Origin of the sequence: Streptomyces sp. ISL-87 (assembly GCF_018614095.1) — a bacterium.
Classification (GTDB): domain Bacteria; phylum Actinomycetota; class Actinomycetes; order Streptomycetales; family Streptomycetaceae; genus Streptomyces.
On sequence record NZ_JAGGOY010000028.1, the window covers coordinates 1 to 57671 of the forward strand.

At 70.8% G+C, this 57671-nt stretch carries 51 protein-coding genes and 1 pseudogene (1 of these 52 running past the window's edge); 23 read left to right on the top strand and 29 right to left on the bottom strand.

Going from position 1 to position 57671, the window contains the following annotated elements; translation table 11 throughout:
• Positions 1–38: 38 nt before the first annotated feature.
• Positions 39–782: a hypothetical protein gene (locus J7I97_RS10110; protein WP_214932977.1), complete on the top strand. Its 744-nt coding sequence runs from the start codon at positions 39–41 to the stop codon at positions 780–782.
• Here J7I97_RS10110 and J7I97_RS10115 read toward each other — a convergent pair whose 3' ends face one another.
• Positions 783–1223, bottom strand: coding sequence for a helix-turn-helix domain-containing protein (locus J7I97_RS10115; RefSeq protein WP_214932985.1), 441 nt, complete (start codon positions 1221–1223; stop codon positions 783–785).
• A gap of 141 nt (positions 1224–1364) precedes the next feature.
• Positions 1365–2030, bottom strand: a complete 666-nt coding sequence (locus tag J7I97_RS10120; RefSeq protein WP_251058669.1) for a TetR/AcrR family transcriptional regulator — start codon at positions 2028–2030, stop codon at positions 1365–1367.
• A 108-nt stretch (positions 2031–2138) separates the two neighbouring features.
• Between J7I97_RS10120 and J7I97_RS10125 the strand changes: the two genes are divergently transcribed.
• From J7I97_RS10125 to J7I97_RS39515, 3 genes are all read left to right on the top strand, one after another.
• Positions 2139–2669 carry a nuclear transport factor 2 family protein gene (locus J7I97_RS10125; protein ID WP_214932986.1) on the top strand — a complete coding sequence of 177 codons (531 nt, stop codon included), beginning with the start codon at positions 2139–2141 and terminating at the stop codon, positions 2667–2669.
• Positions 2648–3142 carry a DUF3237 domain-containing protein gene (locus J7I97_RS10130; RefSeq protein ID WP_214932988.1) on the top strand — a complete coding sequence of 165 codons (495 nt, stop codon included), beginning with the start codon at positions 2648–2650 and terminating at the stop codon, positions 3140–3142. Before J7I97_RS10125 ends, J7I97_RS10130 begins: the two co-directional genes overlap by 22 nt.
• A 115-nt stretch (positions 3143–3257) precedes the next feature.
• A complete protein-coding gene (locus J7I97_RS39515; RefSeq protein ID WP_285441191.1) occupies positions 3258–3392 on the top strand; it encodes a hypothetical protein in 135 nt (44 codons plus the stop codon).
• A 142-nt stretch (positions 3393–3534) separates the two neighbouring features.
• On the opposite strand, the gene J7I97_RS10140 is transcribed toward J7I97_RS39515, so the two are convergent.
• The gene (locus J7I97_RS10140; protein WP_214932990.1) at positions 3535–6327 is read right to left on the bottom strand and encodes a BTAD domain-containing putative transcriptional regulator; all 2793 of its coding nucleotides are present in this window, start codon (positions 6325–6327) and stop codon (positions 3535–3537) included.
• A 220-nt stretch (positions 6328–6547) separates the two neighbouring features.
• On the opposite strand from J7I97_RS10140, the gene J7I97_RS10145 reads away from it, so the two are divergent.
• Positions 6548–7474, top strand: a complete 927-nt coding sequence (locus J7I97_RS10145) for a LuxR C-terminal-related transcriptional regulator (RefSeq protein WP_214932992.1) — start codon at positions 6548–6550, stop codon at positions 7472–7474.
• Here the strand turns inward: J7I97_RS10145 and J7I97_RS10150 are convergent.
• From J7I97_RS10150 to J7I97_RS10215, 15 genes are all read right to left on the bottom strand, one after another.
• On the bottom strand, positions 7465–8955 hold the full coding sequence (locus tag J7I97_RS10150) for a YcaO-like family protein (RefSeq protein WP_214932994.1): 1491 nt from the start codon (positions 8953–8955) through the stop codon (positions 7465–7467). The genes J7I97_RS10145 and J7I97_RS10150 overlap by 10 nt on opposite strands.
• Positions 8952–9743: an ABC transporter permease gene (locus J7I97_RS10155; protein ID WP_214932996.1), complete on the bottom strand. Its 792-nt coding sequence runs from the start codon at positions 9741–9743 to the stop codon at positions 8952–8954. The genes J7I97_RS10150 and J7I97_RS10155 overlap by 4 nt, the downstream gene beginning before the upstream one ends.
• Complete coding sequence (locus tag J7I97_RS10160; RefSeq protein WP_214932998.1) at positions 9730–10701, bottom strand: ABC transporter ATP-binding protein; 972 nt, start codon at positions 10699–10701, stop codon at positions 9730–9732. The genes J7I97_RS10155 and J7I97_RS10160 overlap by 14 nt, the downstream gene beginning before the upstream one ends.
• The gene (locus tag J7I97_RS10165) at positions 10698–12011 is read right to left on the bottom strand and encodes a hypothetical protein (protein ID WP_214933000.1); all 1314 of its coding nucleotides are present in this window, start codon (positions 12009–12011) and stop codon (positions 10698–10700) included. Before J7I97_RS10165 ends, J7I97_RS10160 begins: the two co-directional genes overlap by 4 nt.
• On the bottom strand, positions 11959–12807 hold the full coding sequence (locus J7I97_RS10170; RefSeq protein WP_214933002.1) for a CPBP family intramembrane glutamic endopeptidase: 849 nt from the start codon (positions 12805–12807) through the stop codon (positions 11959–11961). The genes J7I97_RS10165 and J7I97_RS10170 overlap by 53 nt, the downstream gene beginning before the upstream one ends.
• Positions 12808–12811: 4 nt before the next feature.
• Positions 12812–13732 carry a SagB/ThcOx family dehydrogenase gene (locus tag J7I97_RS10175; protein WP_214933004.1) on the bottom strand — a complete coding sequence of 307 codons (921 nt, stop codon included), beginning with the start codon at positions 13730–13732 and terminating at the stop codon, positions 12812–12814.
• On the bottom strand, positions 13729–14571 hold the full coding sequence (locus tag J7I97_RS10180; RefSeq protein ID WP_214933006.1) for a hypothetical protein: 843 nt from the start codon (positions 14569–14571) through the stop codon (positions 13729–13731). The genes J7I97_RS10175 and J7I97_RS10180 overlap by 4 nt, the downstream gene beginning before the upstream one ends.
• A gap of 24 nt (positions 14572–14595) precedes the next feature.
• Positions 14596–15606 carry a TOMM precursor leader peptide-binding protein gene (locus J7I97_RS39870; RefSeq protein ID WP_214933008.1) on the bottom strand — a complete coding sequence of 337 codons (1011 nt, stop codon included), beginning with the start codon at positions 15604–15606 and terminating at the stop codon, positions 14596–14598.
• A gap of 565 nt (positions 15607–16171) precedes the next feature.
• A complete protein-coding gene (locus J7I97_RS10190) occupies positions 16172–17179 on the bottom strand; it encodes a hypothetical protein (RefSeq protein ID WP_214933010.1) in 1008 nt (335 codons plus the stop codon).
• Between the two features lie 547 nt (positions 17180–17726).
• Complete coding sequence (locus J7I97_RS10195; RefSeq protein ID WP_214933012.1) at positions 17727–18581, bottom strand: tyrosinase family protein; 855 nt, start codon at positions 18579–18581, stop codon at positions 17727–17729.
• Positions 18578–18994: a tyrosinase cofactor gene (locus J7I97_RS10200; protein ID WP_214933014.1), complete on the bottom strand. Its 417-nt coding sequence runs from the start codon at positions 18992–18994 to the stop codon at positions 18578–18580. Before J7I97_RS10200 ends, J7I97_RS10195 begins: the two co-directional genes overlap by 4 nt.
• Positions 18995–19116: 122 nt before the next feature.
• Positions 19117–23679, bottom strand: coding sequence for a TIR domain-containing protein (locus tag J7I97_RS39875; protein WP_214933016.1), 4563 nt, complete (start codon positions 23677–23679; stop codon positions 19117–19119).
• Positions 23680–23729: 50 nt separating this feature from the next.
• Positions 23730–23858 carry a trypco2 family protein gene (locus J7I97_RS39530; RefSeq protein ID WP_285441190.1) on the bottom strand — a complete coding sequence of 43 codons (129 nt, stop codon included), beginning with the start codon at positions 23856–23858 and terminating at the stop codon, positions 23730–23732.
• Between the two features lie 62 nt (positions 23859–23920).
• Complete coding sequence (locus J7I97_RS10210) at positions 23921–24535, bottom strand: alpha/beta fold hydrolase (protein ID WP_214933018.1); 615 nt, start codon at positions 24533–24535, stop codon at positions 23921–23923.
• 113 nt (positions 24536–24648) lie between these two features.
• Positions 24649–25515, bottom strand: a complete 867-nt coding sequence (locus tag J7I97_RS10215; RefSeq protein ID WP_214933019.1) for a DUF3626 domain-containing protein — start codon at positions 25513–25515, stop codon at positions 24649–24651.
• A 319-nt stretch (positions 25516–25834) separates the two neighbouring features.
• Here J7I97_RS10215 and J7I97_RS10220 point away from each other — a divergent pair, with 319 nt between their 5' ends.
• From J7I97_RS10220 to J7I97_RS10255, 8 genes are all read left to right on the top strand, one after another.
• Positions 25835–27691, top strand: coding sequence for a M1 family metallopeptidase (locus J7I97_RS10220; protein ID WP_214933021.1), 1857 nt, complete (start codon positions 25835–25837; stop codon positions 27689–27691).
• A 140-nt stretch (positions 27692–27831) separates the two neighbouring features.
• Positions 27832–28815, top strand: coding sequence for a GlxA family transcriptional regulator (locus tag J7I97_RS10225; protein WP_214933023.1), 984 nt, complete (start codon positions 27832–27834; stop codon positions 28813–28815).
• 141 nt (positions 28816–28956) lie between these two features.
• On the top strand, positions 28957–29565 hold the full coding sequence (locus tag J7I97_RS10230) for an isochorismatase family protein (protein WP_214933025.1): 609 nt from the start codon (positions 28957–28959) through the stop codon (positions 29563–29565).
• A 268-nt stretch (positions 29566–29833) separates the two neighbouring features.
• On the top strand, positions 29834–30628 hold the full coding sequence (locus tag J7I97_RS10235; RefSeq protein ID WP_214933027.1) for a hypothetical protein: 795 nt from the start codon (positions 29834–29836) through the stop codon (positions 30626–30628).
• Entirely contained in the window at positions 30625–31521 is an 897-nt protein-coding gene (locus J7I97_RS10240; RefSeq protein WP_214933029.1) for a homocysteine S-methyltransferase family protein, read from the top strand. Before J7I97_RS10235 ends, J7I97_RS10240 begins: the two co-directional genes overlap by 4 nt.
• 112 nt (positions 31522–31633) lie before the next feature.
• Positions 31634–32761, top strand: a complete 1128-nt coding sequence (locus J7I97_RS10245) for a peptidogalycan biosysnthesis protein (RefSeq protein WP_214933031.1) — start codon at positions 31634–31636, stop codon at positions 32759–32761.
• Positions 32762–32799: 38 nt separating this feature from the next.
• On the top strand, positions 32800–34029 hold the full coding sequence (locus J7I97_RS10250; protein WP_214933033.1) for an ATP-grasp domain-containing protein: 1230 nt from the start codon (positions 32800–32802) through the stop codon (positions 34027–34029).
• Complete coding sequence (locus J7I97_RS10255; protein ID WP_214933035.1) at positions 34026–35264, top strand: MFS transporter; 1239 nt, start codon at positions 34026–34028, stop codon at positions 35262–35264. Before J7I97_RS10250 ends, J7I97_RS10255 begins: the two co-directional genes overlap by 4 nt.
• A gap of 308 nt (positions 35265–35572) precedes the next feature.
• Here the strand turns inward: J7I97_RS10255 and J7I97_RS10260 are convergent, their stop codons facing one another.
• Together J7I97_RS10260 and J7I97_RS10265 are read right to left on the bottom strand one after the other, a co-directional pair.
• The gene (locus J7I97_RS10260; RefSeq protein ID WP_214933037.1) at positions 35573–36106 is read right to left on the bottom strand and encodes a hypothetical protein; all 534 of its coding nucleotides are present in this window, start codon (positions 36104–36106) and stop codon (positions 35573–35575) included.
• 352 nt (positions 36107–36458) lie between these two features.
• Positions 36459–37691, bottom strand: a complete 1233-nt coding sequence (locus J7I97_RS10265) for a hypothetical protein (protein ID WP_214933196.1) — start codon at positions 37689–37691, stop codon at positions 36459–36461.
• A 133-nt stretch (positions 37692–37824) separates the two neighbouring features.
• Between J7I97_RS10265 and J7I97_RS10270 the strand changes: the two genes are divergently transcribed.
• The 3 genes from J7I97_RS10270 (at position 37825) to J7I97_RS10280 (ending at position 45029) form a co-directional block, all read left to right on the top strand.
• Positions 37825–40233 carry an FG-GAP-like repeat-containing protein gene (locus J7I97_RS10270; RefSeq protein WP_214933039.1) on the top strand — a complete coding sequence of 803 codons (2409 nt, stop codon included), beginning with the start codon at positions 37825–37827 and terminating at the stop codon, positions 40231–40233.
• Positions 40234–40326: 93 nt separating this feature from the next.
• Entirely contained in the window at positions 40327–41268 is a 942-nt protein-coding gene (locus J7I97_RS10275) for an NAD-dependent epimerase/dehydratase family protein (protein ID WP_214933041.1), read from the top strand.
• 41 nt (positions 41269–41309) lie between these two features.
• Entirely contained in the window at positions 41310–45029 is a 3720-nt protein-coding gene (locus J7I97_RS10280) for an aminotransferase class I/II-fold pyridoxal phosphate-dependent enzyme (RefSeq protein WP_308369425.1), read from the top strand.
• Between the two features lie 10 nt (positions 45030–45039).
• On the opposite strand, the gene J7I97_RS10285 is transcribed toward J7I97_RS10280, so the two are convergent.
• The 6 genes from J7I97_RS10285 to J7I97_RS10310 all read right to left on the bottom strand — a co-directional run bounded on the left by J7I97_RS10285 (position 45040) and on the right by J7I97_RS10310 (position 49430).
• Entirely contained in the window at positions 45040–45612 is a 573-nt protein-coding gene (locus J7I97_RS10285) for a toxin (protein WP_214933045.1), read from the bottom strand.
• Positions 45609–46049 (bottom strand): helix-turn-helix domain-containing protein, encoded by a 441-nt coding sequence (locus tag J7I97_RS10290; protein WP_214933047.1) that lies wholly within the window; start codon positions 46047–46049, stop codon positions 45609–45611. Before J7I97_RS10290 ends, J7I97_RS10285 begins: the two co-directional genes overlap by 4 nt.
• 315 nt (positions 46050–46364) lie before the next feature.
• Complete coding sequence (locus J7I97_RS10295) at positions 46365–47522, bottom strand: MAB_1171c family putative transporter (RefSeq protein WP_214933049.1); 1158 nt, start codon at positions 47520–47522, stop codon at positions 46365–46367.
• Between the two features lie 40 nt (positions 47523–47562).
• Positions 47563–48297, bottom strand: a complete 735-nt coding sequence (locus J7I97_RS10300) for a TetR/AcrR family transcriptional regulator (RefSeq protein WP_214933051.1) — start codon at positions 48295–48297, stop codon at positions 47563–47565.
• Positions 48298–48501: 204 nt separating this feature from the next.
• On the bottom strand, positions 48502–48645 hold the full coding sequence (locus J7I97_RS10305) for a hypothetical protein (RefSeq protein ID WP_214933053.1): 144 nt from the start codon (positions 48643–48645) through the stop codon (positions 48502–48504).
• A 218-nt stretch (positions 48646–48863) separates the two neighbouring features.
• Positions 48864–49430, bottom strand: a complete 567-nt coding sequence (locus J7I97_RS10310; RefSeq protein ID WP_214933055.1) for an NUDIX domain-containing protein — start codon at positions 49428–49430, stop codon at positions 48864–48866.
• 131 nt (positions 49431–49561) lie between these two features.
• Between J7I97_RS10310 and J7I97_RS38315 the strand changes: the two are divergent.
• Positions 49562–49855: pseudogene (locus tag J7I97_RS38315) on the top strand (radical SAM protein); the annotation flags it as partial.
• Between the two features lie 47 nt (positions 49856–49902).
• Here the strand turns inward: J7I97_RS38315 and J7I97_RS10315 are convergent.
• Complete coding sequence (locus J7I97_RS10315) at positions 49903–50631, bottom strand: hypothetical protein (protein ID WP_214933057.1); 729 nt, start codon at positions 50629–50631, stop codon at positions 49903–49905.
• Positions 50632–50783: 152 nt separating this feature from the next.
• On the bottom strand, positions 50784–51974 hold the full coding sequence (locus J7I97_RS10320; protein WP_214933059.1) for an MFS transporter: 1191 nt from the start codon (positions 51972–51974) through the stop codon (positions 50784–50786).
• Positions 51975–52300: 326 nt separating this feature from the next.
• On the opposite strand from J7I97_RS10320, the gene J7I97_RS10325 reads away from it, so the two are divergent.
• The 6 genes from J7I97_RS10325 to J7I97_RS10350 all read left to right on the top strand — a co-directional run bounded on the left by J7I97_RS10325 (position 52301) and on the right by J7I97_RS10350 (position 57350).
• On the top strand, positions 52301–53140 hold the full coding sequence (locus J7I97_RS10325; protein WP_214933061.1) for a class II glutamine amidotransferase: 840 nt from the start codon (positions 52301–52303) through the stop codon (positions 53138–53140).
• A 196-nt stretch (positions 53141–53336) separates the two neighbouring features.
• Positions 53337–53972, top strand: a complete 636-nt coding sequence (locus tag J7I97_RS10330) for a hypothetical protein (protein WP_214933062.1) — start codon at positions 53337–53339, stop codon at positions 53970–53972.
• Positions 53973–54078: 106 nt separating this feature from the next.
• The gene (locus J7I97_RS10335) at positions 54079–54339 is read left to right on the top strand and encodes a ferredoxin (protein WP_214933063.1); all 261 of its coding nucleotides are present in this window, start codon (positions 54079–54081) and stop codon (positions 54337–54339) included.
• Positions 54332–55723, top strand: coding sequence for an FAD-dependent oxidoreductase (locus J7I97_RS10340; RefSeq protein WP_308363817.1), 1392 nt, complete (start codon positions 54332–54334; stop codon positions 55721–55723). Before J7I97_RS10335 ends, J7I97_RS10340 begins: the two co-directional genes overlap by 8 nt.
• Positions 55724–55752: 29 nt before the next feature.
• Positions 55753–56997 carry a cytochrome P450 gene (locus tag J7I97_RS10345; RefSeq protein ID WP_214933064.1) on the top strand — a complete coding sequence of 415 codons (1245 nt, stop codon included), beginning with the start codon at positions 55753–55755 and terminating at the stop codon, positions 56995–56997.
• Positions 56998–57047: 50 nt separating this feature from the next.
• Positions 57048–57350 (top strand): putative quinol monooxygenase, encoded by a 303-nt coding sequence (locus tag J7I97_RS10350; protein ID WP_214933065.1) that lies wholly within the window; start codon positions 57048–57050, stop codon positions 57348–57350.
• Between the two features lie 175 nt (positions 57351–57525).
• Here J7I97_RS10350 and J7I97_RS10355 read toward each other — a convergent pair whose 3' ends face one another.
• A protein-coding gene (locus J7I97_RS10355; protein WP_214933066.1) for a DinB family protein crosses the window boundary here: on the bottom strand, positions 57526–57671 show its 3' portion. It continues 424 nt past the right edge of the window; 146 of the gene's 570 nt are visible here — the last part of the coding sequence; the start codon falls outside the window, past its right edge; it ends in the stop codon at positions 57526–57528.

Sequence of the window (57671 nt, forward strand, 5' to 3'; positions counted from 1 at the left end):
AACAACGTAGGACCGCTTGAGAAACGGAGACCCATACCGTGCGGATATCCCGCTACCTCGCCCCCGTTGCCGTCCTCGGTGTCCTCGCCCTTGCTGGATGCGAAGGCGGCGCACAGTCCGACGGGAAGGCCGTGGCCACCCCGTCCGTCGCAACCTCCGCGACGACCGCCACCTCAACACCGACTGCCACGCCTACCCCCACCTCCACGCCGGATCCGGTCATGCCCGTCCTGCACGGTCAGACGTACCGGCAGGCGCAGGATGAATTCAAACGCCTGGACATACCGGCCACACTCGTCACGGCCACTGCCCTGCACAAGGACGTCACGCTTCCCCAGGACCACGACGGTTGGTACATCTGCGGCGCCAGCCCGCAGCCCGGCACGGCTGTCACCGCGACCACGGGCGTCGTCCTCGACCTCGCCGAGCGGACCGCGGACTGCGAGACCAGCTTCCACGGCTATCTCCACCAGAAGAACGACCCCGCTTACACCCCGCCCCAGACCACCGCCCCCCAGCCGAAGCCCGCCTACACGCCGCAGCCGAAGCCGACCTACGTCCCCGCCCCGGCCCCCACCAAGACCGCGACCAAGCCCGCCGGCAGCGCCATGATCACCTGTTCCGACGGCAAGGCCGGATACGCCTGCACGTCCAACGGGCACCCCGTCGTCGACGGCCAGTTCTGCCCCAAGGCTGATCGAGGGCGCACTCTCAAGGCCACCAATGGCACCATGGTCACCTGCTCGTACGACCCCAGCGTCACCCCGTACCGCTGGCAGTAATCACGGCCGCGTCCTGCCCAGGTCGCCGGTGGAGGCGGCAGCGGTTCCCTCGTCGTACCGGTCCCGTGCCTCATTGACCTCGTCGATGTGCCGCTCCGCCCAGGTCTTCACCTGGGACAGCAGGCACGCCAAGTTCCGCCCCAGATGGGTGAGTCCGTAGTCCACCCGGACCGGCACCGACGGCGTCACCGTGCGCGTCACGATGCCGTCCCGTTCGAGGGAACGCAGGGTCTGGGTGAGCATCTTCTGGCTCACGCCCGGGATTTTGCGGCCCAGATCGCTGTACCGCATCTCACCCTCCTCGCCCAGCGCGCTCACGATCAGACTGACCCACTTGTCACTGATCCGCGCGAGGAGTTGACTGGTCGGGCAGTCCTTCACGTAGGCGTCGTACGCGGTACGCGCCTCGGCGCGCTGCTGCGCCGCGGTCATGGTCGCCATGGCTCACCTCCGGGTGCCGTGCGCACTCTCAAGTGCGGACTTTCCGAGAGAGAGTAACTCTTCCCAGGGTGCTGCCATGGGCGGGGAACCGCCCAACTCCCCATCCTGCTTGCCCACTACGGTCCATCACCGGATCCCGCGTCAACGGGGAGGCGTGAGGAATCCTTCGGTCACGCGGCGGACCTTGTTCACGGCTTCTTCATCGCCGAAGCGCAACTCGATGTTCGCGGCGATGAGTACCGCGTCGATCTGGAAAGCCGCGAGGTCGGCATCGAGGTCGGCGATCTCCCCGGCATCGGCGGCGTGTCTCAGTTCGGCGGCGATGAGGCCGCGCCAGTCCCGCTGGCAGCGGAACAGCGCGTCACGGACTCGCCCGGGGCGGCTGTCGAAGTCGGCCAGATTCGCCGCCCAGAAGCAGCCTCCCGGGAACAGCGGTGCCTGTGCGTACTCGATCCACCGTTCGATGAGGGCGCGCAGGCGCGCTGTGCCGCGAGGCGCGGGCCGTGCGGGGCTGACCACGGCGTCGTTGAACGCCTCGCGTGCGAACTCGACTGCGGCGGCCTGCAGGTTCTCCTTCGTTCCGAAGAGGGTCTGGACGCCGCTCTTGCTGAGTCCGAGGTCGGTGGCCAGCCGGCCGAGGCTGAGTCCGCCCAGACCTTCCAGCGACGCCACATCGACGGCATGTCTGACGATCGTCCGCCTGGAGCGCGCGCCACGCAGCCGGCGCTGGTCCGATGTCGCCGCACCGGCATCGTCGCCTGGGGGGATGACCGTATCCCCGCTGGGCCGTTGCTCATGTCTGTTCATCGCCCTCGATCCTGCCATACCCCCCTTGAAAAAACGTACGACCGGTCGTACGTTGAATTGGCAGTCGCCCAGCCGTGGCTCATCACGGCCTGGACGCCAACTGGAGGTGTGCGCACATTGAACGGCGACCGGATGTTCGAGCTGGCGCAAGCGCTGGCCATTGCCAAGAGCCGACAGGACGTGCCCGCGGCCATGGAGCTCTTCCATCAGGACGTGGTCCTTGAGGTCCCTGCTTTCGGGACGACGGCTCAAGGCCGGGCTGCGAACGAGAAGGCGCTGATCAGGTTCTTCGCCTCCTTTCCGGACTACGACGTCGAACTCCAGGGGCACGCCGACGACGGCGACACCCTGATCTGCTGGGGGGCGGCGCGGATGACCCTGACGGGCGACCGGTTCGCCGTGGTCCCCAACGGCAATCGCGCCGAGCTGCCGGTGTTCATCCAGTTCACCTTCAAGGACGGCCTGATAGCCGGCGAGCGCTTCTTCTTCTTCGACCTGTCGGCGCTCTGCGCCCAGTCGGGCGTCTCGACGGACGCGGTGCGGCGAAAGGTGTTCGGAGACATCGCGGACGTCGAACCGCGACCGAAGCCGTCCCCGAGTACTCAAGGAGATAAGACATGGCACCAGACCCACGAGTGAAGGCCGTCGGTGAGATCAAAACGACGCACCTCTTCGACATCGCCGTCGACTTGAACCCGCGGCTGAACATCGGCGACGGGCCGACCGGCCGACGGGTGCTCTTCGGCGCCGCCGGAGGGTCGTTCGAAGGCCCGAGGTTAAGGGGCGAGGTGGTGGCGGGCGGCGGCGACTGGGCGTTGTTCCGTCCCGACGGCGTGATGACGCTCGACGTCCGGCTGACGCTGCGCACGCACGACGATCACCTCGTGCACATGACCTATGGAGGGCGCTGGGTCACCCCGCCCGAACTCCGGGCCGACATGGCCGACCCCGTCCAGAGGCATCAGGTCGACCCTTCCCGCTACTACTTCCGGACCAATCCGCTCTTCGAAACAGGGGCGAAGCAGTACGCCTGGCTCAACGACATCGTCTGTGTGGGGGTGGGATACCTGATCCAAGGCGGAATCGCCTACAAGGTCTCACACGTCCTGTGACGGGACGGATGGCAGGCCGTCCCCGAAGACTGAAGCCAGGATCGCCGCGCGTCCATGCACGTGACCCGCGGGGTGGAAATACCAGCTCGCGCCGGACTCGGTGAAGTTCTTCGGCATGGCCATGGAGGTGTGCGACGCGAGCATCTCCTACGCCAACGAGCACCTGGACGAAGTGGGCAGCGCGCTCCTGCCCAGGTCCACATGGTGCCCCTGGCACTCGAAGCTGACGCGCGAGGTCAGCGCACCGTAAGGCGTCACGCCCGGGCGCCGACCGCGTGCTCGACGCCTCACTGACCGCGCCCGACACTTCTCCGGCCGCCGGACCTCCCGGCGGCCGGAGTTGCCATGTAACGGCCCCGCGCGAGGTGCCGGTGCGCGCGGTGCCGGTCAGCTCAGCTCAGATGTAGCCCTCGCGGAGCGCATAGGCCACGGCGTGCGCGCGGTGCCGCCAGGGCGACGCGGGCCGCGGCTTCGCCCTCGTCGTAGCCGTTCGCTTGCGCGTCCCGCAGCGCCTCGGAGAGCTGGAGTTCGGCCTCGCCCCTGCGGCCGGTCGCGGCGAGGGCCTCGCCGTAGAGGGTGCGCAGCACCACGCGGCGCGGGGCCGCGAGCAGGGGAGTGGCGAGGGCCAGGCCGCGTGCGGCGTGGGAGGCGGCCTCACTGGGGGCGCCCAGCGCCAGGAGGTGCTGCGCGAGGTGCTGGTGGGCGAGGGTGACGGTCTCGGTGGCACCGGCTCGCTCGGCGAGGGCGAGGGCTCGGAGCAGCAGGTCGTGGGCCCGTTCCCGTTCGCCGCGCCGCGCGAGTGCGACCGCCAGGTTCATCCGGGCGACGGCTTCCCCGGCCGTGTCCCCCGCCTGCGCGGCGAGTGCCGGGGCGCGCTCCAGGTGTACGAGGGCCTCCTCGGGCCTGGCCTCCTCGGCGAGCACCCACCCCAGCAGGGCTCGTACCCGGGACTGGGCGGCGGGGGCGTCGTCGGCTTCGGCCGAGGCCAGCCCCAGATCGAGGAGCGGCACCCAGCCGCCGCGGACCTGCCACACGATCAGCGGCCACTGGAGGAGGACCAGCCGCCAGGCGCGGTCGTGCAACCCCGCAGTGGCGGCGGCGTCGACCGCGCCGCGCAGCGCGTCCCGCTCCTCGGAGTACCAGGCCAGGGCGCTCGTACGGTCCGGGAACGCCCGGATTCCGGCGGAGGGACGGACCACGGGGGGCAGCGTGCAGCACGGCTCGCTGCCGGGCTCGGCGGCCGCGCTCGCCGCGAGCAGCGTGCGCAGCCAGTGGTCGAGCAGCCTCAGCTGGGTGTCGGGAGCGTCGTCGCAGGCGAGCGTGCGGGCGTAAAGGCGTACGAGGTCGTGGAGGGTGTACGCATGCGGACCCGTCTCCACGACCAGGTGGGCGGCGGCCAGCCGGTCCAGCGCGGCGGCCGCCTGGCCGGGCGGACAGCCGGCGAGCGCGGCGGCCGTCCAGGTGTCGAGTGCGGAACCGGTGTGCAGGCCCAGCCCGTGGAACATCCGGCTCGCCGGTTCCGGCAGGTGCTGGAGCGTGAGACCGAGGGCGGCGGCGACGCCGGTGTCCTCGACGTTCAGCAGGCCCAGCCGGGCGTGTTCGTCGGTGAGTTCACCGACGAGCCCGGCCAGGCTGCCGTGCGGCCGGGTTGCCAGGCGCGCGGCGGCGACACGCAGCGCGAGCGGCAGCCCCCCGCACAGAGCGGTGAGCCGTGCCGTCGCCTCGGGTTCGGCCGCGATCAGGTCCTCGCCCAGGACGGCGGCGAGCAGAGCGGCGGACTGGGCGGCCGGGAGCTCGGCGAGCGGGACGGGACGGGCGGCGTCCGAGGCGACGAGCCCGCTCAGCCGGTCGCGGCTGGTGACGAGGGTGGTGCAGCCGTCGCCGCCGGGCAGCAGCGGGCGGACGTGCTCGGAGTCGCGGGCGTTGTCCAGGACGATCAGCATCCGCCGCTCCGCGGTCAGCGCGCGGTACAGCGAGCCCATGGCATCCGGGGCATCGGGCATCCGCTCCGCAGCCACGCCCAGCGCGAGCAGGAACTCGCGGAGCACGGCCGTGGTGTCGCGGGCGGGGACCGGGCTGTAGCCGCACAGGTCGACGAAGAGCCTGCCGTCGGGGTAGTCCGCGCGGTGCCGGTGCGCCCATTGCACGGCGAACGCGGTCTTCCCCACGCCGGCGCTGCCAGTTAGCAGCGCGATGGGGCCGGGGGCGGCCGCGACGGCCCGGTCGAGCGCGGCCTGTTCGTCCTCGCGCCCGGTGAAGCCCCGGGGATGGCGCGGCAGGAGTTCCGGAACGGCGGCGGTGGTGGTGGCTATGGCGGTGGCGTGCGGGATGGCCGGGGCGACCGGGGCCGCTGTTTCATCCGGCCGCGGCGCTCCGGGAGCCGCTGGACTCCCCGCACCCCCGGCACCCCCAGCACCCCCAGCACCCCCCGGAGCCCTGTGCGTGCCGGACCTCAGGAGAGCGGTGTACGCGTCGGTGAGCACTGCTCCGGGGTCGATGCCGAGCTGATCGGCGAGCTGTCGCCGGGTGCGGTGATACCAGTCCAGGGCGTCCGATTGCCGCCCGGCCCTGCCGAGGGCCAGCATCAATGCCGCGATCAGCGGTTCCCGCAGCGGATTCGCGGCGGCCTCGGCGCACAGGACGGCCGCGGCCGTACCGTGTTCACCCAGCCGCCCGTGGGCATCCGCCAGCTCCTCCACGGCCGCCAGCCGCAGGTCCTCCAGCGCGTGCGCGGCCGTCTCCAGCAGCGGACTGCGCACCGTCCCCGCGAGCGCGGGACCGTGCCACAGCGCGAGCGCCTCGCGGAGCAGCGGCACGGCCAAGGCCGGTTCGCACCGCGCCCGGGCGAGCCTGAGCAGCTCCTCGAAGCGGCGGGCGTCCACCAGGTGATCGGGCAGCCGCAGGGCGTACGAGCGCCCCTGCGTGACGAGTTCGACGCCGTGTGCCGTCGCCCCGTGCGCGGCGAACAGGGCGCGCAGCCGGGAGACGTGCCCCTGTAGCACCGTCCGTGAGTGCCGGGGCGGGTCCTGGTCCCACAGGGCTTCGGACAGCCGGTCGACGGCTACGGCCGCGTTGGGATGCAGCAGCAGCGCGGCGAGCACGCTGCGGCACTTGGTGGGTCCCAGCGGGAGCGGTTCCCCGTCCTCCGTCGCCATGGAGACTGCCCCCAACACGCGGAACTGCATGCGGCCTTACCTCTGTCCCATCGTTCCCGGCACCGGGCCCCAGCACATGCCGGGCCACTCAAGGATCAGCAGCGCGCTGTTAGCCCGGTGTAAGGGAATCGTTTGCGGACAGTGGAAGGGTGTGGGCAGAAAGACCGATATCCGGCGATCGGGATGAACCGGTGGCCTTTGACCGAGGTTTGCCGTCCCTTCGTCGGAATGACCACACGAGGGGGAACTCATGGCCAGCATGAGCAGTGGAGCGCATGTCCACCGTCCGGGACTCGACGACGCCCGGCACCGTGACCAGCACGAACTGATGGGCCGACTGCGCGCGGCGCTGGACAGCCTCGACGCGCTCACCGACGTCCTGCCCGCGATGGCGGTGAGCTGTTGCGAGGGGCTCGCGGCCGGGTACGGCCTGGCGCCGGAATCCAGCGACGGCGGCAACGGCGGCGACGGCGACAACGGCGGCAACGGCGACAACGGCGGTAACGGCGACGGAGACGGAGACGGCGGCGAAGACGTATTCGCCGAGCTGCGCGACAGCGCGCGGTTCGAACTTCTGGAGGTGCGCCCCGCCCTCCCGGCGGGGCGCACCTCCGGTGCACCCGCCCATCACCGGCTGATCGTAGGTGCCTCGGCGGCGGAGAGCCCGGGGGCCGCCGCGCGGATCAGCGCCGTGACGGGCCGGGGGGCCCTCGTGCGCACCGTCGGGCTGCTGCCCCTTCACCTCGCGGTCGCCGACCGGGAGAACCTGGTGGTGGCACTGGACCTGGGCGACGGCCCCACCGTGCCGCACACCATCCGGACGCCGGCGACCGCCCGCGAAGTGGCCCGCCGTTTCCTGCAGGACTGGTGGCCCAGGGCGCGGCCCTGCGGGGCGGGGCTCCGCGTCCCGCCCGGCACGCTCAACGGGACCGAGGCGGCCGTCATCGACGGGCTCGCGCAGGGCCTCACCGACGAGAGCGTGGCCCGCCGGGTCGGCGTCACCCCGCGCACGGTACGACGGCACGTCGCCGCGGTCTCCGAACGCTACGGCGCCACCTCACGACTGCAGCTCGGGCTGCTTCTCGGCCGGGCCGTCGGGGCGGGAGCGGGGGTCTCCCGCCCCGACGGGGCCGCCGGGCAGCCGTCACCCGGCTCCGCACCGGCGGTTCAGGGGTAGGGCAGCGGGTTCACGTTCAGATCCCCGAACGCCAGGGGCCGCTCCCGCCGGCCCGACTCGAAGGGGATCCGGCCGTAGCGCGGGTTGCCTAGGCCCGGCGCCTGCGGCGGATACGGCGGGCTCAGTTCCGGCATGACCACCTTCATCAGGCTGGTGTGCCGGAACTGCGGCAGGGAGAAGTCGAACGCGATCGGATCCCAGCCGCGCTCCCCGAGCATCGCCATCAGCGCGTCCCAGCGCTGCTCCGGCGTCTGTCCGCCCTGGCGCCGGGGCAGCTCGGACAGCGGTATCTCCTTGCCGCCGTCGTAGAACCAGGAGACCCGGTCCCGGTTCTCCTCGAAGCCGTAGAAGGGGATGACCTGGATGTAGTTGCTGAAGTCGGCCGGCTGCGCGTCCTTGCCGATGGCGAACTGGCGCCCGAACGCCTCCGTGAACTCCCAGTCCGGAGTGGCCAGCGCTATGCGCAGACTCCGTTCGGCCTGGGCGTACTCGGTCAGGGCGGACAGCATCGCCTCCTCGGTGTCGTCGCTCACACCGCCGCCCGCGAAGTAGCTGTAGCGGCGCAGCCAGCCGGCCCGCTCGATCGCCGTGACCACCGGATACTCGTGCAGGTCCAGGTTGTGCAGGTAGAAGTTGATGTCTCCGGGCTGCTCACCGGCCGTCTCCAGCAGTCGCCGCAGCGGCCGGTTCTTCAGCGGCCGGTCGATGACCACCCGGTCGAGCGGGACGCCTCCGTACCACCGCAGGTTGACCGCGTCGCGCTCGAACAGCTCCAGCACGCCGTGCATCAGGGCGTCGCGCCTGCTGATGTGGCTGGCCAGCCCGCCGCTCGGAGCGAGCCCGATCATCGGTTCGTCGGCGCCGCGCAGGTAGAAGAGCATCACCAGCTGCGCCGGTACGTAGACCTCCTCGCCCGAACGCAGCCGCCGCCCGGGGATCCAGCCCAGCTCGGTGTCCTCGGTCCACGCCTCGTACAACGGGTCGGTGGCCAGCTGTTCGGGTGCGAAGACGGGGAACTGCTCCGGGTGCAGGCACGGTACGCCCTTGCCGGTCAGGGTGCGGTACGAGCCCGTCAGGATTTGGTCCATGTGGGTCAGGTAGGCGAGGGAGCCCAGGACGCGCTCCACGGCCTCGCCCACCGACGATGCCGTGGTGCCGAACAGATCATGGCCCTTGCCGCCGCCGTAGACCTGGCTGCCGAAACCGGTGCTGAACCCGGGCAGGCCCAGCAGCCGGCTCATCACGTGGTCCAGGTCGAAGTACTGGCCGTGCGCGACGTACATCGGTTTGCCGAGGCCCGAACGGAAGTACGTGGTGAAGGTGCGCAGCGGTCCGTGCGGGTGGTAGTAGTCGAGGACTTCGTTGATCGCGCCGAACTCGACGTCGTTCAGAGCCGGTTTGAGCAGCCGGTCCCGGTGGTTGAGCCATTGGCTGCTGAGCGGCGGCCTCGCGGTCGCTCCGGCACGGGTCGGTGTGCTCATCGGGTTCCTTCCCAGGTGGATTTGCGACGGGCGATCCAGACGATGACTCCTGCCGCGGCCAGCACCAGGGCGAGCTTCGGCAGTTCGGAGACCATGGACCGGCCCAGATAGGCATCGACGGAGGCGTCGATGACGGGCGACATGGGGTTGACGGCGGTGATGGCGCGGAGCCAGCCGGGGAACGAGTCGCGGGGGATGGCCGCGCCCGACCCCATGAACATGATGAAGAACAGCCCGGTCCCGGTGATCTGCACGCTCCGCGCGGGCAGATCGAGGCTTCCGAGCAGCACCCCGGTGGCGAAGGTGAAGGCGAGACCGACCAGGACGGCGAGCGCGAACTGCACGGGCGAGGCCAGCAGGACCCCGTAGGAGACGGCCACCACGGCGAGCAACGTCCCGGTGGCCACGGCGAACATCAACAGCCCCACCACCACCTGCGAGAGCCAGAACCACCACATCGGCGCCGGCGCCAGCCGGTAGCGGCGCAGTACCCCGCTCGCCCGGCACTCGGCGATGTTGATCGCGACGCCGAGCACCCCGAGGTTCACCGCGATGGTGACGACGATGTGCGCCACGTACTCGTCGATGTAGCGCACCCCGTCGGTGGTTTCCGTGCCGTACACGACGCCCAGGAACAGCAGCATCGCCATGGGGAAGACCATGGTGAAGAAGATGGCGGCCGGTTCCCGCAGGAACAGCAGGATCTCGACGCGGCACAGCCGTCCCAGCCCGCGCGGCGCACGGCGGGCCGGGGGGACGACCGGCGCCGGGATGTCAGTGGTGCTCATACGTCGTCCCCGTCCGGGTCAGATAGAGGTCCTCCAGGTCGGTGGGGCCGGTGGAGACCGCGGCCAGGACGGGGCGCACCTCGTCCGGGCCGGGCCCCTCGGGCCCCGGCGGCGCGTCCAGGCAGGTGCGCAGCACGGCGAGCGCCCGCTCGGCGAAACCCTCCCCGCCGTACGCGTAGTGGATGCCCGCCACCACCCGCGAGGCCGCCCAGCCCGGTACCCGGCGCAGCACACCGTCCGTCCAGGGCCGGTCGGGCAGCCGGATGCGCGTGGTGAGTCCGGCGGCGCCGAGCAGCTCGCCGACGGGGCCCTCCGCCGCGATCCGGCCCCCGTCGAGGACGTACACCCGGTGGCAGCGGCTTTCCGCCTCGTGCAGATCGTGTGTGGCCAGCAGGACGGCCGTGCCGGGGCCGGTGAGCTGCTCCAGCATTCCCCACATCTCCAGGCGGGCATGCGGGTCAAGGCCGCTCGTCGGCTCGTCCAGCAGCAGTACGGGTGGGCGGCCCACCAGCGCCAGGGCGAGGGTGAGGCGGCGCTTCTGCCCGCCGGAGAGCTTCCGGTAGAACACCCTGCGCTGCGCGGTCAGACCGATCCGCTTCAGCAGGTCCGCGGTCTCCCACGGGTCGTCGTAGAAGCCCGCGAACAGCTCCAGTACCTCACCGACGCGCAGGCGCTCGGCGATGCTGGACTCCTGGAGCTGCGCTCCGAAGGCGAGGTGGTAGGCGCCGGGCCCGGCCGCGCGGGTCAGCCCGGCGATGGTGACCGTGCCGCGGTCCGGCCGGCGGATCCCCTCCACGCACTCCAGGAACGTGGTCTTGCCCGCGCCGTTGGGCCCCACGAGGCCCACGATCTCGCCCCGGTGGACCCGTACGGACACCCCCTGGAGCACGGGCTTGTCGCCGTAGCTCTTGTACAGCCCGGCCGCGTCCAGCAGTACGGCCGTTTCCTTCGTCGTCATGGACGTGTCTCCTGTGGATCGAGCCGTGGGCGGGCGAGCGTCCGAGCCGCCGCGGGCAGTGCGGCGAGGGCCGGCAGCGTGTCCAGGGCGCCGGACAGCGCCAGGACTCCGGTGGCCCACGGGGATGCGGCCCGCGCCCGTCCGGCGAGCGTGTCGACGGCGCCGCCCGTCGCCGCCGTCAGGACCGCCCGGCGGGGTATCCCCGCCCTTTCCCACCAGGACAGTTCGTCGTACAGCCCGTAGCCGGGCACCAGGCTCAGGCCGAGCGCGTCACTGCCCGGGAGCAGCGTCATGCCGCTCGCGTGCGCGGTCGCCAGCGCCTCCAGCAGGAACGACCAGCCGTCGTCGAACTCCTTGCGGGCCGGGCCCTTCAGGGTTTCGAAGCCGAAGTGCTCGCGGGCGTACTTGCGTCCGAAGACCAGGCCCGGCCCGCGCATGTCCAGCAGGTACTGGTGGAAAGGCGCCAGCGGCACCAGCCGGTCCAGCCGCGGCTCGGCCACCGCCTCGTCGAGCAGCGCCGACCTGCGCCGGGCGTGCAGCAGCGGGACGAGGGCCACGCCGTGGCCGGCCAGGACCCGCAGCCGTTCGCACGCCGCGCGCCGCACCGCCGGATCGGCGAAGGCCCGTACCAGCGCGGCCGGTGAGGGACCGCCGCCGCTCCCACCCGGCCCGGCGGCGGGCGCCCCGAGCAGACAGCGCGGCAGGTCACGCAGGATGCGTACGCCCGCCTTCGCCGCCTCGACGGCGTCCGTACGCCCCGGCCGGTGCGTCACCGGCATTCCGTGCTCCCGTGCCGCGACGACCACCTTGCCGAGGAGACGGGCGTCGAGCGAGGGGCCGGTGCTCACCCCGCACGCCCCGTCCGCGGCGAGTCCGGCCACGGCGCGCCGGGCTGCGTCCGCCCCGAGCACCAGCCGGGTCGCCGTCGTCGCGACGGGCGGACCGTCGAGAACGGGCCCGGTCCACAGCAGCGACGGACCGTCCCCCGCGCCGAGTTCGGCCAGAGCGGCGCAGGGCTCGGTGTGGCCGCCCACGTCGAGGACCATGCCGACGCCCGCCTCCGCGGCCAGCTCCAGGCAGGCCCGGTGGGGTGCGAGGGCGTCGCCTGTGATCACGCGGTTGAAGTAGCCGGTGACGCGGGCGCAGGAGTCCACGAGTCCCGGCAGCAGAGTGCCGTGCCGCTCCACCGGGTGACCCGGCGGCGCGGCGCCCGTGCCCCAGTCGGTCACCTGCCCGTCGGCCACGAGGATCCAGCCGTCAGCCAGCCACCGGCGGCCGTCGCACAGCAGCGGGGCCGTGTGCACCGTCATCACCGCTCCCTCCTTCCGAGGTGTCGGGGCCGCCGTGACGCGCCATGCGCCGGCAGGCCAATAACTGGAACACCAGATGGGCGGTCAGGGCCGGCAGCAGGGATCCCGCGGCCACCGCCAAACCGCCCCACACCAGGCCGTGCACCGTCTTCGCCGGTACGGCCCGAAGCCCGAACGAGGCGTGGTGCACGCCGAACAGCACCGCCTGGAGCACGAGCGCCGCCCACAGCGGGACGGCGTCCCGCAGCCCTTCGAGGAGGTAGCCGCGGAACAGCACCTCTTCCGCGGCCGCGGTGACCAGCCCGAGGGCGAGGAGTGCCCGCGGGCTGCGCGCCCACGCCCCGGCGGCGCGCATGCCCACGGCCTCGCCGGGCACCTCGCCGGGCACCTCGCCGGGCACCTCGCCGGGCACCTCGCCGGGCACCGCGGCCGCCGCCGGGAGGGTGGCGCGGTTCACCGCGCGCTGGGAGAGCGCCAGTTCACCGACGTAGCCGGCGGTTCCCGCCACGACCGCGCCGAGCACCGTCGCACCGAGGGTCCAGGCCACGTCCGCAGCGATCGGCTGCTCGGGCCACAGGCCGAGTTCGTGCGGATCGAGCCCGGTCAGCGCCGCGGCCAGCAGTGCCACCGCGGCGACGGTGCCCGCATACAGTACGGGCGCCGTCCGCTCGACCGCCCGACGCGGGCCGGAGCCGCCGGGCGCGGCAGGTCCGTAGCGCATGCGCACCGCGACCACCGCCGCGAGCAGCAGCGCGAACACCGGCAGGACGGCGACGACCAGCAGTAGCCGCCCCATCCGGTCACCGCCCGCCGGGCAGGCCGCAGGCGAACATCAGCGAGACGAACGAGTCCCTGCCGTCCAGCCGCAGCAGATCGTTGGCCGCGTCGTCGTCGAAGGCCGCCACCGCGCAGGTGTTCAGCCCGAGCGCGGTGGCCACCAGGTAGAGGTTCTGGGTCATGACGCCCAGGTCCACATGAACGTAGCGGTAGGAGCGGACGCCGTACTTCCACTCCACTCGGGGCATGTCGACCGCGAGGAACAACACGGCCGGTGCGTGGAACATCCAGTCCGCCGCGATCCCCGCCTCGGTGACCTTGCCGCGCATGTTGCCCGAGTCGACGCGCACGAGATCCGGTGCCGACGGGCGGTAGCGGTACAGACCCTGCTCCAGCCCGTCGACCGCGTTCGCCACGACGTACAGGTCGATCGGTGCCAGCCCGCCCGCCGACGGAGCGCGGCGCACCGGGAAGTCGCGCACGTTGTAGCCGGACCGGTGCCCGTGGATGCCCGCGGCCTGCTCCAAGAGGGCCGCCAGGACGGCGAACTCCATCGGCCGGGCGGCGAACGTCGTGCTCGAATGGCGCTGTTCGATCGCGGCTGCGAGCGTGATGTCCGGCAGCGGACGCGGCTCGGGCAGCGGCACCGCGGACAGCCCGGCCGACGGCGGTTCCGCCGGCCGGGGCCGCGCCGACTGGAGCGCCCGCGGGTCGATCATGTCGTCGCACACGCCCGACCGCAGCCTGCGGTGCAGCAGGTCGCGCACCCGCAGCGGCGGGTCCTCGGGGTCCGCGGCCGCGCCGGTGAGCAGGCTGCGGACGGCGGGCAGGTCGCAGGGCCGGGTGCCCAGTGCGGCCGCCAGCTCCTCGTCGGACGTCCCGTCCTGCGTCAGGGCAGGGGCGGGGGCCGGTGGAGCCTGCCGGGTCTGGGGAGCCGTCGTCATGCGGGACCTCCGGTGTCGGTGTGTGCCGCCGCGCTCCGCTCCTCGGGGCCGGGCGGGCGCAGGACCACCACCGCCAGGGCCGAGCGCTCCAGCCCGTCGCAGTGCAGCAGGGTGTCGAGTTCGTCGTCGTAGAAGTCCTGGACGGGCAGCGAGTCGTAGCCCGCCTGTGTGGCGAGTCCGCACAGCACGTCCAGCAGGACGCCCGCGTCCATGAGCATGCGGCGGTAACCGCGCGGACCACCGCCGAGCATGCTGCGCCAGGGCACACCCGTGATGACGAGCGCGGCCTCGCCGGCCAGCAGGGCGTCGGCCGCGGGGCGGTCGGCCATGGCCGGGGCGAGCGCCGCCGGACCGTCCAGCAGGCGCTCCACCCACACGGCGTCCTCGCCCGGCTGCTGTCGGCACAGCGCGTCCGCGCCGACGACCATCAGGTCACAGCTGTAGAGCAGGGTCGCCATCCGGCCGCCCGAGCCGAACTGGGAGCACAACGCCGCCAGCCGGGTGGGCAGTTCACTGTGGGGCCGGCGAACCGTGTTGGACGGGCCGGTGAAGTCCTCCGGGCGGTGCTGTCCGCAACTGGTGAAGTACCAGCGGCGCACGGCCTCCTGCTCGGAGTCGGTCAGCCGGTGGTCGGGACGATGCCGGGACAGCCTGCTGTTGAGGTGGAAGAGCTCCGCGACGTCGTCCTGCTCAGGAGCGATGCGATTGATGAAACCCGCCGCCTTGCCGGGAGCCAGTTCGACGACGTTGGGGGAGGGGATGAGGGTCTGCTCCAGCGTGCGCCGCAGCAGGTGGTCGAGTCCCGGCGCGTACGCCGTGGTCTTGTCGACGGATGACATGGGTGGTGCCGCCTCCTCGCGGGCCTACAGGAAGGGGTGACGGAAGGAGGGGCGCTGCTCGGTACAGACCGGACAGCGCGGCAGGCGCAGCACGTGCTCCTGGGTGATCTCCAGCCGCTCGAAGTCGACCCTGATCGCGCGCCCCACCAGGAAGCTGGCGCCGTCGACGAGGAACGGGGTGATGCCGATGGCCGCCCAGGACGCTCCCAGGGCCGCGTACGGTGCCAGCAACGGCGGGATGTCGTCGGCCGTGTGCTTCGCCAACTCCTCGCTGTACAGCTGGTATTCGCTGCGCAGCGCGCGGGAGGACTCGTGCTGGATCTCGTGCTCGTTGTAGCAGGGGGATTCGCCGGGCACGACCAGCGGACCGATGATCAGCTCGCTGCCGTCCGCGTACACGGGCAGCCAGGGGCGGCCTTCGGCCACCGCGGCCCTGTTGACCCGGTGGAGCAGGGAGGGGCGGAAGCCGTCGAGGGCGAGGACCAGGAGGTCGGAGCCGTCCAGCAGGTCCGCCAGCCGCTCGTCGTCCACGTCCCCGGCAGGCAGTGCGGGGATCTCACCTACGCCGAGTTCCGTCAGCTGGGAGGTCAGCTGGGTGCCGATCGTGCCCAGGCCCATCACCGCCACGGACGTCTCGGCCAGGGGCCGCACCGGCCGTCCGCCGATGATGCTGCGATACACGGCGAAGGTGCTGGAGTCCTCCGGCACCAGTACCCCGTCGTCCTTCAACTGGTCGATCAGCGCGCCGAGTTCGTCCTGGTCCGCGCGGTCGGTGAAGGTGTCGAGGACCTCCTCGGGCCGCTGGGGGACCGCGAACCGCTGGAGCAGCGGCCCCAGGACCCGGTGCCTGCCGTCGTCGCGGAGCACGCGCGAGTAGCGCGACCGTGCGCCGTGCCGCAGCAGGACCTCGTCGTCGGTGCACTGGACCATGGTCAGGTACGGGTTCCTCACGAGCCGGCCCTGTGCCTGCTGCGGCGCGCCCTGCGCCGGCGAGGTGGAGGCGGCCGGTACGCCGCCGTCGAGTGTTTCTGTCACGGGTTCTCCTCAGTGGACTGCGCGGATGGGACAGCTGCCGGGGCCGGCGCGCGCCGGCCCCGGCAGCCGGCCGTCAGGACACGGCGAGCGTGCAGTGGCAGTGGCAGCACCAGCCGCCGGGCGCGACCGTCGCGTCCGCCGAGAAGTACTTCTCCTCGACCTTGTCGATGATTCGGAACATGGGACACCTCCCCTCCGGGTGTGGCGGCGCAGGAGTAACGCGGACCGTCGGTGGTCTCCCTGCGCCGCTGGGCACCTCGAACCTAAGGAGCGGTGAGGGCGCCGGACAACGATTCCGGGGGGTCCTGAACCGGCTATGACCTCTGGCGGACGTGGGCCGCGGAGGGGGCCGGGCGGGAGGTGCCGGGGCAGTACGCAAGCGGCTACGAGGGCCTGGGCGCACGGACAGGCGGCGGGGTCGCACGACATGAGTGCGCCCGGGGTGGCACGGGCTTACCCGCGCCCTCCCGGGCGGTGTACTGGGTCAGCGCCCCGTAGGACCTGCCCCTGTCCGGCACCCGCCGCGCGGCGCCGGAAGGCCGGCGCGGCGCGGCGGGCGGCCGGGTCAGATCAGCGTGTTGTAGATGTTCCAGCCGGTGCCGATCTGGGTGCGGTTGCCGGTGAGGCCGCGCTTGCCGCTGTAGGTGTACGAACCTTCGTACGCCCAGAGGTTGCCGCTGGCGTCCCGGGCCACCAGCTCCCTGCCCTCGGGGCTCCAGCCCAAGTCGTCGCCGAAGGCGAGGGCACCGTAGGTGCCGAAACCGACGCCGAACTTCTGCGGGGCCTTGAGCGGGGCGGCGACCTCGCCGGCCGGGTTCGCCGCGTAGAGCCACAGCACACCGGCCGCGTCCTTCGCCACGATGCCGTTGGGGAAGGAGGTCAGGCTGGTGAACTTGTTCCAGCCGCCCCCGACCCTCACGCGGGTCTTGAAGGGCCTGGCCGGGTCGCCGGTGCCGCGGTAGAACCACAAGACGCCGTCGCGGTCCCGGGCCAGCAGGTCGTTGACGCGGTCGGTACGGGAGTCGCCCATGCCGACGATGGCGGTGTACTGGCCCCAGCCGCCGCCAACGAGCGTGCGGGGCTTGAAGGGGGTCCCGGGCTGGCCGGTGCCCTGGTAGAACCAGAGCTGTCCGGCGTTGTCACGGGCGACCAGGTCGTGGCCCACTCCGGTGGAAGCGCTGCCCACGGCGGTGCTGCCGAGGCGGGTGATCGTGTTGTAGATCTGCCAGCCGCCGCCGACCTTGGTGCGCCCGCTGTAGGCGGTGGTGCCGTACTTGCCGTCGGACTCGTACTGCCACAGAGTGCCGGCGGCGTCGCGGGCGTAGATGGTCGGGCGGGAGGTCGCGCGCCCCTCGACGAAGTCGATCTGTGCGGGTGCCGAGCCAGGGCGGTCCCGGCGGCGTCCGTCAGGTTGATGGTGCCCCCGAGGCCGTCGGGCAGCACGGCCTTGGTGCTGACCAGGAGTTCCCAGGTGAGTGTCGTGCCCGTGGCCGCCGCGGTGGCGGTGGCCGTGGGCAGGCTGAGGTAGATGATGCCTTCGGTGTACTCGTCGTGGCCGGTGTCGAACGGGCACGACGTGTGCGGGCCGCCGTTCAGGGAGCAAGTGGCGTCGAGCGCGGAGGCCACCTGCCGGGGCTCCCAGCCGGCTCCCGGAGTCCGGGTGAATACCAGCTGGGCCTTGACGTCGCTGGTGAAGCCCGCGGGCAGCGTGGCGGTGAAACGGACCTTCGACGCCGGGACATCGCCGGTGGCGACGTCGGCGGGGCCGCCTTCCTGAACGACGGTCACCGGTGCGGGGTTCTCGGCGCCGGCCTTCGAAACCGGGGTGGCGGCGGTGTACGCGGTGGCTGTGGTCAGCGGAGCGGTAACGCTCGCGAGGACGGCGATGCCGGCGACGAACGCGAGTCGGGTACGGCGGGTGCGGTGGTGCGCGGTGTTCAAGGATCCCCCGGAAGCCTGTAGACGTATACGTGTTCGCATGTACGACACCTTGTGTACTGCGAGGCTTGTACGCCGTGACCGGATTTCACGATGGCCTGATTGAAGCGCGGCTCGTCGCACCGGGGTTGACCGCGGCCGGAGGCGGCCGGGGCGGCCGGCTCCGGCCGCCCCGAACCGCGCTACCGCGTGCCGCCGGCGCCCGCGGGGGCCGCTTCGGTGTCGAAGGTGTAGAACTTCCGGTGGTCCAGCATGTCGGCCGGGGTCACGTTGTTCCACGGCCGCATGGTGTCCTTCAGGTCCACCACGTCCGCAGTGCCCGCGCCGGGCAGGTACGTGGACTTCGGGTGCCGGTGCTGCCACTCAGCCCACAGCATGTCGATGAAGGCGTGGTGCATCCAGAACACCGGGTCGTTGGGCGAGGCCGCGCTGGCCATCTGGCCCCCGACCCACACGTGCACCCGGTTGTGGATGTTGGCTCCGCGCCAGCCCTCCAGGTGGTTGCGGAAGCCGTCCGAGGAGCTGTTCCAGGGCGCCGTGTCGTAGACCGGCATGGCGAGCACGGCGTTCACCTCGGCCTTGGTCGGCAGCTCGGCCACGGCCGTGCCCAGCGCGCGACGCAGGTACGGGCGGCGGTCCACCCCTCCCGATATGGCCCACTTGCCTGCCGCGTACGCGAACGGTCCGTCAAGTACCTGGCCGTCCCGGACTCGGCCGGTGCCGCCGAGGAAGTCCGCGGCCCAGAGCGAGGAACTGGCGGTGCGGTCCACTGTCCAGTCCCAGTACGGAAGCGAAACCTTCGCATCCACCTTCTGCAGCTCCGCCTCGAACTCCAGCAGAAACCGGCGGTGCCAGGGGAGGAAGGACGGGGAGCGGTGGCCGACCCGGTCGCCGAAGTCGGAATCGGTCATCAGGAAGGTGTTGTGGGCGGTGACGAAGCGGTCGTAGACGCCGGTGCGCTTGAGTTCGAGCAGAGCGTTCGTGAAGGCGCGCTTCTCGTCCGGGGTGAGCTTGGCCTGATTCTTGCGGACGGTCATGACTTGCCTCCCGTGGGGCCGAACGGGACGAGTGCGGCGCCCTGGAGGTCGCGCACGGCGGCACGGGCGGCTGAGATGGGGTCGGGAAACGTCTCGTAGTGATTGACGACGCTGAGCCAGCTGCCGTCTGCGTTGCGCATCATGTGCAGCTCGTTGCCGTCTATTTTGATGACGGGCATGCCGGGGGAGTGGTGCCCGCCCGCGCCGAGAGAGATCTGGATGCGGCGGCCCTGGTAGACCTCGTCGATACCGCCGACGGGTATGGAAGGCGCCGGTGGGGACGTATTGGCCGCCTGTGCTTCCGGGGCGGGCGAGGATGTGGCGGAGGCCTCGATGACGGCGACGGTCAGTCCCACGGCGGTGAGTGTGCCGGCAGCGATGCCCAAAGCCTGTCGGCGGCTGATCTTGTTCATGGCCTGAAGTGGTATCAGAAGGGCCTGAACATTTGATCAGTGCCCCGTACATCCAACGGTCCAGGGGCTTCGCCCGGATGCACCTGGACGTGGGTGACGGCCCGTCAACTCGCGGACCGGCGTCACGGTGCTGGACGGCCCGTGCCGGCCGTGTTCCAGTCGGGGAGTCGGCGGCGGAGCTCGTCGTCCGGGAAGAGGCCGCGCACGCGTTGCCGCAGCGCCTCGAAGACGACGTCGACGTTCGCCTTCCAGAGGCGGACGCGGCCGTCCTCGCAGCCGGTGAGCAGGGCGTCGCCGTCGGGCCGCCAGGCCACCGCGAAGAGAGCGCCGGGGTGCTGGAACGTGACGAGGAGGTCGGCGTCACCGGCGGTGTCCCACAGCCGGACACCGCCGTCCCGGCTGGCGGTGACCACCTGCTGCCGTACGGGATTGAAGGCCGCCGCGTGCGGCTCGCCGGCGGGCAGGACGGAGCGTTGCCGGCCTGTGACGGGATCCCAGATGCGGGCGGTTCCGTCGCCGCTGGTGGTGAGGACCAGGCGACCGCTCCTGCTCCAGTCCACGGCGTGGAGTGCGGCGGAGTGGCCGTGGAGCGGGATCATCGCCTCGTCGTCGGCGGACGCGTCGGGCCGCCAGACGTAGCCGTCCTCCAGCCAGGCGGCGACGACGAGCTGATTTCCCTCCGGGCTCCACGCCACACCGCCGACCCGCTCCGCGTTCTCAAGACGGCCGACTTCCTCCCAGGTGTCCGTGTCCCACAGTTTCAGCGTGCCGTCCTCGCTGCCGCTGGCCAGGACCGCCTCGTCGGGGCTCCAGGCGAGCCTGGTGATGCGGTCGTCGTGTGCGTGGCGGCGCGTGTAGGTCTTGCTCCAGGTGGCGGAGTCCCTGATGTTGAGGACGCCGTCGAAGCCGCCGCAGGCGATACGGGCGCCGCTCGGGCTCCACGCCACGGCGCCAGTCTGGTCCCCCGTGAGCTGCATGGCTTCGGTGGCCGACGTGGTGTCCCAGATCCGGACGACTCCGTCCTGGCCGGCGGTCGCGGCGAGTCGGCCGTCCGGATGCCATGACGCGTCCGACACCCAGCCGTTGTGCTGTCCGACCACGGTGGGAGTGAAACCGGGTTCCGTGGACGTCACCCGCGCGGTGGCGTCCTCGCTGCCGGACACCAGGGTCCTGCCGTCAGGGCTCCACGCCACGCTGGACACCCAACCGGTGTGTCCGGGCAGCGTGTTGAGGAGGATTCCGGTCTCCACGTCGAACACCCGCAGGCGGCCGTCCTCGCTTCCCGTCGCGGCGAGGCGGTCCGATGGCGACCATGCCAGGCAGTAGACGGGGCTGGTGTGCACCTGGATGCGGCGCAGCGAGGTGATCCGACCACGCGTGCGGCGTAGCGAGGTGCGCTCGGTCATGTCCCAGAGCCGCAGGGTGCCGTCCTCGCTCGCGGTCAGGGCCCGCTTCCCGTCGGCGTTCCACGACACGGCGGGGACGGGGCCGTCGTGTCCGGTGAGGGTGGCGAGGCGCTTGCCGGACGGCACGCTCCACAGGGCAGCGGTGTGGTCGTAACTGCCGGTCAGGACCGTCCGTTCATCGGGATGCCACTCGACCGAGCGCACCCACTCCGTATGGCCCTTGAGCACACAGACGGTCTCGGCCGTGGCGACGCGCCAGATGCGGCCGGTATTGTCCTGGCTGCCGGTGGCGATGTACTGCTCGCTCGGGCTCCAGGTGACCGAGGAGACCCAGCCCCCGTGGCCGGTCAGCGTGGCGGCCTCGGTGAGCGAGGCGAGGTCCCAGATCCTGGCGGTCCCGTCCCAGCTGCCGCTGACCAACCGCTCTCCGGAGCGGTCGAATGCCAGGCTGGTGACGCAGTCCAGGTGTCCTTCGAGTACGGACACCAGACGTCCGGTGCCGGCGTCCCAAAGCCGTACCGTCCGGTCGTAGCTGCCCGTCGCGATCAAACCGCCGGAGCGCTGCCAGGCCACGGACGAGATCCGGTCGGTGTGGCCGCGCAGGATCAGCCGGATCCCCGCCTCGTCGACGACTCGGAACATCGCACGCTGCACCAGCGGCAGTTCACGGGCGTCGGACGCGGCGGCGCAGGCCAGCAGGAGCGCCTCCTCGGGACGGCTCTCCAACTCGAAGATCGCCTGCCCGGAGCGCGCGAGCGTCCGGTCGGACTGGGCCCGTGCGTGGGCGCTCTCCTCGACCGCGCGGCTGGCCGCCAGGAAGTCCGCCTCCAGGCGGCTCATGTCCGCACCGTTGCGGTCAGCCCAGTCCCGGGCGCCGGCCAGCCGCACGCCCCGGTAGAGGTAGCTGTCGTCCTTGCCGTGGCTGTGCCAGCGCTGTGTGTCCTCACTCAGCTGGCGGTGCGTACGCAGATCGGACTCGCTCTGGCGCAGCCACGATCCGAGCAGCCCCCAGCCGTCGATCAGCGCCTCGTGCGTCAACTCGGCGGTGTCCCGGTCAATGGACACCAGCCTCACGTCCCGGTGCGAGAGCTTGAGCAGCAACTGATCCATCTCGTGGAGGTCCGCGCTGACGATGTCGAGTTCGTGGCGGGGCACACGCCGGCGGGTGTGTCCGGAACCCTCGCCGAGCGTGACGAGGCGCAGGAAGACCTGGCGGGCCAGTCTGCGCTGCGGTTCGGTCAGTTCGGCGAACATCTGGTCCGCGAGCTGGTTCAGGGCGCCGCCGATCCCGTCGATCGCGTCGTAGTCCGCATGGGTCAGCCAGACGCCGCGGCGGCGCCGCCACAGCTCCGCGAGGGCGGTCTGCATCAGCGGCAGAGCGCCGACCCTGCCGCGCATGTCGTTCAGGATCCGGTCCACCAGCCCCCGTTCGAAGAGGGCGCCCACGGACTGGGCCGGCATCAGGGTCGCCTCACGCAGGGACTCGGCGTCCAGCGGCCCCAGTAACAGCTGGTGGGATTCCAGCAGGGAGCGCAGCTCGCCGAAGTCCAGACAGGGCTGGATGAAGTCCGCCCGCAGTGTGATCACCACGTGGATGAGGCCGGTGCCCGCCCGGGCCGTCCGGCAGAGGCTCTCGATGAACTCCGGCCCGCCCTCGGTCACGGCGCCGGGATTGGCGGAGTAGGTAAACAGCTCCTCGAACTGGTCGACCACGAGCAGGAGTTTCCTCGCGCCTGGACGGCCGCGGAGGAACGTGCCGACGGTCTTGACCAGCTCCTCCGGTGACTCCTTGAGGCCCTTTTCGAGCTGCTGTGCCCGTGTCAGTACGTCGCTCCCGGGGAAGGCGGTCGCCAGCTCGTCGGCCAGCGCCCGGATCGGCCGGCTCCCCGGAACCATGGTGAGCGTCAGCCATTCCTCCCCCAGGGCGGGGACCAGCCCCGCCATCACCAGCGAGGACTTGCCCGAACCCGAGGCGCCGACCACCGCGGTGAAGGCCGACCGGCCCACCCGTTCCACCAGTTGGCGGGTCTCTCGTGAGCGGCCGAAGAAGAGCCCGGACTCCGTGGCGTCGAAGGCACGCAGGCTGGGGTAGGGAGCCGGCTCGTCCGGGAGCCGGGCGGCATGCCGCTCGGGCGCGTGCCCTCGTACCCCCGCCACCAGCGCATCCATGGCAACCGGGTCGCCCGTGCCCCGACGCAGGTCCACGGCCAGGCGGCGGGCCAGGAACGGGGGCAGGTCGTCCAGATCGGCGCCCGGCAGCAGGACCGGGATGACGCGCGTGTCGCTCTGCTGCCGGATGGCCCGGTCCACCGCGATACGCATCTCCTCCGCGTGCCAGGGGCCGAGTCCCGCGCCGCCCATGATCACGGCCACCGCCTCGCTGGCCATCAGCGCCGTCTCGATGGACTCCTGGAGCGGGGTGCCGGGCACGAGATGCCGCACGTCGTGGAAGGGCCGAATGCCTCTCGCCTCGAGCTGGTCGGCGATCTCCTGTACGGAATGCAGGTCCTGGGAGTTGTACGAGAGGAACACGTCGTAGGCGGTCGCCGCCGCGGCGGGTGCCCGGACTGCGCCACCGGCGGCGCGCCGCGAACCGCCGCCCGGGAGTTCCGGAAGGCCCTCCACCCGCGCGGGCAGGCCGACGAGGGCCCGCAGGGGCTCCAGTTCCGCTGAATCGAGTCGGGCGTACCACCGGTCGACCCGTATCGCGGTGAGGGTGCCGGCACCGTCTCCGCGCTGGTGCTCGGCCACCACACCGACCAGGAAGCCGTGGACGAACACCGGAGCGCCGGCCATGCCCTCCCACGGCGAGTGCTGCCGGTCGCCGTCGTCCTGTGGCGGGTCCACCCGGATCTCCAGGGTGCCTTCGCCACGGTCCGGTAGCACGGCGATACGTCCCAGGCGGTGGCAGGAATCGCGGTACCGGCGCACGCCCGCGCCCTGATCCGGCCGGGCTTCGTCCCGACGCAGTTTGAACCGGGGAAAACCGAGCGTGCTGCAGGCCACCTCCACGTCGAGGTCTCCCAGACGGGCGAACGATGTGGCGGGGACCTGTTCCTCTGGCTCATCGGCCGGCGGTGAGATCGTCAGTAGCGCGGCGTCCACCTCGACTCCGGCCCACTCGACCCGTGCGGCGGTCACCCATTCCGCGTCCTGGCGCGCGGGGAACCGTACGGTGATCGATGCGGCGTCCTGGACGACATGCCCGGCGGTCAGCACCACGGTGGACGTGATCCGGTATCCCGAGCCCCGCGAGCGTGAGCCGTCTGAACGCGTCACGATGACCTGCGCGGCGCGGCCCGAGTCGATTCCGGCAGAGACCTGCGGCGTCACGGACGGGGCACGCCCGTCTCGAACCCTTCGAACCTCTCGAACCGCAGCTCTGTCGCCGCAGCCACCGCCAGGGCCTCGTCCAATTCGTCCCGCAAATCGCGGATCAGCTCAGCGAGTTCAATCACGGAGGTTCCTTCAAGGCCGGAGGGCTGCCAGGGGATCGGATCGTCCGAATGCAGGATAGGCGCTACGCACCGACGCGACGATGCCTTATGCGGAACACGCCTTGAGGGGGGACTTCCGAGAACGCATGTCCGTTTCGAAGCGGGTGTTCGGCGTCCGGCCTCAGGACGTGATCGGGTGAGGTTCGAGGAACCGGGCAGTGGCTTCGGCGACCGGCCGGGGCTGCTCGATGGGGAGGAGGTGCCCCGCGCCGTGGACGACGTACTCCTCTACGTCGGGCACGGTCGAGCGGAGGAACTCGGCGACTTCGACCCACAGCGGCCGGGTATCGCTTCCGAGTACGGACAGCACCGGCTGGCGGCAGGGAGAGCTCCAGCAGGGCGACCGTGACGATGCGGTCGGCGTGGTCCTGGGCGAGCTGGGCGGCGACGGCCGCGCCGCTGGAGTGCCCAGCCACATGAACGCGGTCGATGCCGAGCCGGTCGAGCAGCGCGATGGCATCGGCGGCGTGGTCGGCGATGCTGACCGGCCCCGGGGTGTGGGTGCTGCCGCCCCAGCCCCGCTTGTGGTAGCTGGCCGGCGTTGTGGTCGACGCAGTGGATGGTCGACCGAGCCGAGGTCCGCGAGCCCTATTCGGAGCTCTCCTACATGTCCGCAGGGGTCCCCGGGTCAGACACACTGGGTGTCGTGATCGATGTGCAGCGTGCGGGCGACCACCTGCTCACGCGACCGGTGTTCATACCCTCCGAAGCGATGGACGACCTTCCGCACTTCCTTCCCAGACAGACGTGGTCAGTTTGCTGAGGACCCGTCTTTCGGTTGTGGGGGCGCTCCGTAGCGTGCGAGGTAGTGCCACACCCTCTTGACCGCTTGCGGGTCATGGCGGCTGCCGCGGGCGGCGTCTCCGACGATGCGCGGATCGAGTCTGCCCCCGAGGGCTATCCGTGCGCCCAGGTCGACGTACTCCTGGCCACGGTAGGCGGTATGCAGCCGCAGCTCCTCGACGGTGAGCCGGAATCCGGGGTGCCATGCCACGGGGCACGGCAGACGGCGGGCGGCTTCCTCGATGGCCGTGCCCTGATAGCACGGGTCCAGGACCAGCGCCTCGACATCACGGTCCAGCCGGACCGGTCCGTGCACCTGCGCCTCTATGTAGTCGTCGAGGGCGTCTTGGCGGTCGGCCAGGGCCAGCTCGATGAGCCCCAGGCGGTCCGCGGTGCCGAAGTCCGAGGGCTCCAGAAAGCTGTCCGGGTAGCAGAACGTGGTCCGCGCCAGCGTCTGGGGGGTGAGCCGGAAGTGGGCGGAACCGAAGCGCGGCGCGGCCCCCACTGGTTTGCCGCGGAAGTTCAACGCGCCGTATACGGGCCGCTCCTGAGCAGCCGCGTCATCATAGGCGCCGTTGAAGATCCGGCTCTCCCAACGCCATCGGTCACCGCCGGCGTAGGCGGTCAGGCCGCCGTTGCTCGTTCCGGTGACGAATTGCGAGAGGTAGACACCGCCCTCTGCCAGGGCCTCGAGGATCGGCCTGCCGTGTGTCAGACGGTCCGGGTGGAAGTTGAGTGTCACCCGCAGCGTCGGTTCCACCGGCGGACCGGACGACAGCGCGGCCACATGCCCAAGGGCCCGTTGCTGGCGTGTCTGGATGGCGTCAGAGCTCATTTGCGTAGTGTCTCGTGACCTGATCAAGGAGTGCACACGGGTTTCCGCGTGGAGGGCCGCGCTGACAACCGAACTCCGGGAGCAGCGAGCCTGGAATTGCCTGCGGCGGGACATCTTCACCCATTCCTGATGGCATGCTCCGGTCAAATCTGCCACGCTTCCGGCAGTCGTCGCCCTTACCGCAGGGGGACGCGGCAGAAATCTCACCCCAGCGATCGCGCAAGCGATGCGCGCAGTCCGCGGCTGCCCCCGGCGCACCCAAGCCGGCCGGGCAGCCACCGAGCTGGCCGGAATCCCGGCCCCCTCAAAGGAGTTTCGTGTGAGACCCACCCCCCACAAGGCCCTCGCCGCGAGCCTGTTAGCCGTCGCCGCTTTGGCTGCCGCCTGGCTCCCCGTCACCCCGGCGGCAGCCGCGCCTCCCACGGCCTCGCCGGCCGCCTGCACCCCGGCCCAGGTCGTCGCCAACGGCGGTTTCGAGAGCGGCACTTCGCCCTGGAGCCAGTCGTCGGCCAGCGTGATCACCAGCCGTGCCGGTCAGACCGCCCACGGCGGCACCACCTTCGCCTGGCTGAACGGCGTCGGCAGTACGCACACCGACACGCTCTCCCAGAGCGTCACGATCCCGTCGGGATGCAGCACCGCCACCCTCACCTTCTGGCTGCACATCGACACCGCCGAGACGACTTCGTCCACCAAGTACGACAAGCTGACGGCGAAGATCGGCAGCACGACGCTGGCCACGTACTCGAACCTCGACAAGAACACCGGCTACGTGCAGAAGTCGTTCGACGTGTCGGCGTTCGCGGGCCAGACCGTGAGCCTCGCCTTCACCGGTACCGAGGACTCCAGCCTCCAGACGAGCTTCGTCGTCGACGACATCGCCCTCAACACCTCCGGGGACACCGTCCCGCCCGCGGACTCCACGCGCACCCCGGCCGCACCCTCGTACACCGTCAGCCTCAGCAGCAATACGAGCGGCACCGTCTGGACCGGCCACGAGAGCGCGACCTTCACCAACGCCTCCTCCACCGCGCTCAGCGAGGTGTACCTGAGGCTGTGGGACAACTACCACGGCACCTGCTCCGCCATGCCGATCACGGTCAGCAACGTCACCGGTGGCATCGCGGGCGGCCTGTCGGTCGGCTGCACGGCCCTCAAGATCGACCTGCCGACGCCTCTGACCCAGGGGCAGACCGCCACGATCGGCTTCGACCTGGGCATCACCGTGCCCAGCGGCGCCGACCGGTTCGGCCACGACGGGGCGTTCAGCTTCATCGGCAACGCCCTGCCCGTCCTCGCGGTCAAGGACGGGGCGGGCTGGCACCTTGACCCGTACACCAACAACGGTGAGTCGTTCTACTCACTCTCCTCCGACTTCAGCGTGGCCCTCGACCACCCGAGCACCCTGCTGGTACCGGCCACCGGCGCCTCGGTCGACACCCCCGGCTCCAGCGGACGTACGATCACGAAGGCCACCGCCTCCAAGGTCCGCGACTTCGCCTGGGCGGCCGGTCCCTTCAGCAAGATCTCAGGCACATCGACCGCCGGCACGCCGGTCAACGTCTACTCCGTCTCAGGCATCAGCTCGACCGACGCGCAGTCGATGCTCACCACCGCCAAGTCCGCCGTGGACGCCCACGCCGCCAGGTTCGGCGCCTACCCGTACGGTGAACTGGACGCGGTGATCGACAACAACTTCTGGTTCGGCGGCATGGAATACCCCGGGTTCGTCCTCGACCTGGTCAGCACCACGGCCCTCACCCACGAGATCGGTCACCAGTGGTGGTACGGCATCATCGGCGACGACCAGTACAACAGCCCCTGGCTCGATGAGGCGTTCACCGACTACTCCACCGACCTGGCACTGAACAAGACCGGCACCAACTGCTGGAACAGCGTCTCGTGGGCCTCGACGTCGGAGAAGATCACCAACTCGATGGCCTATTGGGACACCCACTCGTCCCGGTACTCCACCGTCATCTACGGCTACGGCAAGTGCGCGCTGCACGACCTGCGGCGCGTCCTCGGCGACAGCGTCATGGCCAAGCTGCTTAAGGATTACGCCACTTCGCACTGGTACGGCGTCTCGACCACGGCCGAGTTCAAGGCGGCCGCCCAGGCCGCCACGACCACGGACCTGACCTCGTTCTGGACCCAGCACCGCATCGACGGCTGACACGGCATCGGTTCGCCGCGGTGGGCGCGTCCTGGCGTCACCCGCGGCGAACCGATGACAGCGACCTCCCACGCGCCCGTGGCCGGATGTGACAGAAAGCCGTCATTGCGGTCATCGGTGAGGGAGGTGACGATGGACGCATGTCCTCTCCCCGCCGTGTCGTCATCGCGGTCTTCCCCGATGTCGACCTCCTCGACGTCACCGGCCCCGCCGAGGTCTTCGCGCTGGCCAACCGGGAGACCGCCGGCCGGGCGGGCTACCAGGTACAGCTGGCGGGCCCGGCCCGTGGGGCGGTCACCACGTCGGCCGGTGTCCGTCTGATCGCGGACCTGTCCTTCGCCGAGGTCGGCGGGGTGCTGGACACACTGCTCGTTCCCGGCGCGGTCGACCTGAGCCCCGGCGGCCCGGTCGCCCGGATCGACCGGGAGGTCGTGGAGTGGGTCAGGGCGACCGCGCCGCAGGCCCGCCGGGTGGCGTCGGTGTGCGTAGGCGCGCACCTGCTGGCCGCCGCCGGGCTGCTGGACGGCAAGACCGCGACCACGCACTGGTCGACCGCCGCACAGCTGGCCGCCGACCATCCCGCGGTGACGGTGGACCCGGATCCGATCTTCCTGCGGTCCGGGAAGGTGTGGACCGGGGCCGGGATCAGCGCCTGTATGGACCTCGCGCTGGCGCTGGTGGCCGAGGACCTGGGCGAGGAGGTCGCGCTGGCGGTGGCCCGACAGCTGGTGATGTACCTCAAGCGCCAAGGCGGACAGAGCCAGTTCTCGGTTCCACTGAGCCAGCCCCCCGCATCCCGCAGGGACATCGACGAACTGCGGATGTTCATCGCCGACCACCTCGACGGTGACCTGTCCTCGGCCGCCCTGGCGGCACGGATGCACCTGAGCGAGCGCCACTTCGCCCGCGTGTTCCGCCAGGAGACCGGTACCAGCCCCGCCTCCTACGTCGAGGCGGCCCGGGTGGAGGTGGCCCGCCGCCTGCTGGAGGGCACCGACCAGCCCCTGGACGAGGTCGCCGCCGCCTGCGGGCTCGGCTCGGTCGAGACCCTGCACCGGGCACTGCGCAAGCAGATCGGCACCACGCCGGCGGCCTACCGCCGCCGTTTCCGCACCACCGACTGACCCCGGCTGGGTCCGAGTGACTCGGACTGACTCGGACTGACCCGTCGGCCAACTCGCGGCCAACCCCTGATTCCGACCGGCCACGCCCGTGTCCGGCGCGGCTTCGCCGTGCCTTCATCTCCCTGTTGAAAGGAACCCCTGATGACCGCTTCCACGACCCTGCGTGACGTGATCGGCCTCGACAACCAGCCGCCCCGGCTCGCTGACACGACACTCATCATGATTGACTTTCAGAACACCTACCGCACCGGCGTGATGGCCCTCGAAGGCGCCGAGCAGGCCCTGGCGGCCGGTGCCCGTCTGCTCGCCGCCGCCCGCGCCGCCGGCACCCCGGTGATCCACATCGTCAACGACGGCGGCGAGAACACCCCCTACGACATCCGTGCCGAGATCGGCGCGATCAGCACGGAGGTCGCCCCCCTCGACGGGGAACCCGTCGTGGTCAAGCGGTTCCCCAACGCCTTCCATGACACCGAGCTGGAGAAGACCCTGCGCGAGCTCGGGGCCGGGACGGAGCTGGTGCTGGCCGGCTTCATGACCCACATGTGCGTCACCTTCACCGCCGAGGGCGCCTTCAACCTGGGCTACCGCCCCACCGTCGTCGCCGAAGCCACCGCCACTCGCCCGCTGCCCGCCCCCGACGGCACCGTTCTTCCCGCAGCCACCCTTCAGGCAGCCGCCCTGACCACCATCAGCGACCTCTTCGGCACCATCGCCCCCACCGTCAACGACCTCACCGCCGGCCACTGACCCCTTGGAGGACCAGCCCGGCTCCGGGCTGGTCCTCCACCATCGGACAATCCGCTTGTGAAGAGTACGTGAAACGGCTCGAGATTCACTGGATAAATCCCCCGGTAGCGCATTCCAGACATGATGTCGACCAATTTTTTGATCCCCGTATACCTGCGATGTCCCGTATGTGTGGCTTGTAGAATCGGGCGCTGTCGATCATGATCTGCTTTGTAACTGGAGTGTGAACGGAATCTTTTCCGAACGGGCGCCCTCGGGGGGTATCTGCATGGTCGTCGATGTTCGTGAGGTCGCTCGGGCCTATCTACGTCGCGCCAGTATGGACAGCGGGCGATTGCATTCCGGATTCGAGTCTTCCGATATTCCGGAGGACCTTGTCCGGAAGATAGCGCACCGTTTCCATGAACAAGCGCACCGGCCCAACGATCCCCAGGTGCGCCGCCAGTACCTGCGGATGGCGGACGAGGCGCGGGCTCAGCTCTCCTGTATGACCGACATGGGAGTGAGGGTCCGCTTATACCGACGTCCCGGACAGCCCTACGGCACGTCCCGGGAGCTCTGTGAAGCCCTGGACGCAGGTGAGGACCTGTACGTCTACCCCACCGAGCACGGGCACGGCCCGGAGGGTTACGAGGACCCGGACAACCCGCTCCTGCTGCGGTCGGGCGTCGAGATCGACGGCGCCGAGGCCTTCCACAACGACATCCTGCGGGCCACCCACGACTTCTTCGGGCACTATCTGGTCCGGGCCCCGTTCAACCTCCGGGGCGAGCTCTCCGTGGCCTACGCGCACCTGAGCATGTTTTCCCCGGAGGTCCACGGAGCCGTCCTCAACGAATTCGTCGGGCAGATTTCCTGGTTCTATTACGGCCCGCACATCCTCCGGCCGGACGGCTCTGTTCCGTGCCGTGGTGACGAAGACTGGATAACCCCGTCGGAGCGCCCGTTCGCCGATCAGAAGGTCAATTTGATGCCTTCCGAATGGGTTGCGGAATTTCTGGAGTGGGGCCGCGCGCAGAGCGCTGCGCACGATGCTGTGGAACATTGCGAGGAGTTGGTATGAGTTCGCGTCCGAGAATCCTCGACGGCGGTACGGCAACCGGTCTGCAAGCGGCCGGAATTCCCATGGTCGAACCCTGGCTGACCAGTGCGGCGCTGCGTGACGAGGCCGGCATGGACGCGCTGGTGGGCGTCCATGCGGAGTTCCTGCGGACCGGCAGCGACATCCTCACCGCCAACACCTTCCGCACCAACGCCCGCGCGCTGTCCCGCATGGGCGTGGCCGATGCCGAGCGGGCCGACTACGTCCACCGGGCCGTGGGCTGCGCCGTACGGGCGCGCCGGGCCGCCGGTGCGCCGCACGCCCTGGTGGCCGCCTCGGTCGCCCCGGTGGAGGACTGCTACACCCCGGCCCTCACCCCGGACCAGGACTCCCTGCGCCGCGAACACCGGTGGATGGCCGCAGTCCTGGCGGACTCGGAGGCCGATCTCGTCCTGGTCGAGACCCAGTGCACGCGTCGTGAGGCGGTGATCGCCGTCGAGGCCGCCGCCGAGCGCGGGTTGACGGCCTGGGTCAGCTTCGTCGTCACCGACGAGGCGACGCTCCCCGACGGGGACGCCCTCCGTGACGCGGCACTGGCCTGCGTCGAGGCCGGCGCGAGCGCCGTGTCCGTCAACTGCCTGCCCCACGCGGCCGTTCCGCGCGCCCTGGAACTGCTCTCCGGCCTCGGTGCGTCCGTCGGCGTCTACCCGAACCTGGAGGACCGCGCAGCGCTCGATGAGTGGGAGCACAGCGCGCATTCCCTGCCCCCGGCGCTGTCGCCCGCCGCCTTCGCCGACCTGACGTACGGCTGGGCCGCGGAGTTCGAGCTGAGCTTCGTCGGCGGCTGCTGCGGAACCGCACCCGAGCACATCAGCGCCCTGGCCGCCAAGCACCTCGCGGGGGCGGCCTCGTGACATTCCCCGCGCGTGGCCCGGAGGATCACCTCGACTACGCTTCCCGAGGTGGGGAGGCCCCCGCCTCAGGGGCGCGGTGGGGCCAGGTGCGCGAAGAAGCGGGAGACGCGGCGTGGTGACGGTGACGCTCAGGGAGTACGCAACCGTGGACGGCCTGTCCGCCCGCTACTGGAGCGCCGATCCGGCGGACCCCAGGGCCTCGACCGCGTGGCTCACCGCGAACCGGTGGCCCGAGGACGGCGTGCGCTTCCTGGAGGCCACGGCCGCCGGCGCGGCCTGCGCGGTGCGCGCCCAGGACGACCACACCGGCTTCCCCCGGATGAACTGCACCGGCATCGTGGCCGGTACGGGCCGCGACGTGACACAGCCGGAGGCGGACCTCAAGGAGGCCCGGGCCGAGGGGCTGCGTCAGCTGAACGTCTGCGCCCTCGGGTACGGACAGTCCGTCTTCCCCGCACGCATCCCCGAGCAGCAGATCCCCGTGAACGGCGCGGACTTCGACGCGGACGCGTTGGTGACGGCCCTGGAGGAGCACGCGGGCGCCCAGGGCCGGCTGCTCACCTTCCTCCACCTCGACGAGACCAACCCGGTGCTGCCGGTCCTGCGCGAACGCGGCTGGCACGTCGGCGTCACCGACCGGTACTTCCTCATCGAGGAAATCGGCGCCGACGAGGCCGACTACCTCGGCCGCTTCCCGGCGGACCGACGCCGCCAGCTGCGGCGGGAGTTGGCGTCCCTGGACGCGGCCGGCGCGGCCGCCGAGATCCACCGGGGCGACACCGTGACCGACGCGATCCAGCAGGAGGTCGCGTTGCTGGAGGCGTGCGCCGACGAGAAGCACGGCATCCCCGGCGACCCGGGCCGCCTGCTGCGCGTGAACGAGCGGCTGCGCACCGCCTTCGGCCCCCGCTACGCCGTGGCACTGGTCCGCGACCGTGACGGCCGGGCCGTCGCGAGCGCCACCCTGGTGCTGGGCACCCGCGACGTCCTGCTGCGCATGGTCGGGCTCGGCCCCGGCAGCGAGGACATCGGCGCGTACTTCCACGTCGCGTACCACCTGCCCATGCGGCTGGCCCGCAGCACGGGAGCCTCCCGGGTGCTGCTCGGCACCGGCAACGGGACCCCCAAACTGCGCAGGGGTGCCACGGCTCAGCCGCTGCTGAGCGCCGTACCGCCCGCCGCCGCCGCGCACGGCGCACTGCTACGTCGTACGGACGCGGCCTTCGCCGCACGCCCGTAGCCGTCCCTCCTGCCACCCCCCGAAGGATTCAGGTCGCCTTGAACACACGTCCCACCGTCCTCATCATCGGCATCGGACCGCTGCGTGAACGATTCTTCGCAGCGGCGGAGCGCAGAGGTGTCGACACGATCCTCGTGGACGAGACCGCCTACTCCCGCTACGACCGCCTGGCCACCGAAAACTACGCCTGGCGCCTGACGGACCACCAGGACCCGGGTCCCGACCTGCATCTCCTGGACTCCCTGGCCGGCCGGGTGGACGGCGTGCTGGCCCTCACCGACTGGGGCACCCGGGTCGCCGCCCGGCTCGCGAAGGAGTGGGGCCTGCCGGGCGCCGGCGTGGCCGTGGCCGAGGACCTGTCCCACAAGGCCGACGTACGGCGCCGACTGGCCGGCACCGGGGCGGAGCTGCCCTTCGTCCTCACCTCGGACGCCGAGGAGGCCGCTGAACTCCTGCGTTCGGCGCCGTCCGGCGAGGTCATCGTCAAACCCGTCGACGGCGCGGCCAGCCTCGGCATCCGCCGGGTGTCCGACCCGGCCGAGCTCGCCGACGCGATCTCGGCCGTGATGAACACGACCGGTCAGCCGCAGGCCCTCGTCGAGCACTTCGTGCCGGGGCCCGAGGTGTCCCTCGAAGCCGTCGTGTCGGGCGGGCGCACCCTGTTCGTCGGGGTCACCGAAAAGACCTGCACCGCGCCGCCGTCGTTCGTGGAGACCCGGCACGTCATCGACCCCGCCGTCCAGGCCGAACTGGGCCCCTCGGCAACCCGCTTCGTCGAGAACGTCGTGGCGGCGCTGGACATCGACAGCGCCGTGCTGCACCTGGAGGCCAAGCACGACGGTGACCGCTGGCACCTGATCGAGGCGGCCTTCCGTCCCGCCGGCGGTCTGATCAGCGACGTGCTGCTGCGGGCCACCGGGCTGGACCTGTACGACGCCGCGCTCTCGGTCGCCCTCGGCGCGCAGGACCCCGCGCGCCCCCGGACGGACTTCACGCCGCAGGTGGCGGCGGTGGAGTTCGTGGCGGCCACCGGCACCATCGCGGACGCCCCCACCATGGCGGGCGTGCGCGACGGACTGTCGCTCGTCTCGCACGCCGAGCGCCTGCTGCCGCCCGGCACGACCCTGGGCAGCGTGGACGCCAACTGGTGGCGGTCCGGCTACGTCCTGGGCAGTGGCCCGGACCGAGGTGACCTGCTCACCCAGCTCTCCGAGGCGAACTCCCGGCTGCTCGACGTCCTCGGCCTGACGAAGTTGCCCGACGCGTGAGCCGGACGGGGGAGGGGCCGCTGCCCCGGCTCTTCGTGTCGGCGATGATCGTCGACGCGGTGGGCTCGGGGATGTTCATGCCGTTCGCGCTGCTGTACTTCGTACGGGTGCAGGACCTGGGCGTCGGGACCGTTGGCAGCGCGCTCACGGTGGCGAACCTGGCGCTGATCGTGGCGAGCGCGCCGCTGGGGCGCCTGGTACAGCGGTACGGCTCGATGCGCTCGCTCATCGCGGGCAACGCCGTGCGCGCCCCGCTGTTCGTCCTCTACGCGGTGACCCTGCCCGCCCCCGTGGCCGTGGGCGCGCTGGTCCTGTCCGCCGTACTGGACAAGGCGGTGTGGGTCTCGCTCGGCGCCACGATCGCCCGGCTGGCGCGCGGCCCCGAGGCCCGGCGGGCGTTCAGCACCGTCGGCTGGGCCCGGAACATCGGGCTGTGTCTGGGGTCCCTGGTCGGCGGCGTGCTGGCCTCGGCGCAGAGCGCGACCGGCCTTCGGGTGATCGTGCTGATCAACGCGGCCAGTTTCGCCGTGACCACGGTGGTGCTGCTGCGGCTGCGCGGACAGGCGGGCGCCCCGGCCCCGGCCGCCCAGGACGAGCCGGAGCGGGGGACGGCCGACGGCGGAGCCCTGCGGGTGCTGCGCCTGCCCGGCTTCGCGCTGCTAAGCGCCGCCAAGACCTGCTTCACGGTGTGCGCCACCGTAGTGTCGATGTTCACCGGTCTGTACCTCGTGGACCACGCCGGGCTGGACGGCTGGGCGGCGGGTACCGTGCTGGCTGTGAACGGCGGCCTCGTCGTGCTGTTCCAGCAGTCGCTGGTCAAGCGCACGGCGGACCGGGCCGCCCCGCGGATGATGCTCTTCGGCGGCGCCCTGTACGCCGCGTCCGGCCTCGGCTTCGCCCTCATCGCCCCGCTGCGGGACACGGCGTGGCCGGCGGCCGCGGTGACCCTCGCGCTGGTCGCGATGACGGTCTACACCCTCGGTGAGATCGTGATCGCCCCGGCCAGCGACGGCTACGCCTCGGACCTCGCCGAACCCGGCACGGAGGCCACCTGCATGTCGGTCTACCAGTCGTCCTGGTCCCTCGCCTCGGTGGTCGTCCCGGTCGCCGGCTCCTGGCTGCTGGTCGCCTCGGCCTCCGCGTTCTGGATCTCCTTCGCGGCCGTGGCCCTGCTGGGCACCCTCCTCAGCGCCCTCCTCGCCCGCACCCGGGCCCCTGCGCCGGCCCCTGCCTGAGCTGACGGCCGAGCCGGAGCGATGACCTCGGGAGGGGACGGCTCCGCTCGGACGCCCGCGGCGCCGGTGGCGGGTGCCGGGGAGGCTAGCTGACGGGTCGCGCCCGGAGCTGGCCACTGAGGACCCTCTCGCCGACGAGTTCGTCGTGGAGGACCCCCACTCCGAGTCCTTCGGCGAGGCGGTAGAAGAGCTCGCGCATCCCCAGGAGTGTGGACGGTGAGGCGGCGCCGCCGCCCTGTCAGGCTCCGTCACCGCCAGATGGGGGAGGGGGTACGCCGAGCCGGGGAACGCCGTGGGGGCGCAGCCCGTCAGGCGCAGTCGGCGACCGGGGACACGGCCGTGATGTCCGCGACGGGGATGTCCACGGCCTGACCCGATACGCGCAACCGCATCGCGCCCTCCTGGCCCGGGCTCCCGAGCGTGCCGCACCACGTGCCCGTGGAGGCCGTGACCTCCACGAGCCCGGCGGCCCCGGCCGGCCGCTCCGGCTGCGGCCACCACGCGGCGGCGGCCGCAGCAGCCACCAACGCGACGGCCACGAAGGTCAGCACGAGCCCCAGCCGCAGCCGCCGCCCCGCCCGCTCAACGCTGATGTCGCCCTCGCCCCGTGCCCCCAGCAGCGGCCAGGCGGTGCGCCCGACCAGATACGTCGCCAGGCAGGCGAGTGCCAGCGCGAGCAGAACCAGCACCCCGGCCACCACTTCCACATCCCTGGGCGCGGAGGTTCCCCCACCGCTCTTCAATGCCCCACACAGCCCGACGAACCCCAGCACCGCCAGCTGGACCGTCAGCCAGCCGCGCGCCGACGCCTGGAGCTGAGCACTCCGATCTCCGTTGTCCATGACGCCAGGGTGCCGAAACCGCCCGTTTTGTTCCCGCCGCGCCACGCCCATCGCCCGGATTTCCTGACTGTGTCCTGGACCCGGCCGGAACAAACGCGCGGTGGCCATGCCTGTCCGAGCGCCGGGCGCAGCTGGCTCACTCGCAGGGCGACCATTCGCCGGTGCGGGCCTTCGTTGAGCCGAAGAGCCCCAAGCGGTCGAGCCCCGGGGGGACGTTCCTCACGTGGGATGAAGTCGAGGACTTCGCGGAGCGCGGCCTGCTCTAAGACAAGGACACTCCGCACCGAACGACGCCCCGCACCCGATTCGTGGGGGTGGGGCGTCGTCCGGTGCTGGGTGTCCGGCCGGAGGATCAGACGATCTTGTCGTAGCGGATGGCCACGTAGGAGGAAGCCGGGTGGCCGGAGATGTAGCCGCTGTAGACGTTCGCCGATCCGTATTCCATGTCCACGGTGGGGTTGGATTCGGAGTAGTAGTAGAACGTCCCCGCCTCCTGGTCCTTCCAGCCGGCGAACAGGACCACGTGTGCCCCCGGGTAGTTCAGGGCGTCACCGGGGCGCAGGGCGCTCTTGGAGATGGTGGAGCTGACGTCGCTCAGGTTGGAGGTGGTCTTGGAGGTGGTGAGGTGCCAGGCCATGGAGACGAAGCCGGAGCAATCGGTGCGGTAGTAGTCGTCGCCGTTCACGTCGACGGCGGTGGCACCCTGGTCGTAGTGCACGTCACGGAGGTACCAGTCCCTGCCGCGGACCAGGACCTCGCTGCGGGTGATGGAGCCGCCCTGGGTGGACGTGGTCGGAGCCGGCGGCACGTAGGCGCAGTTGCCGGCCGAGGCGGACAGGATCGTCTGGGTCCAGCCGGAGGCGTCGACCGGGTCGGTGGTGTGGTAGGTCATGTCCGCGCCGTCGCCGTCGAACGGGTCGGCGTCCTCGTACCAGTACAGTCCGCCGTTGGTCCGGCCGTAGTAGAGGCCGCCCCCAGGGGACGAGAGAGAGTCGACGGCTGACCAGCCGTCGGACTGGAGTACCGCACGATCCCAGTCGTTCGCCCCGTTGATCTTGTAACTGAGCAGCCGGCCGTCGCCGGTGGAGGCGATCAGCTGGTCGTCTCCGGCGGCCGCAAGGGTCTTCAGGACGAAGCCGGTGTCGATGAGCACGTGCTGGCCGATGTGCGCGGAGCCTTGCGGCTTGTCCTGCGAGACCACGTACTGGTGCAGTTGGCCCTCGACGGTTCCGTAGAGGTGGCCGTGGCCGTCGTAGGTGAGCTTGTCGAACGTCCAGCCGCCGTTCCAGATCTTCTCCACGGCGGCCAGGGTGAGGGAGGTGGCGTTGGTCTGGACATCGATGCGGTAGAGGTTTCCGGCGGTGTCGGTGGCCAGGACGGTGTTGAAGTTCAGGGTCGCCATCGCCTTCGGGGCGAAGCCGAGGTTCGGGCCGATCAACGTCCGGACGCGATCGCCGGTGCTGGGCGCTATCGCCGAATACGTGAGTCTTCCGTCGGCCAGGACTCCGTACACCGAAACGTATCCGCTGCACGACGCGACGGCGTGCGCGGCGCCCGAGGAGACCGAGAGGAATCCCATGGACATGGATACGGCGAGGACGGCGCCGACGGCGGACGTGCGAATGCGCTTGAGGCTCAAGGGGTTCTCCTTCGTGGGCGCCGGGCGCCGGGCGCGGGGGCTGGTGCCGGTCGGGTCGGTTCGGCTTGACGGACACGTGATGGAGAACACGCCGAACGAGAAGCGGCGGTATCGGCGGCAGTTCGCGCCGGACTTCAAGGCCGAGATGGTGAAGTTGTTCGTACAACCGCCAGGCCTGTTCAAAGGTCTCTCCCAGAGAAGCGCGCACGTTGCGCTCGGTTCTCTTGGTGAGGAAGAAGTTTTGAACCACGCATCTGCGTCTCGGCGCCTGCTCGCCTCGGCGGTCACAGCCGCCTTGGCTGTCACGGTCGGCACCTTCGCCGTTCCGGCGGCCGCCGCACCCGCACTGGCCGACGGCGCGGCAGCGACCGCGGCTACGGCACAGCAGGGGGACCTGATCCAGATACCGCCCCAGTCCCAGCTCCTCAGCGTCGGAACGACAGGCTTCTTGACCTACACGCGGGCAACGAACACCACGTTCACGTACCGGTGGACGCGCTTCGCGGACCGCTCCACCACCGTGATCCCGGGCCAAGTCAGAGGCGCCACGTCGGACACGGTCCTCATCGAGCAGGAAAATCTCTACACCTTCCGGGACATGACCGGCGCCAGTGCTCCCGTGGAGATCGACCGTAGCTCTCTCAGCAGTGACTACCAGCTGAACAGGACCATCGGCTCCACACTCGTCATGACGGTCGCCAACTCGACCGGCGGTACCGACATCCACCTCGTCAGCAAGCCCAACGGCAAGCTGCTGGACCGCACAGTGACGGGTCTGCCCAAGGACGCCGAGTTCATACGCTCCGACCAAGACGCACCGGCCGGCGCCATGCTCATCATGTATGCCACCAGAACGGCCGAATCCACCGCGAACCACCTGGCCTTGGTGGACGTGACCTCAGGCGTCGTCACCGAGACCCGCGACGCCTCCGGCTTTGCGTACCTCCCGGATGCCGTTGTCTCGCCGGAGCGCATGATCTGGACCGAAAGCGCCTCCTCCAGCGGCCTCACGCTCGCCGTGGCACGGAGGGGCGCCGGCGACGTGGAGCGCATCGTGCTCGGTGGCGAGGGACGCGCCATGGTCACGCTGCTGGGCGACTGGCTGATGTACGCCCAGCCGGGCGGTGGTTCGGCCTCCAGCCCGAGCCGCCTCTACCCGCTGACCGCACGCTCGTTGAAAACCGGCGCCACGGTCAAGCTGCTGGAGCACGCATCGGCCGCTGGATCGATGGCGGACGGCACCTTGCTAGTGGGCGGCGGCACCTTGACCCAGGGCGAGGGCATGTACCGGATTTCCCTCGGCACTGACGGCACCCCGGTTGCGAACCTGCTCGCGAGCACCGGTGAGGCGACGAGCGTCTCCCTCCTGGGCCACAACGTACCCGCGGTAGTCGATCTCGACCGCAATCCCGTGGTTCTTCTGGAGTCGAGGCTCAACCGCCGCAACGTGCGCTTGGTGATCGAACTGACCCACACCGCAACCCAGAGGCGATCCACGGTCTATGCCGAGCCAAACTATGACTACAGCCCTGGGACCATTGCCGCGCAGTGGCGGGGCGTATTCGATCGCAAGGCCGGCGAATCCGGCGAGTACGTCACCGCGTACTCGGGGGCCTACACCTGGCGGATCAGCGCCACTCCCCTCAACGGAATCGGCCCCGTGGCGGAGGCTTCCGGTGCCCTCGAGGTAGTCCGTGGGCCCGCATCGCACGACTTCTCGGACAACGGCACCCCGGATCTGCTCTCCGTTGATCCTTCAGGCCGGCTGACGAGGTATGACCACAGCTACCGCGCTGAGTTCGGCCGACTGTTCAGTTCGGCGAACTCGGAGATCGGCACTGGATGGCAGATCTACGACCGGCTGGCAGTACCGGGGAACCTCGGCGGGTCGGCCGCCGCTGACATGGTCGCCCGAGACAGGAGCGGCGTGCTCTGGTTCTACGAAGGTACCGGCAGCCCCGACTCGCCCTACTTGCCCCGCAAGCGAATCGGTGGCGGCTGGAATGCATACGACAAGCTCACCGGTGGCAGCGATCTCAGCGGTGACGGCAAACCCGATCTGCTCGCCACGGACAAGACCGGCGGACTGTGGCTGTACAAGGGCACCGGCAATACCACCGCCCCCTTCTCCCCCCGCGTGAAGGCCGGTACCGGCTGGGGCATCTACAACCAGGTCACCGCCGTCGGCAACATCGCCGGGGGCCCCGGCGGAGACCTCGTCGCCCGGGACAAGGACGGTGTGCTCTGGCTGTACATGGGCACGAGCGACGGCACGTTCGCGAGCCGTGTGAAGATCGGCGGCGGCTGGAACGCGTATACCCACCTCGTCGCCATTGGCGATGCGAACCGTGACGGTCGCCCCGATCTGCTGGGCTACTCAGCCGACAAGCTGTACGTCTACCACAGCACAGGCGACTGGCGCGCCCCCTTCCGATCCCGCTACGAAGTCCAGAAGCCCAGCCCCGGAAAGGTCGAGTACCCGTTCTGACGAGCGCCAGAGGTGCTCGGGCCGCCCCGGCACGCGGCCTACCGGTGCTTCGCCTGTTGATGGAGCAACAGATGCTCGCGCTAGTGTTCGCCTGTGAGCCTTTACGTCGTTATAGGATTCGGGCCCGCCGGGGCGGCCACTGCTCGACTGCTGGTCGAGAACGGGCATTCGGTACGGGTCGTGACCAAGTCGGGCCGTAGTGCGGAGCCCGGTATCGAGCACGTCGCGTTGGACGGGGCGGACAGCAGACGACTGACCGAGGCCGTGCGGGGCGCGGCCGCGATCTTCAACTGTGCCGCACCGCCCTACCATCGCTGGGCGAGTGAATGGCCGCCACTGGCCGCGTCGGTGTGCGCGGCGGCCGAGGCGTCCGGGGCCGTCCTGGTCATGCTGGGCAACCTCTACGGCTACGGTCCGGTGGACGGTCCCATGACCGAAGGGCTGCCGCTGGCGGCGACCGGTCCCAAGGGGCGGGTGCGCGCAGCCGGTTGGGAAGAGGCGCGGAAGCTGCATGAAGAGGGCCGCATCAAGGCGGTCGAAGTGCGGGCTTCGGACTTCTTCGGGCCCGGCGTGACCGACGGCGGGCACCTGGCCGCGCGGGTGCTGCCCCCGCTGCTGCGCGGCAAGGCGGTCTCCACGCTCGGGGATCCGGATGCCCCGCACAGCTGGAGCTATCTCCCGGATGTGGCCAGGGCCCTGGTCGAGGTCGCGGGGGAGGAGCGGGCCTGGGGGCGGGCCTGGCACGTCCCGACGGAGCCCGCACTGTCCGTACGGCAGATGGTGGGGCTGCTTGCCGCTGAGGCGGGAACGGGGCCGGTCGCGGTGCGCGGGCTGCCGCCTGCCGTGCTGGGTGTGGCATCGGTCTTCTCGCCGCTGCTCCGTGAACTGAAGGAGATCCGATACCAGTTCGACCGGCCGTTTGTAGCCGATTCGAGCGCTTACGAAGCCGAGTTCGCGGTTCGAGCCACGCCTGTCGACGAGCAGGTCAAGGCGACGGTGGACTGGTGGCGTGAGCGACTGACCACCACCGGGTGACGTCTGTGACAGAGAAGGACTACCCAAAGGGTTCAGCGGGAGTGCGGCGTGATGACGTCGCGATCGTGGGGATGGCCTGCCGGTTTCCGGGTGCGCGGAATGTGAACCAGTACTGGCGCCTCCTCACGGCCCCACAGGCGCAGTTCTCCACCGTCCCGGACTCCCGGTGGCGCGCCGCCGCCTTCGTCAGCGACAACTTCCGTGATGCGTCCTCGACGTATACGGACACCATGGCGCTGCTGCCGGACGTGGGCCACTTCGACGCGGTGCACTACGGGATCCCACCGCGACGGGCCAGGTCGATGGACCCTCAGCACCGGCTGCTGATCGACCTCGCGCGTGAGGCGATCCAGGACGCGGGGTGGGAGGCCGAGGGCTTCGATCGCGAGGAGACCTCGGTGATCACGTCGCTCACCGAGAGCGGCTACCGCGAGCTCAGCACCATGCAGATCCGGATGCGTCAGCTGGCCGGCGGCGAGTTCGGGGCGCGGGTGGACGACCCCCGGTGGTCGGCGGCGGTCCGCGCGGTGGACGGTCTGCACGGCACGTCCGTGGCCGGGCTCCTGCTCAACATGGGGCCGAACACCATCAGTTCGGTGTTCGATCTGCACGGCGAGAGCTACGCGCTGGACTCGGCGTGTTCCGGTGGACTCATGGCCGTAGCGAACGCCGTGTTCGCACTGCGCGCCGGCCGTAGCCGCATCGCACTCGCGGGTGGCGCCCAAATGATTCTCGCTCCCGACCTGTTGGTGGGGCTGAGCCGGATCGGCGCCATCTCGCGCAGCGGCAGGTGCCTGCCGTTCGGTGCCGAGGCCGACGGCTTCGTCCTGGGAGAGGGCGCCGGGGTCCTGGTGCTGCGGCCGCTGGCCGACGCACTGACGGCCGGCGACCGCGTCTACGCGGTGATCCGGGGCGTGGGAACGGCCAACGACGGGACCGTGCAGGGCGGTATGCATCCCCAGGCGGCCGGCCAGCTGCGGGCGCTGCGCCGGGCCTACCGCGATGCCGGCCTCCCCCCGGACTCGGCGGGTTATCTGGAGGCGCACGGCACCGGGACGAGGGTCGGCGATCCGGTCGAGGTCGACGTCCTGCGCGAACTACGCGGTGAGCGGGGTGCGCCCGCGCCGGCCTACCTCGGTGCGGTGAAAGCGGTGGTGGGGCACTCGCTCAACGCCGCGGGGATAGCCGGACTCGTCAAAACCGTTCTGGCCGTGCACCGGGGAGTGATACCGCCGCAGCCGGAGTTCGAGCTGGCCGACCCTTCCGGGCTCGACGCCGCGGGGCTGATGATCCCGACGGCGGCGACCCCCTGGCCCGAGCCCGGGCAGCCGCGCCGGGCGGGGGTGAGCGCCTTCGGCTTCGGCGGCACTGGTGTCCATCTGGTGGTGGAGGAGTGCACCACGGCACCGGCCCGCCCGGCACCGGACGGGGAGCCGCACCTCCTGGTGCTCAGTGCCCGGGACCGGGCCGGGCTGGCCCGGTACGCCCGGGAACTGGCGCACACCATCGCCGCCGACCAGCCGCCGCTGGCCGGGGTGGCGGACACCCTGGCTCGTCGGGCTCCCTTCGCGGAGCGGCTGGCCCTGGTGGCGCAGGACGCCGCTGACGCCACCGCCAAGCTGACCGAGGCGGCCGAGGCCGTGGCGGCGGGCCGCACCGGAGAGCTCGGGCCGGGGCAGGCGGCCGGCACGGTGCCGCCCGGTGAGCTGCCGGAGGTCGCCGTTCCAGAGCCGGGCTCGCTGCCGGCCGGGGCACGCACGACCGCGTTGGCCCAGCTCGCGGTACGCGCGGTCACCGGCTCGGGGCTCCGTCCGGTGACGGAGCGGACACCCCCGTGCACCCTGCCGCCGAGTCCGCTCGCACCGCGCCACCACTGGGTGGTGGACGAGTCGGCCCGCGAGGCGGCGGACCAGCCGGGCCCCGTGGTCTCGCCCGTCCCGGTGCTCTCGCCCGGCCCGGTGCTCTCGCCCGGCCCGGTGGACTCACCAGGCCCCGTGCACTCGCCCGGCCCGGTGCTCTCGCCCGGTCCGGTGGACTCACCAGGCCCCGTGCACTCGCCCGGCCCGCTGGGCTCACCCGGCGCGGTGCACTCGCCCGGCCCGCTGGACTCGCCCGACGCGGCGCCCGCGGCAGCACCCACCGGTCGCGCATCCGGGCCCGAGGCGGCGCCCGCGCTGCCCGCCGCGACGCGGGCCAGTGGTGCGGCCGCCGCGTCCATCGTCCTCGAAGCGGTGTCGCGGACCGGCGTCTACCCCCTCTCCGACCTCAGCGTGCGCATGGCGCTGACGACCGATCTCGGCTTCGACTCCCTGATGTTGCAGGAGCTGGACGTCATCATCGGCCAGCGGGTACCGGGCTTCTCCACGGAGGAGATGTTCTCGCCCGGTCTCACCATCGAGCGGCTGATCACGCTGGTCGGCGCGCACCTCATGGAGCCGTCGGCGCCCGGTGGGCTCCTGCCCCGGCAGAGGCGGGCGGACCCCGACGTGCACGCACAACCCGCCGTGGCTCCCGCCGAGCTTCCGCCCCAGGAGCCACCGGAGGACTGGGCCGCCGCCACCGCCTGCGTCGATGACTTCCCGGAGGTCCAGCAGTTCGAGGACCGCTTGAGTTCGATCGCAAGCAGCGGCGCGGACTTCCCGTACTTCCGGGTCCACCAGGGCAACATCCGCGACACGACAATGATCGGTGGCCGGGCGTACCTGTCCTTCGGCAGCTACAACTACCTCGGGCTCTCCGGCCATCCGGCGGTCAGCGAGGCCGCGCACCAGGCAGTCGACCGGTACGGGACCTCGGTCTCCGCGAGCCGGGTGCTGTCCGGCGAACGGGATCTGACCGTACGCCTGGAGCGGGCGCTCGCCGGCTTCCTCGGCGTGGGGGACTGCCTGGCGCTGGTGAGCGGCCATGCCACCAATGTCACCGCGATAGGGCACCTCGTCGGCGCGGGCGACCTCGTGATCCACGATGCGCTCGCCCACGACAGCATCCTTCAGGGCTGCGCGTTGTCCGGGGCGGCGCGGCGCCCGTTCGCCCACAACGACACGGGTCACCTGGAACACATGCTGCGGGTCAACCGGTCCCGGTTCAGGCGGGTACTGATCGCCGTCGAGGGCGCCTACAGCATGGACGGCGACCTGGTTGACCTGCCCGCCGTGATCGAGCTGAAGAAGCGTTACGGCGCCCTGCTGATGGTCGATGAGGCGCACAGCATCGGCACCGTCGGCGAACACGGCCGTGGCGTAGGCGAGTTCTTCGGCATCGACCGGTCCGGCGTGGATCTGTGGATGGGCACCCTCTCCAAGGCCTTCGCCAGCTGCGGCGGCTACCTCGGCGGCTCGGCGCGCATGGTGCGGTGGCTGCGCCACACGCTGCCCGGCTTCGTCTACAGTGTCGGGCTGACTCCGGCCAACGCGGCCGCGGCGCTGGCCGCGACAGAGCTGATCGTCGCGGAACCGCAACGGGTGCGTACGCTGCGGCGGAACGCCGAGCTCTTCCTCGGCCTGGCCGCCTCGGCCGGTCTGGCAACCGGGTCCAGCGCCCACACGCCGATAGTGCCGTGTGTCCTGGGCGACTCGGCGAGGACCCTGCGCGTGGCGGACCGGCTGTTCGACCGGGGTGTCATCGCCGATCCGATCTTCCACCCCGCCGTGGAGGAGGGGCTGGCGAGGCTGCGGTTCTTCGTCACCAGCGAACACACCGAGGACGACATCCGGCGGGCCGTGACGGTCCTGGCCGAGGAGGTGGCGTCCGCCCAGGGGTGACCAACTCACTTCAGAACAGGGTGCGTTCGATGCGGCTCAGCATGTCGGTCTTTCCGGATGCCGCGCCATCCGGGGCATCCGGGGGCAGGTCGTGGCGTTCCTCGGTGCCGCCCATCCGCTGGGAGAGCAGATAGGCGATGACCTCCGCCTCCTGTTCCTGAACGTCGTCATACGTCGCGCGCAGGAGCATGTCACGTACGAGGTCGGGGTCGAGGTTGGGGAAGAGGAGGCGGGCGCTCGCCTCGTCCAGCCAGCCCGCCCCGCGGTGGCAGCAGATGATGTGGCCCAGCTCATGCAAGATGATGTGCTCCTGATGCGCGCTGGTCGTGTTGGCGTCGTAGAAGATGAGGTCCTCGTCGCGTGCGGCGACCCACATGCCGCACGGCTGCGACGCGGGCATCTGCATCGGGACCAGCGTGATGGGACGGTCGCGGATCTCACCGAGGTAGCGGCAGAGTTCGGCCACATCGGCTCCCTCCGGCAGATCGAGTTCGGCGATGCGCCGTGCGCCGTCCTTCCGGAGCCTCTTGAGCTGGCTGCGGCGGTCCTGGTCGGCCGACCGTCCCTTCCCGGTGACTCTCACTCCTGGTCCGAGGGGTCGACGACGGGCGGAAGGCCCTGCATCTGCCGGTACTGGTCCATGATGGCCGTGATGGCCTGGAGGTTCTCCTTCTTCATCCCGGCCGCGCGCATCGCCACGGAACGGACTCCCGCCTGCCGCAGCGCCTCGATGGCGGCGACCTGGCTGAGTACCGACTCGGCGACCTTGTCGTCGAAGAAGTAGGCGACCGACACGCCGAAGAAACGCGCGAGGGCGGCCAGTAGGTCCGGTGAGGGATTGGAGCGTTTGCCCGTCCGCAGCTGCGACAGGTACACACCGCCGACCTTGAGTTCGGGGTTGGCCCGCTTCAGCTCCTCCGCGACCTCGGCATTGGTCCAGTGCTTGCCCTTGGGACGAACCGTCTTGAAGAGGTCGTCCAGACGCACTGCGAGCATGGGCCGGTCATCAGTCTCGGACACTGCGCATCTCCCTTCGGTCACCTCCTCGGCATTGCCCTCAGCTATCCGCCAGTTTTGCAGATTAGCTGTCAGTTGACAATCTGCCCAGATTCCGCCACCGTGGACCTCGCCGATAGCTGACAGCTAACTTCGCTTACGGGGGTAGCCGAGTTGGTTGCCAGTGATGTCGGCCCGGCCCAGGCCGGCCCTCGGGGGATGGGGGCCGGCCCGGGGCGGGCACACCTCGCCCGGGCCGACAGTAAAAACGGGAGGCACCGGGGGCGTAACAGGGGAAGCCCGCCCGGCCTGACGGGGGGACAGGTCGGGCGGGAGCTCTCAACCCGCTTTGCCGAGTTTACGATAAACGGTTCCGACCTTGGTCAGCCAGGCGACCTCCGCGGTGAAGTTGTCCGTGTCGCGGTCGTCGAAGTCGCCGGCGTCCTTGTTGTCGTCGGGGATGGTGCCGGCGCGCTTGGCGTGCAGGGCCTGTCTGATCTGGGCCGCTTCGGCGAACGCCTGCCGGTACTCCTCGCTCGCTCCGGGGTCCGCTGCGCCTGCGCCGTGGGCGGTGCGGTCGATGTAGGGGCGCAAGTCCCGCCACCCGTCACGTATTTCGATGACCCGCCGGTGCAGGCGGTACTTGAGGTCGGATACCGAAGCCGACCCGGGCGGCTCCAGGACGATGTCCGGGGAGGACTCGTACAGATCCCGCCAGAGCGGGTAGAGGGCCCGGTACGAACGGTAATTGCGCACCCACTCCAGCAGTTTGGCGGCCGGGGCCTCCCACGAGGAAATGGTCAGGCTGAGCGAGAGGGTGACGATGCCCGCCGCGCTGAAGACGGAGGCGGCGACCTGCCAGACGCCGATGTCGATCCCCCACGCGGCGGTGAGGATGTTGACCGTCCTCGACAGGCAGTAGAGGAAGAGGACCACCGCGGCGACGGACAGCAGCCGCAGTGCCTGCCGCAGCGAGGCCTTGCCGGTCATACGGGCGTACGGGCCGCACTGGCGGAAGATGGTGACGCACGGAACCGCCTGGGAGACGATGAAGACCAGGAGGTAGGTGAGGACCAGCGGTTGGCCACTGCCGGTGTTGAAGTCCGACGCCGGCCGGCCGGGGCCGTCGGCGATGAAGAAGAGCGCTACCAGTACCGCGCTCAGCACGATGCCGGTAACCAGCCAGTAGCGGGTCTTTCGCACCGCCTCCTCGGCGGCGGTCGCCCAGCGCAGCAGGATGATCTGCGCGCTGACGCAGAAGGCGACCGCCGATACGTGCATCACCAGGATGGCGAGGTTCCCGACGCCCAGGAAGCTCTCGCCTCCCATGGCGACGGCACCCATCGTGAAGGTGAGGCACTGGAGCAGCAGAGTGATCACCAGCGTGCGGTAGGCGTTGTCCCGCCAGTTGCGCCTCACTTGGCACAGCCGGTAGACGAGCGCGGCATATGACGAGAGCGCCGCGATGACGAAGCAGAGTGTTCTAGTGGTGTTCACGGCCTGATTCCCCGCCGGTGCCGCACACGCGGCAGACGGTCTAGTCGGTGTGGGTGGTGGCGTCCAGAGGAACCGTCAGTCCGATGCCTTCGGCCGCCACGGCGATGGCGAAGTCGAAGTACGCGGCCTCGTCCCGGACACTGTCGTGGGTACGGCTGAACACCTGGAACACCAGGAGCCCGATCAGATTGCTCCACAGCACGATGCCGCGCTCGATGAGGTCCGAGAACGGAGCCTCGGGCGCACCGCCGAAGAGCTCCACGGCCTCGGGCAGGAGCAACGGCGGCCCGGGCACCGCCCGCCGGGGCGGGGTGAGCTCACCGGCCTCCAGCGCGGAACGCACGATGCCGGCCAGTACCGCGGGGGTGCGCGAGGCGGGCGGGACGGTGTCCTGCGGGGCGTGGTATCCCGGCACGGGCGAGCCGTAGATCAGCGTGAATTCGGCGGAGTTGTCGAAGGACCACTTCCGCAGTGCGCGAGTCACCCCGAGGAGCCGTGCGCCCGCCGACGCATTGGTTGCCCTGGCGGCCTGATCGGCCTGCTCCATGGCGGCGGCGGACTCGTTGTAGGCGTCGATGACCAGCGCGGTCAGCAGGTCGTCCCGACTCGGGAAGACGGCCTCCACATCGGTGACGGCAAGACCGCTGCCACCGGCAACCGCATCCAGCGACAGCCCTCCGGCACCCAGTTTCACAAGCAGTTGGCGCGCGGTGGCCTTGATGACCGCCGACCGCGTGGTGTTCTCATCGGTAGCACTTGTTCCGGAAACATCCATGGCCAAACCGTACCTGTCGGCTACCACGGCCCTCGGCGCATTCGTTCGAGCACCCCGGATATGCGCTGTGATCCCGGCCATACCCCGATCCGTGCCGGAACGGGTTCACGCAGGGGTGAGGCGGGGGAGAAGCCCGGGGGCGGGCGAAGTCAGGGGGGCGTCGATGATGTTCGGGTATTCGGACGAGTGGTGGGTGCTGCTGTTCTACCCGGCGGTGTTCTGGGTGCCGTTCGGGCCCTTCATCATGGGCGCCATGGGGACGTGGTGCGCCCGTCGGCCCGGCTGGCGGCCGCGGCTGTGGTCGGTGCTGCTGCCGCTGCTGCCGGTAGGGGTCTCGGCGACCGCCATGGTCCTGCCCCTGAACACCTGGCACCACGAGGGTCGAATGGAGGACTTCCTCGGCTACCTCGCCGTGTACGTTGGCGGCATCACGGTGCTGCCCTGGCTGTTGGGCTACGGCATCACGCGCACGGTTGTTCTGGCGGCCCTGGGGCTGGGGTTCGGGGCGGGGCTGTGCCCACGGTTGCCGCACCGGTCATGGCGTGCGTGGCCTGGCAGCTCTACCGCTACGTCGCCGGGTCCAGCCCCTTCGGCAGGGCGGTCTCCGTGGCGGTCTCCGCGGCCGCGAGCAGGAGAGCGGCGACGCTGCCCGCCTCGGTGATCCGCCCGTCGCGCACCGCCGCGACGGCGTCGCGCAGGGCCCACCGGTGGACCGTCATCCCCTTCTCGGTCTCGTCCCGGTTGGTCTTGCCGGGCTGCAAGTCTGTGGCGAGGAGCAGGTGGCAGCGCGCGGCCGTGGCCGCGGGCAGCGGGTCGATGACGCCCAGCGTGCGCAGTCGGCCGGCCATGAGACCGGTCTCCTCCTCCAGCTCCCGCCGGGCCGCCTCGTGGGGGTGCTGGCCGTCGGTGGAGCCGCCGGGCAGGTGCAGGACCCGGCGTTGCTGGAGGTAGAAGTCATCCTCGACCAGGATGACTTGGCCGTCCTCGTCGAGGGCCACCACGCGCACGGTGTCGTGGACGACGATGTGCTCGTAGACGCCGGCCGTGCCGCCCGGCTGCCGCACCGAGTCCCGGCGCAGTGTGATGTGCGGCCCTCGGTGAACCACCTCGCTGGTGATCCGTTCCCACCCCATGCCTGCCCCCTGTCTGCCTGGCGGGATCGCCTCCCGCCAGGCCATGGTGTCGCAGCCGGGTCCTACGGTGTGCCGTTGGCGGGTGGTCCGGGCAGTCAGTCCCGGGTCGGGTCGTACTGGGGCAGTGGCCCGAGGGACTGCGGCTCTTCATTTCGCACGGGGTCGTACCGCGCTTCACCACCTGGTGCCCGGAACCGACGACGCCTCTGGGCAAGGCCAATCCGCAGGGCGCGCCACTCGAGTACCACATTCGTCTGCTGGAGACCTACCGGGCGACGCTTGAGGAGTACGGCCTGAGTTCCCCGCCCGGCTACGGCCCGGCCGGCCCCGGCGGTGCGGTGTTCTCCGTGAGTTCGTTCATGGACAGCCTGGAGGGGATGGAGGTGACGGAAGGGGTCCAAGGGCTTGAGGAGACCGCTTTCTGACGTCGCCACGGCCGCACTGATCTTTCCGCCGCGCCGCCGCAGGCCGTTCAGGAGATTCCGTACCACTGGCTGGCCCAGCCGGTGTTGATCGTGCTGGTGGACTGCTCGGCGAGGTTCACGGTGGCCGGGAGGGAGGTCTGGCCGGTCAGGACGGTGCTGTAGCGGAGGTTCGGCGGGGTCAGGCCTGCGTTCACCGAGATCCCGGCGCCCGTGGACTTGAGGGTGAGGCCGTTGGTGGCCCAGTTGCCGTTGAGGAGGAGGGCGACGAAGTAGGTACCGGGGGCGGCGGTGAACGGCTTGGTGAGCGGCAGCGGCTTGGCTATCGCGTCGGTCATCAGCTGCGGAGAGATGTCCGCGGTGGACGCGCGCAGGGTGCCGTGGGCGTCGTAGACGCCGAGGTAGCAGTGGGAGAGCTGGGCGTTCGGGTCGAGGCCGGCCAGCCCCAGCCAGATGTTGGACCAGGTGATCTGCTCGCGCAGCACGATCCGCACCAGGGTGACCCGCCCACCGACCCCGGCGGCGGACTGGGCGGTGACGTGCCCCGCGTCGCTGGGGTCGCCGGTCCAGGCCAGGAGGTTCTGGTCCTGCGGCCGGGGGCCGGCGTACCCGGAGCCACCGCCCGGCGCGGGCGCGGGGGGTGCCGCCGAAGCGGGAGCGGCCGCGCTGCTCCCCTTCCCTTGCGGGCTCCCACCGGACGCGGTGCAGCCGGTCGCCCCGAGCAACGCGGCGAGCGCGGCGGCGAGACCGGTCGAGACGACGGTGGTACGGGTGCGCATGGTCCCCCCATGAGGTGCGGATGTGCCAAAGGGGCCATGGTCACACGGGTCCCGCCGGTTCCGCGCGCGAAGCCGTGCGATGCGGGCGCCTGAGGGTGCGGCGCGTGGTCGCCGAGCTCGGGCGCCCTACACGGGACCGCGGCCGTACGTGCTCACGTTCTCGACCGCACCGGACGCCGGAGCAGGTAGACGCCCGCGGTCGAGACCAGGACCGCCATGCACGCGATGAACACCAGCCCCGCCCCCTCCAGGCCGATCGGCTCTGTCAGTACTCCCACACCGATCACCGGTACCGAGATACCCGCGTACGCCACCACGAACAGCGTCGAGATCACCGACGCGCGACGGTCCGGGGGAGACGCCTCGGCCACCGCGGACAGCGCCCCGCGAAATGCCAGCCCCTGCCCGCCCCCGCCGACGAGCGCGCTCAGCACCACCAGCAGCAGCAGGTCCCACCGCAGTGCGCCCGCGAGCAGCGCCAGCCCGGCGAAGAGCCCGGCGCAGCCCAGCGGCAGCGATCGTTCCACCCCGACCCGCCCGACCGCCAGCTGCCCTGCGGTCGAGGCGAAGAAGGCAAGCGCGACGATCAGCCCGCTGACGGCGTGGTTGTCCACGTCCAGGGACTGCGCGAGGAACGCCGGACTGACCGACGTGAACACCCCGAACAGGGCGAACCCCACGAACGAGGCGATCGCCGCGGGCCCGAAAACCGACCGCACCTGCGGGGGCAGGCTGGGTCGCTGCGGCCGTACAGTGCTCAGCGGCCGCCGCTCGCGTACGGTCTCCGGTAGCCACAGCAGGACGGCAGCCGAGCCGGCCACCAGCGCGAGGTGTACGGCGAACGTCAGGTACAGCGGCCAGGCGGCGTACTGCGCGAGCACTCCCGCGAGCAGCGGACCGCAGCCCAGCCCGCCCATGTTGGCGGCGGTAGCCACGAACGTGGCCCGGGAGGCGCCGCCGTGCGGTGCCAGCTCCATCACGTACGCCGTCGCCGCCCCGGTGAACAAGCCGGCGGACAGCCCCGACAACAGCCGCCCCGCATACAGCCAGCCGAGCCCGGTGGCACACAGGAAGCAGACGGCGCTCGCCGCCGCGAACCCCAGGCCCGCCAGCAGCACCGGCCGCCTGCCCACGGAGTCCGAGGCGTTGCCCGCCAGCAGCAGCACACCGATGACCCCGAAGGCATACACGGCGTACACGACGGTCACCGTCAGCTCGGAGAACCCGAACTTCTCCTGGTAGAGGCCGTACAGCGGGGTCGGCAGCGTGGTTCCGGCCATGCAGACGGCAAACACCGCCCCACTGAGCAAACACTGGCGCCACCCTCGGCGATCACCATCCATGCCGCCGACGTTAACCCCGCGAGCCGCCCCGTACCGGGCGGCGTGCCCGACGCGCGACCGGCTTGGTGTTGGCCGCTCACGGCCGTGCCGCGGGACGGCGGGGTGACTCGGCCGCTTCCTCACCATGGTCCCGCCCAAGCGGCTCGTCTGCACCTGGGGCTGGGAGAGCGGCGGCCACCCGTCACCATCGGGTGGTGATGCAGCGGCGGACGTCCGCGCGCATGATCGAAGATGGCGGGCACATACGAAAAGGAGATGTGCTCGCCGTCGGAGACCGTGTGCGGTGGGGGCCGGCCAGCCGTGACCACTGGAGAGGGTGTTCGTTCATGTGCCGATGGCTCGCTTATTCGGGAACCCCGTTGCTCCTGGAAACCATCCTGTACAAGCCCGCGCACTCCCTGATCGACCAGAGCCTCCACTCCCGTATGGGTGTCGAGACGACCAACGGAGACGGATTCGGTATCGGCTGGTATCCGGAGCACGCGGAGATCGACACCCCCGCGGTCGTGCGCGACATCGGTCCGGCCTGGAACAACCGCAATCTGCGGGAGATAGCCGAGCACGTCAAATCTCCCCTGTTCTTCGCCCACGTACGGGCCACGACGGGCACAGCGGTGCAGCAGTCGAACTGTCACCCCTTCCGGCACGGCCGCTGGATGTGGATGCACAACGGCTCCATCGCCGGCTTCCAAGCCATGCGAAGGGAACTCTGCATGGCCGTTGACCCCGCCCTCTTCCTGGACATCGAGGGAACCACGGACTCCGAGGTGATGTTCTTCCTCGCGCTGACCTTCGGCCTGGACGACGACCCCCCGGGCGCCGTGGCCCGGATGGTGGGCCTCGTCGAGCGCACCGGTCACACTCATGGCATCGCCACCCCCATGCAGATGACCGTCGCCGTGACCGACGGCTCAGCGGTCTGGGCGTTTCGCTACGCCAGTGACGGCGCCGCCAGGTCGCTGTACTACAGCAGCCAGGTGGACTCGTTGCGAGCGCTGCATCCCGACGTGTCGTTCCTCCGGGGTCTGTCCGAAGAGACACGCCTCGTCGTATCCGAGCCCTTGGGTGATCTGCCCGGGGCGTGGAACGAGGTACCACAGCACAGTTACGGCGTAGTGCGACCAGGAGCGGACGCACTTCACCCGTTCGCTCCGCTGCCGGCCTGACCCCTCAATGCGGCGGGCCGCAGGCGGCGGGACCGCCCGGGGCTCACGATCCCCTCGCGGAGGCTGCCCTCGGGCCCACGATCCCCTCGCGGAGGCTGCCCTCGGGCCCACGATCCCCTCGCGGAGGCTGCCCGCCGCGTCACCCGGGCGCGCGGCCCCGCTGGCACCCCTGCCGTCCGACCGGCTTGCTTGAGGAATGACGCAGGGAGCACCACCGGGGACGTCCCCGGGACAGAGCCTGAGCACCCCCCGGGCCGCAGGGCTGGCAGGGGTCGTCTTCGCCGTCCTGCTGGCGGCCGCCATAGTGCTCGCACGGATCGCGCTGCCGGAAGGGGGCGGCGCGGACAAGATCGAGGTCACTTCGGGCCAGCGGAACGCCGTGACCACGGCAGTGGAACTCGTACCGTTCGCCGGCATCGCCTTCCTGTGGTTCATGGGCGCCCTGCGCGAGCACACCGGCGCCGCCGAGGACCGGTTCGTCGCCACCGTCTTCCTCGGCAGCGGTCTGATCTTCGTCGCCACCCTCTTCGGCTCCGCCGCGGCCGCCGGGACCGTGCTGGACGCCGACCAGCCCCAGGACTTCGGCCGCCACTACGCGTACACGCTGCTCATGACGTACGGGATGCGCATGGCAGCCGTCTTCGTCTTCGCGACCTCGACCATCGGGCGCAGACTCGGGGTCTTCCCGCGTTGGCTGACCCTGGCCGGATCCGTCGCCGGCCTGGTCCTTCTGGTGATCGGCTCCGCCGTGCCCTGGTCCGAGCTGGTCTTCCCGGCCTGGTCCCTGATCGTCAGTCTGTACATTCTGCGGGCCCGCCGCCGCTCCCCGTGAGACGCCTCGGGCCCCCGTCACCCCAATGCCCTCCCGGACGAGCCGCCCAGGCCTGCGCCGCGCACGCTGGGTCGGGTAGCCGCGGGGGTCACCGAAAGGACGCACCTTGCTAAGGCTTGTCGTCGATCTCAACCGGTGCCAGGGATACGCGCAGTGCGCATTCCTCGCGCCCGACGTCTTCGCGATGCACGGAGACGAAGGACTGCTCTACGACCCGCAGGCCGCCGACGCCCAACGCGAACGGGTCGCTCAAGCCGTCGCCGCCTGCCCCGTGCAGGCGATTCTCGTCGACGAACTGGACATGGCCGCCGCCGCACCCGAAACCGGGCGTGCTCCCGCCGGGACCAGGGAGGCCTCCGGTGCATGACGGAACCCTGGACCAGCTCAAGCGCGACGGCCGGATCGTCGTGGTGGGAGCCTCGCTGGCCGGCCTGCGCGCCGCCGAGACACTGCGCGAGAAGGGCTTCGCCGGATCGCTCACCCTGATCGGCGACGAGCCCCACGAGCCGTACGACCGCCCGCCCCTGTCCAAACAGGTTCTGCTGGGCAAGGCCACCGCAGACCGTACGGCGCTGCCCCGCCGCCGCGCGATCGACGCCGAGTGGCGGCTCGGCGTACCGGCCAACGGCCTCGACATGGCGGCCCGGCGGGTCAAGCTGGCCGACGGCGAGGAGGTGCCGTACGACCGGCTGCTGATCGCCACCGGCGTTCGCGCCCGCCCCTGGCCGAACGAGGCCGAAGGAGAGCTCGACGGCGTCTTCGTACTGCGCACCCGCGACGACGGTGCCGCGCTGGCCCGCCGCCTCGACGCCGGACCCCGCCGAGTCCTGGTCATCGGCGCCGGATTCACCGGCTCCGAGATCGCCTCCGCATGCCGCGAGCGCGGCCTGGAGGTCACCGTCGCCGAACGCGGCGACGCGCCGCTCGTCGGGGCGCTGGGCGGTGTGATCGGCGCCGTGGCCGCCGAGCTCCACCGGGAGAACGGCGTCGACCTGCGCACCGGCATCATGGTCACCGGCCTGGAGGGTGACTCCTCGGGACGCGTCCGGGCCGCGGCCCTCTCGGACGGCACCACGCTGGAGTGCGACGTGGTGGTCGTCTCCCTCGGCGCCCAGCGCAACACCGAGTGGCTGGCGGGGTCCGGCCTGGGGGCGGGCCCGCGCGGCATCGCGTGCGACGCCGGCTGCCGGGCCTTCGACATCCGGGGCATCGTCACCGACGACATCTTCGTGGCGGGCGACGTGGCCCGCTCCCCGCACCCGCTCTTCGGCTACCAGTTCCTGTCCCTGGAGCACTGGGGCAACGCCGTTTCCCAGGCCGAGACCGCGGCCCACAACATGCTCAGCGAGAGCACGGACCGCCTGCCCCACATCTGGGTACCCGCCTTCTGGTCCTCCCAGTTCGGGGTGAACATCAAATCGGTCGGCGTGCCCCCCATGGGCACCGAGATCATGTTCACCCAGGGCTCGCGCGCCGAGCGCCGCTTCACAGCTGTCTACGGGTACCAGGGCCGCGTCATCGGGGCCGTCACCTTCGACAACTCGCGCTGGCTGCAGTTCTACCAGCAGCAGATCGAGGAGACCGCGCCGTTCCCGCCGCCGTTCCCCACGGTCGACCGGCGCTCCGACGGGCACAAGCCGGTCCCTGCGGACTTCCCCGACCCCTCCGTGCCCACGCACGGACCCACCATCACCCTCAGCGGGTACTCCCCGGCCGACCGCCGGATGACATTCACCCCCGCCGGGCACTGACCCGCAACGCGCCCCCCGGAGGACCCGCCATGACCCAAGCCCAAGGCATCCTGAACCAGATCCTGGACTACGCCAATCGTGCGAACCCGTACCCGCTGTACGAGGAACTGCGCAAGACCCCGGTCTTCCACGACGGGGAAGGGCCGTACGTCATCAGCACCTACTACGACATCCAGAGCCTGCTGCACGACCCGCGGCTCAGCTCCGACTCCCGCAACCTGGCAGCGGTGGCCGGGGACCCGCTGGCCGAAGGCGCGGAGGAGGGGGCCGCGGCCCTGCCGCCGTCCTTCCTGAAGCTGGATCCCCCGGAACACGACCGGCTGCGCCGGATGACCAACCGGCCCTTCGGGCCGCCGCACTCCCCGCACCGCATCGAAGGGATGCGCGGCGACCTCCGCGATATCGTCATGGGTCTCATCGACAACCTCGGCGACCCCGCACGCATCGACCTCGTCGATCAGTTCTCCTACCCGTTCCCCGTCACCATGATCTGCCGGCTGCTGGGCGTGCCGCGCGAAGACGAGGCACGCTTCCACGTCTGGGCCGACACCCTCGCCGCGAGCCTGGACCCCGACCCGGACGCCGACCAGGCCGAGCGGCTCAAGACCACCCACGACGCCCGGATGGAGCTGGGCATGTACCTGGCCGGGCTGATCGAGGAGCGGCGCAAGGACCCCGGCGACGACATGCTGTCCCAACTGGCCGCCGGGCACGGCCAGGACGAGACGATGAGCACGATGGAGCTGCTCAGCACCGCCGCCCTGCTGCTGATCGCGGGCCACGAGACCACCGTCAACCTGATCACCAACGGGATGCTCACGCTTCTGCGCAACCCGGACGTCCTGGGGCAGTTGCGCGAGAACCCGGGACTTTCGGTGCCCCTGGTCGAGGAGTTGCTGCGGTTCGAGCCGCCGGTGCAACTCCTGCCGCAGCGCACTCCGCTCGTCGACATCGAGGTCCGAGGGGTCACCATCCCCAAGGGCTCCTCGATGTGGCTGATCCTGGCCTCCGGCAACCGGGACCCGAACCGCTTCAAGGACCCGGACCGCTTCGACCCGTACCGCAAGGACATCCAGCACCTGGGCCTCGGCAGCGGTATCCACAGCTGCTTCGGCGCCCCGCTGGCACGCCTGGAGGCGCAGCTCGCCCTGAGCGAACTGGCCCGCCGCTTGGAGAACCCGCGCCTGATCGAGGACCCGCCGGCCTATCGCCAGAACGCGGTCCTTCGCGGCCCGCGCCACTTGCCGATCACTTGCGACGGGATCCGACCCTGAAGGCGGTCAGCCCTTCTGCTGCCGCGCTTTGTCGATCTAGGCTTTGGCGCATGTCACAATCAGTAAGACTTGTCATCCTGATCACCACTCTTCCGGGTCGCGGCCGGGAGCAGATCGATGCATACGAGCGGCTCGCGCCGATCGTGCGAGCCGAAGACGGATGCCTGCAGTACGACCTGCACCAGGTGAGTGGCGATCCCGACCGCTTTGTTCTCATCGAGCAGTGGTCGTCGAAGGCGGCGCTCGCCGCACACGATGTCACCCCGCACATGATCGAAGCCGACGCGGCCAGCCCGGCGTTCCGAGCGGGTCCCGCAGAGGTGATCGAGCTCGTCGCCGAACCACTGGCCTGAACGAATCACGCACCGAGCCTTACGAGCTTGTGCCCGCCGCCCCCGCGGGCGGCGGGCCGGGTACCGTCCGGCGTCAGGTGCCCTGCTGGACCGTGCGCCGGTAGTGCTCGGCGATCTCAAGCCGTGCCCGTCGAGGTGACGTGCTGGTGGGGCCGGGTGCGAACCCCGGCCCTCGTTACTGGCCCACCCGTCCGTCGATGCACTCGCGCAACAGGTCGGCGTGCCCGCAGTGACGGGCGTACTCGTCGATCCTGTGCACCATCAGCTCCCGCACCGCGATCCCGTCCTTGCCCACGCGCTCGCCCAGGTCCGGGTGCTCGG

Coding starts and splice junctions, on each gene's coding strand:
- J7I97_RS10240 (WP_214933029.1), top strand. CDS start 30,625: ATGAGTTCGCGTCCGAGAATCCTCGACGGCGGTACGGCAACCGGTCTG.
- J7I97_RS10150 (WP_214932994.1), bottom strand. CDS start 8,955: ATGAGCACACCGACCCGTGCCGGAGCGACCGCGAGGCCGCCGCTCAGC.
- J7I97_RS10160 (WP_214932998.1), bottom strand. CDS start 10,701: ATGACGACGAAGGAAACGGCCGTACTGCTGGACGCGGCCGGGCTGTAC.
- J7I97_RS10120 (WP_251058669.1), bottom strand. CDS start 2,030: ATGAACAGACATGAGCAACGGCCCAGCGGGGATACGGTCATCCCCCCA.
- J7I97_RS10225 (WP_214933023.1), top strand. CDS start 27,832: ATGTCCTCTCCCCGCCGTGTCGTCATCGCGGTCTTCCCCGATGTCGAC.
- J7I97_RS39515 (WP_285441191.1), top strand. CDS start 3,258: ATGGCCATGGAGGTGTGCGACGCGAGCATCTCCTACGCCAACGAGCAC.
- J7I97_RS10165 (WP_214933000.1), bottom strand. CDS start 12,011: ATGACGGTGCACACGGCCCCGCTGCTGTGCGACGGCCGCCGGTGGCTG.
- J7I97_RS10310 (WP_214933055.1), bottom strand. CDS start 49,430: ATGGGGTGGGAACGGATCACCAGCGAGGTGGTTCACCGAGGGCCGCAC.
- J7I97_RS10230 (WP_214933025.1), top strand. CDS start 28,957: ATGACCGCTTCCACGACCCTGCGTGACGTGATCGGCCTCGACAACCAG.
- J7I97_RS10260 (WP_214933037.1), bottom strand. CDS start 36,106: ATGGACAACGGAGATCGGAGTGCTCAGCTCCAGGCGTCGGCGCGCGGC.
- J7I97_RS10265 (WP_214933196.1), bottom strand. CDS start 37,691: ATGTCCATGGGATTCCTCTCGGTCTCCTCGGGCGCCGCGCACGCCGTC.
- J7I97_RS10330 (WP_214933062.1), top strand. CDS start 53,337: ATGACGCAGGGAGCACCACCGGGGACGTCCCCGGGACAGAGCCTGAGC.
- J7I97_RS10145 (WP_214932992.1), top strand. CDS start 6,548: ATGGCCAGCATGAGCAGTGGAGCGCATGTCCACCGTCCGGGACTCGAC.
- J7I97_RS10300 (WP_214933051.1), bottom strand. CDS start 48,297: ATGGATGTTTCCGGAACAAGTGCTACCGATGAGAACACCACGCGGTCG.
- J7I97_RS10140 (WP_214932990.1), bottom strand. CDS start 6,327: ATGCAGTTCCGCGTGTTGGGGGCAGTCTCCATGGCGACGGAGGACGGG.
- J7I97_RS10175 (WP_214933004.1), bottom strand. CDS start 13,732: ATGACGACGGCTCCCCAGACCCGGCAGGCTCCACCGGCCCCCGCCCCT.
- J7I97_RS10130 (WP_214932988.1), top strand. CDS start 2,648: ATGGCACCAGACCCACGAGTGAAGGCCGTCGGTGAGATCAAAACGACG.
- J7I97_RS10320 (WP_214933059.1), bottom strand. CDS start 51,974: ATGGATGGTGATCGCCGAGGGTGGCGCCAGTGTTTGCTCAGTGGGGCG.
- J7I97_RS10170 (WP_214933002.1), bottom strand. CDS start 12,807: ATGGGGCGGCTACTGCTGGTCGTCGCCGTCCTGCCGGTGTTCGCGCTG.
- J7I97_RS10215 (WP_214933019.1), bottom strand. CDS start 25,515: ATGAGCTCTGACGCCATCCAGACACGCCAGCAACGGGCCCTTGGGCAT.
- J7I97_RS10235 (WP_214933027.1), top strand. CDS start 29,834: ATGGTCGTCGATGTTCGTGAGGTCGCTCGGGCCTATCTACGTCGCGCC.
- J7I97_RS10195 (WP_214933012.1), bottom strand. CDS start 18,581: ATGACCGTCCGCAAGAATCAGGCCAAGCTCACCCCGGACGAGAAGCGC.
- J7I97_RS10315 (WP_214933057.1), bottom strand. CDS start 50,631: ATGCGCACCCGTACCACCGTCGTCTCGACCGGTCTCGCCGCCGCGCTC.
- J7I97_RS10325 (WP_214933061.1), top strand. CDS start 52,301: ATGTGCCGATGGCTCGCTTATTCGGGAACCCCGTTGCTCCTGGAAACC.
- J7I97_RS10270 (WP_214933039.1), top strand. CDS start 37,825: ATGGAGAACACGCCGAACGAGAAGCGGCGGTATCGGCGGCAGTTCGCG.
- J7I97_RS10350 (WP_214933065.1), top strand. CDS start 57,048: ATGTCACAATCAGTAAGACTTGTCATCCTGATCACCACTCTTCCGGGT.
- J7I97_RS10305 (WP_214933053.1), bottom strand. CDS start 48,645: ATGGCGGTCGCCGAGACCCCTACCGGCAGCAGCGGCAGCAGCACCGAC.
- J7I97_RS10200 (WP_214933014.1), bottom strand. CDS start 18,994: ATGAACAAGATCAGCCGCCGACAGGCTTTGGGCATCGCTGCCGGCACA.
- J7I97_RS10180 (WP_214933006.1), bottom strand. CDS start 14,571: ATGTCATCCGTCGACAAGACCACGGCGTACGCGCCGGGACTCGACCAC.
- J7I97_RS10115 (WP_214932985.1), bottom strand. CDS start 1,223: ATGGCGACCATGACCGCGGCGCAGCAGCGCGCCGAGGCGCGTACCGCG.
- J7I97_RS10345 (WP_214933064.1), top strand. CDS start 55,753: ATGACCCAAGCCCAAGGCATCCTGAACCAGATCCTGGACTACGCCAAT.
- J7I97_RS10155 (WP_214932996.1), bottom strand. CDS start 9,743: ATGAGCACCACTGACATCCCGGCGCCGGTCGTCCCCCCGGCCCGCCGT.